41 protein-coding genes (1 of these 41 running past the window's edge) are annotated in these 57,671 nt (G+C 53.1%); 17 read left to right on the top strand and 24 right to left on the bottom strand.

Annotation, left to right across the window (positions count from 1 at the left end; translation table 11 throughout):
* Together CRP01_RS32800 and CRP01_RS32795 are read left to right on the top strand one after the other, a co-directional pair.
* Nucleotides 1–449, top strand: partial view of a glycoside hydrolase family protein gene (locus CRP01_RS32800; protein ID WP_099154312.1) — the 3' end only. Its footprint begins 520 nt before the window's first position; only the last 449 of its 969 coding nucleotides appear in the window; its start codon lies beyond the left edge, outside the window; its stop codon occupies nt 447–449.
* A 199-nt stretch (nt 450–648) separates the two neighbouring features.
* Nucleotides 649–1,089: a VOC family protein gene (locus CRP01_RS32795; RefSeq protein ID WP_099154311.1), complete on the top strand. Its 441-nt coding sequence runs from the start codon at nt 649–651 to the stop codon at nt 1,087–1,089.
* Between the two features lie 123 nt (nt 1,090–1,212).
* Here CRP01_RS32795 and CRP01_RS32790 read toward each other — a convergent pair whose 3' ends face one another.
* Entirely contained in the window at nt 1,213–2,052 is an 840-nt protein-coding gene (locus CRP01_RS32790) for a GNAT family N-acetyltransferase (RefSeq protein ID WP_170110633.1), read from the bottom strand.
* A 75-nt stretch (nt 2,053–2,127) separates the two neighbouring features.
* Entirely contained in the window at nt 2,128–3,009 is an 882-nt protein-coding gene (locus CRP01_RS32785; protein ID WP_099154309.1) for a GNAT family N-acetyltransferase, read from the bottom strand.
* 375 nt (nt 3,010–3,384) lie between these two features.
* Here CRP01_RS32785 and CRP01_RS32780 point away from each other — a divergent pair, with 375 nt between their 5' ends.
* Together CRP01_RS32780 and CRP01_RS32775 are read left to right on the top strand one after the other, a co-directional pair.
* Nucleotides 3,385–4,521, top strand: a complete 1,137-nt coding sequence (locus tag CRP01_RS32780) for a DUF4407 domain-containing protein (protein WP_099154308.1) — start codon at nt 3,385–3,387, stop codon at nt 4,519–4,521.
* 224 nt (nt 4,522–4,745) lie between these two features.
* On the top strand, nt 4,746–6,206 hold the full coding sequence (locus CRP01_RS32775) for a hypothetical protein (protein WP_099154307.1): 1,461 nt from the start codon (nt 4,746–4,748) through the stop codon (nt 6,204–6,206).
* Nucleotides 6,207–6,701: 495 nt separating this feature from the next.
* On the opposite strand, the gene CRP01_RS32770 is transcribed toward CRP01_RS32775, so the two are convergent.
* Nucleotides 6,702–9,830: an adenylate/guanylate cyclase domain-containing protein gene (locus CRP01_RS32770; RefSeq protein ID WP_099154306.1), complete on the bottom strand. Its 3,129-nt coding sequence runs from the start codon at nt 9,828–9,830 to the stop codon at nt 6,702–6,704.
* Between the two features lie 395 nt (nt 9,831–10,225).
* On the opposite strand from CRP01_RS32770, the gene CRP01_RS32765 reads away from it, so the two are divergent.
* Nucleotides 10,226–11,236 (top strand): SRPBCC family protein, encoded by a 1,011-nt coding sequence (locus CRP01_RS32765; protein WP_170110632.1) that lies wholly within the window; start codon nt 10,226–10,228, stop codon nt 11,234–11,236.
* A 66-nt stretch (nt 11,237–11,302) separates the two neighbouring features.
* Here CRP01_RS32765 and CRP01_RS32760 read toward each other — a convergent pair whose 3' ends face one another.
* Nucleotides 11,303–14,311 carry a T9SS type B sorting domain-containing protein gene (locus CRP01_RS32760; protein WP_099154304.1) on the bottom strand — a complete coding sequence of 1,003 codons (3,009 nt, stop codon included), beginning with the start codon at nt 14,309–14,311 and terminating at the stop codon, nt 11,303–11,305.
* Nucleotides 14,312–14,527: 216 nt separating this feature from the next.
* Here CRP01_RS32760 and CRP01_RS32755 point away from each other — a divergent pair, with 216 nt between their 5' ends.
* The 5 genes from CRP01_RS32755 to CRP01_RS32735 all read left to right on the top strand — a co-directional run bounded on the left by CRP01_RS32755 (nt 14,528) and on the right by CRP01_RS32735 (nt 18,547).
* On the top strand, nt 14,528–15,244 hold the full coding sequence (locus CRP01_RS32755; RefSeq protein ID WP_099154303.1) for a CDP-alcohol phosphatidyltransferase family protein: 717 nt from the start codon (nt 14,528–14,530) through the stop codon (nt 15,242–15,244).
* A gap of 66 nt (nt 15,245–15,310) precedes the next feature.
* Complete coding sequence (locus CRP01_RS32750; protein ID WP_099154302.1) at nt 15,311–15,721, top strand: secondary thiamine-phosphate synthase enzyme YjbQ; 411 nt, start codon at nt 15,311–15,313, stop codon at nt 15,719–15,721.
* 232 nt (nt 15,722–15,953) lie between these two features.
* Nucleotides 15,954–16,511 (top strand): hypothetical protein, encoded by a 558-nt coding sequence (locus CRP01_RS32745; protein ID WP_099154301.1) that lies wholly within the window; start codon nt 15,954–15,956, stop codon nt 16,509–16,511.
* The gene (locus tag CRP01_RS32740) at nt 16,501–17,682 is read left to right on the top strand and encodes a glutathionylspermidine synthase family protein (RefSeq protein WP_170110631.1); all 1,182 of its coding nucleotides are present in this window, start codon (nt 16,501–16,503) and stop codon (nt 17,680–17,682) included. The genes CRP01_RS32745 and CRP01_RS32740 overlap by 11 nt, the downstream gene beginning before the upstream one ends.
* 70 nt (nt 17,683–17,752) lie before the next feature.
* Entirely contained in the window at nt 17,753–18,547 is a 795-nt protein-coding gene (locus tag CRP01_RS32735) for a creatininase family protein (RefSeq protein ID WP_099154299.1), read from the top strand.
* A gap of 23 nt (nt 18,548–18,570) precedes the next feature.
* Here CRP01_RS32735 and CRP01_RS32730 read toward each other — a convergent pair whose 3' ends face one another.
* Entirely contained in the window at nt 18,571–19,149 is a 579-nt protein-coding gene (locus CRP01_RS32730) for a hypothetical protein (protein ID WP_099154298.1), read from the bottom strand.
* Nucleotides 19,150–19,183: 34 nt separating this feature from the next.
* Nucleotides 19,184–19,582, bottom strand: a complete 399-nt coding sequence (speD, locus tag CRP01_RS32725) for an adenosylmethionine decarboxylase (RefSeq protein ID WP_233752806.1) — start codon at nt 19,580–19,582, stop codon at nt 19,184–19,186.
* 150 nt (nt 19,583–19,732) lie between these two features.
* Here speD and CRP01_RS32720 point away from each other — a divergent pair, with 150 nt between their 5' ends.
* On the top strand, nt 19,733–22,684 hold the full coding sequence (locus CRP01_RS32720) for a S8 family serine peptidase (RefSeq protein ID WP_099154296.1): 2,952 nt from the start codon (nt 19,733–19,735) through the stop codon (nt 22,682–22,684).
* Nucleotides 22,685–22,819: 135 nt separating this feature from the next.
* On the opposite strand, the gene CRP01_RS32715 is transcribed toward CRP01_RS32720, so the two are convergent.
* From CRP01_RS32715 to CRP01_RS32655, 13 genes are all read right to left on the bottom strand, one after another.
* A complete protein-coding gene (locus CRP01_RS32715; RefSeq protein WP_170110630.1) occupies nt 22,820–24,337 on the bottom strand; it encodes a choice-of-anchor Q domain-containing protein in 1,518 nt (505 codons plus the stop codon).
* A 57-nt stretch (nt 24,338–24,394) separates the two neighbouring features.
* Nucleotides 24,395–27,454: an ELWxxDGT repeat protein gene (locus CRP01_RS32710; RefSeq protein ID WP_099154294.1), complete on the bottom strand. Its 3,060-nt coding sequence runs from the start codon at nt 27,452–27,454 to the stop codon at nt 24,395–24,397.
* A 398-nt stretch (nt 27,455–27,852) separates the two neighbouring features.
* The gene (ltrA, locus tag CRP01_RS32705) at nt 27,853–29,265 is read right to left on the bottom strand and encodes a group II intron reverse transcriptase/maturase (protein ID WP_099154293.1); all 1,413 of its coding nucleotides are present in this window, start codon (nt 29,263–29,265) and stop codon (nt 27,853–27,855) included.
* Nucleotides 29,266–29,865: 600 nt separating this feature from the next.
* On the bottom strand, nt 29,866–30,522 hold the full coding sequence (locus tag CRP01_RS32700; protein ID WP_099154292.1) for an NAD(P)-dependent oxidoreductase: 657 nt from the start codon (nt 30,520–30,522) through the stop codon (nt 29,866–29,868).
* A gap of 129 nt (nt 30,523–30,651) precedes the next feature.
* Entirely contained in the window at nt 30,652–32,046 is a 1,395-nt protein-coding gene (locus CRP01_RS32695; protein ID WP_099154291.1) for an alkaline phosphatase family protein, read from the bottom strand.
* A gap of 99 nt (nt 32,047–32,145) precedes the next feature.
* Entirely contained in the window at nt 32,146–33,351 is a 1,206-nt protein-coding gene (eboE, locus tag CRP01_RS32690; RefSeq protein WP_099154290.1) for a metabolite traffic protein EboE, read from the bottom strand.
* Nucleotides 33,352–33,361: 10 nt separating this feature from the next.
* Entirely contained in the window at nt 33,362–34,561 is a 1,200-nt protein-coding gene (locus CRP01_RS32685; RefSeq protein ID WP_099154289.1) for a 3-dehydroquinate synthase, read from the bottom strand.
* Between the two features lie 289 nt (nt 34,562–34,850).
* Complete coding sequence (gene eboC / locus CRP01_RS32680; protein ID WP_222845873.1) at nt 34,851–35,771, bottom strand: UbiA-like protein EboC; 921 nt, start codon at nt 35,769–35,771, stop codon at nt 34,851–34,853.
* The gene (locus CRP01_RS32675; RefSeq protein ID WP_099154288.1) at nt 35,768–36,691 is read right to left on the bottom strand and encodes a TatD family hydrolase; all 924 of its coding nucleotides are present in this window, start codon (nt 36,689–36,691) and stop codon (nt 35,768–35,770) included. The genes eboC and CRP01_RS32675 overlap by 4 nt, the downstream gene beginning before the upstream one ends.
* A 167-nt stretch (nt 36,692–36,858) precedes the next feature.
* Nucleotides 36,859–37,731: an EboA domain-containing protein gene (locus CRP01_RS32670; protein WP_143473633.1), complete on the bottom strand. Its 873-nt coding sequence runs from the start codon at nt 37,729–37,731 to the stop codon at nt 36,859–36,861.
* 264 nt (nt 37,732–37,995) lie between these two features.
* Nucleotides 37,996–40,551 carry a zinc-dependent metalloprotease gene (locus tag CRP01_RS32665; protein ID WP_222845872.1) on the bottom strand — a complete coding sequence of 852 codons (2,556 nt, stop codon included), beginning with the start codon at nt 40,549–40,551 and terminating at the stop codon, nt 37,996–37,998.
* 337 nt (nt 40,552–40,888) lie between these two features.
* Nucleotides 40,889–41,350 carry a GreA/GreB family elongation factor gene (locus CRP01_RS32660; RefSeq protein WP_143473632.1) on the bottom strand — a complete coding sequence of 154 codons (462 nt, stop codon included), beginning with the start codon at nt 41,348–41,350 and terminating at the stop codon, nt 40,889–40,891.
* A 216-nt stretch (nt 41,351–41,566) separates the two neighbouring features.
* On the bottom strand, nt 41,567–42,214 hold the full coding sequence (locus tag CRP01_RS32655) for an FMN-dependent NADH-azoreductase (protein ID WP_099154284.1): 648 nt from the start codon (nt 42,212–42,214) through the stop codon (nt 41,567–41,569).
* Between the two features lie 373 nt (nt 42,215–42,587).
* Between CRP01_RS32655 and CRP01_RS32650 the strand changes: the two genes are divergently transcribed.
* On the top strand, nt 42,588–43,502 hold the full coding sequence (locus tag CRP01_RS32650) for a tetratricopeptide repeat protein (protein WP_099154283.1): 915 nt from the start codon (nt 42,588–42,590) through the stop codon (nt 43,500–43,502).
* A 211-nt stretch (nt 43,503–43,713) separates the two neighbouring features.
* On the opposite strand, the gene acs is transcribed toward CRP01_RS32650, so the two are convergent.
* Nucleotides 43,714–46,398, bottom strand: coding sequence for an acetate--CoA ligase alpha subunit (gene acs / locus CRP01_RS32645; RefSeq protein WP_099154282.1), 2,685 nt, complete (start codon nt 46,396–46,398; stop codon nt 43,714–43,716).
* 4 nt (nt 46,399–46,402) lie between these two features.
* A complete protein-coding gene (locus tag CRP01_RS32640; protein ID WP_222845871.1) occupies nt 46,403–47,362 on the bottom strand; it encodes a histone deacetylase family protein in 960 nt (319 codons plus the stop codon).
* Nucleotides 47,363–47,661: 299 nt separating this feature from the next.
* Here CRP01_RS32640 and CRP01_RS32635 point away from each other — a divergent pair, with 299 nt between their 5' ends.
* From CRP01_RS32635 to CRP01_RS32630, 3 genes are all read left to right on the top strand, one after another.
* Nucleotides 47,662–49,689, top strand: coding sequence for an alpha/beta hydrolase family protein (locus tag CRP01_RS32635; RefSeq protein WP_099154281.1), 2,028 nt, complete (start codon nt 47,662–47,664; stop codon nt 49,687–49,689).
* 420 nt (nt 49,690–50,109) lie between these two features.
* On the top strand, nt 50,110–50,265 hold the full coding sequence (locus tag CRP01_RS42535) for a hypothetical protein (RefSeq protein WP_170110629.1): 156 nt from the start codon (nt 50,110–50,112) through the stop codon (nt 50,263–50,265).
* A 556-nt stretch (nt 50,266–50,821) separates the two neighbouring features.
* Nucleotides 50,822–52,213 (top strand): mandelate racemase/muconate lactonizing enzyme family protein, encoded by a 1,392-nt coding sequence (locus tag CRP01_RS32630; protein ID WP_099154280.1) that lies wholly within the window; start codon nt 50,822–50,824, stop codon nt 52,211–52,213.
* A gap of 109 nt (nt 52,214–52,322) precedes the next feature.
* On the opposite strand, the gene CRP01_RS32625 is transcribed toward CRP01_RS32630, so the two are convergent.
* On the bottom strand, nt 52,323–52,871 hold the full coding sequence (locus CRP01_RS32625) for a hypothetical protein (protein WP_099154279.1): 549 nt from the start codon (nt 52,869–52,871) through the stop codon (nt 52,323–52,325).
* A gap of 239 nt (nt 52,872–53,110) precedes the next feature.
* On the opposite strand from CRP01_RS32625, the gene CRP01_RS32620 reads away from it, so the two are divergent.
* On the top strand, nt 53,111–53,821 hold the full coding sequence (locus CRP01_RS32620) for a CPBP family intramembrane glutamic endopeptidase (RefSeq protein WP_099154278.1): 711 nt from the start codon (nt 53,111–53,113) through the stop codon (nt 53,819–53,821).
* Nucleotides 53,822–53,894: 73 nt separating this feature from the next.
* Here CRP01_RS32620 and CRP01_RS32615 read toward each other — a convergent pair whose 3' ends face one another.
* Entirely contained in the window at nt 53,895–54,413 is a 519-nt protein-coding gene (locus CRP01_RS32615; RefSeq protein ID WP_099154277.1) for a hypothetical protein, read from the bottom strand.
* Nucleotides 54,414–54,751: 338 nt separating this feature from the next.
* On the opposite strand from CRP01_RS32615, the gene CRP01_RS32610 reads away from it, so the two are divergent.
* Nucleotides 54,752–57,145, top strand: coding sequence for an ABC transporter permease (locus CRP01_RS32610; RefSeq protein WP_099154276.1), 2,394 nt, complete (start codon nt 54,752–54,754; stop codon nt 57,143–57,145).
* Nucleotides 57,146–57,245: 100 nt separating this feature from the next.
* Here the strand turns inward: CRP01_RS32610 and CRP01_RS32605 are convergent.
* Nucleotides 57,246–57,671 (bottom strand): hypothetical protein (locus tag CRP01_RS32605; protein WP_222845870.1); only part of this gene is annotated, 426 nt, incomplete at its 5' end.

The raw sequence follows: 57,671 nt of genomic DNA, 5'->3' as shown, positions 1-57,671 counted from the left end.
ATACCGCCCGGGATCCGATGGTGGTCAAGAGAGGGAACACCTATTATTGCTACTATACCAGCCATCTCGGCAATCCGGTGAATGACGGCTGGGCCTTTTGCCGGACTTCCCTCAACCTGAAAGAGTGGAGCGAATCGGTTATGGTCAGCCATACCCCACCCCATTTGACCAATAGTCCGCGGTATTCCGACGAATGCCCGCAGGTGGTCTATCTGCCGGAGCACGATCTGTATTACCTGTTCGTTACCCAGCTCTACGGGAAATTCAGCCACACCACGGTCTACGCTTCTCCGAACCCAATGTATTTCGGCATCGACGATGATTCCCGGGTGGTGTGTACCCTACCCATCGCGGCCCCGGAGGTGATCTTCCACGAAGGTCAGTATTATCTGGCCGCACTGAACAACGAACTGAACGGGGTGCGAATGGTGAAACTCAAGTGGGAATAAGGTTCTTTTTTGATAAACGGTCGGGTAGGCAACAGCTTATTTTATTTTTTGTTTAATTTATTAAAATTAAAAACTTTTTGTACATTCGGGTAAAGATTAGTACCCGGGCATCAGATGGCCCAATCAACCAAAATCTATTATCCAAACACGAAGCGGCAGGTCTTTCGGATAAATTTATTCATTCAAATACCAAAGCCTCATGACCACGATCAATGTCTATCTGACCTTTAACGGCAATTGCGAAGAAGCCTTCAATTTTTACCGCTCGAATTTCGGAGGAGAATTCGGCCACGTCGGGCGCTTCCAGGAAATGCCGCCGCAGGAAGGTATGCCGCCGCTCCCCGAAGACCACCTCGATAGGATCATGCATATTTCTTTACCCATCAGTGAGGAAACTACGCTTATGGGTAGCGATACCGGAGGAGAATGGGCCAAAAATTTCCAGGCCGGCAATAATTTTTCGGTTTCCATCAACACCGATAGCAAAACCGAGGCCGAGCGCCTGTTCAAGGGATTATCCGAAGGCGGCACGGTCACCATGCCGTTGGCGGACACCTTCTGGGGAGATTATTTCGGCAGCTTTACCGATAAGTTCGGTATCAACTGGATGGTAAGTTTTGCCACGGCACCCCAGGGTTGAGCGGATGGAATGTGAAAGATAAGGTGATAAGGTGATGGGGTGATGGGGAGACGTGGAGACGGGGTGACAGGGTGAGGAGGTCAATATACTGAGGTTGAAAATCCGGTTTGTACTTAGCAAAACTCAGATCATCTGCTTCATTTCCCACTGATCCACTGTCGGTTCCATCCCAACCGACTCCAGAATGGCCAGTGTCTTTTGGGCCCGGCTGTCCACGTTGTTCATGCGAATACCCGGATGGATACCAAAGGCATGTCGCCAGATCTGCTGCGCGGCCAGTTTCCAGTTGGGCCGATCGGCCACTCCGAATTGCAATACGTGCCCTGTGCCCGGTTTGAGGATCATAAACCCCACCAGGTCTTCGTTCTGGAAAAGCTCCCAGATCGCACAGTCTGCCTTGAGCGCCTCGTAAGCCGCGGCCTGACTTTCCCAGGAAGCTTCGAATTCCATTATTTCCCGGTACCGGGACCAGTCCGGAGCTTCCGCTCTGCGTATGGCAAAATCTTTACTGACCGGCAGATCAAGATCATGCTTCTTCGCAAAACATTTTAAACGACGATCCTTCAGGAACCCCACTCTCCGGTAGGATTTTATCGCGCGATCATTCCCCACGATCACTTCCAGCGTACACTGCGAAATACCCTGCTTTCGAAATTCCGGAATAGCTGCATCGTACAGGCGGCCGACCATCCCCTGCCCCCGGTAGGCCGGGATCACTCCCGTGCCACTGTTGTAGCCCGTTTTTTTACCCTGCCACTGGTCCACTCCCGTGATCATAAATCCGACCAATTGGTCCCCGTCGAAAGCCCCATAGGACAAATTGTAATCCACCCGGCAGCTCGACCAGCGCCGACGCATCGGTTCCACCTCCACGTGAAAGGGAATGATGTAATCGGCGAAGGCCGTATTGAAGCATTCGACGATCAACTCGATAGCGGTATTACCCAGGTGACGGATTTCCAAATCAATCGTTTTATGGTGCAGCAATGTACTTCGGTTTATATAAGGATATTTGCAGGCGATACGGGGCGTACCCTGTTAGCTTCGCCGGAAAAGGCTCCATCGGCGTTTTTTCCCGGCCAGCAGATCCAGTTCCAGTTCGTAGAGATCAACGGAGTTTTCCAGGCCCGTTTCCTCCAGTATCCGGAGCGAGTGTTCGGCCCGCTCGTCTACATTGTTGACCAGTAGACGAGCGTTTACCCTGGCGGCCTGCTGTAAGAGCTGTTGGCCGGCAGCCAGCCAGTCGGCGTGATTCTTTACTCCAAACTGCAATAAATGTCCACTACCCGGTTTGATGATAAAAAATCCCAACAAATCTTCGCCCTGGTACATTTCCCACACCGCGATCTCTTTTCCCAGAAAGGCGACGGCCGCACGGTGGTTTTCCCAGGACGTTTCGTATTCCAGTAATTCCCGGTAGGCGGGCCAGTTAGCCCGGAATACCTGTTTGAACTGGAGGTCGCCGGGAAGTTCGGTTATCAGATCTTGTTTCAGGCTGTAGCTCTTCAGGGTCCGCTTTTGCTGAAAACCAACCCGCTTGTAGGCATTGAGTGCCTGATCGTTCCCCACAATTACTTCCAGCATACACTGTTCGATGCTGTTTTCCCGGAAACTGGGCAGCGCCTTTTTGTACAATTGCTGGACGATCCGCTGGCCGCGATAACTGGGGATAACGCCAGTGCCGCTGTTGTAAGCGGTTCTCCGGCCATTCCAGCGATCTACTCCCGTCATCATAAAGCCAACCAGTCGATCATCATCGAAAGCGCCGTAGGACAAACCGTAGTCCACCCGGCTACTCAGCCAGCGCCGCCGGATCTGCTTCTCCTCTACCTGGAAAGGCACCACATAGTCGGCAAAGGCCTCATTAAAGCACTCTACGATCTTTGCCAGTGGCGTTTTCCCCAAAAAACGGATCTCCATACTAACCTAATTTCCTGAAATGGATTGCAAATAACGGGAAAATCGGGAGAAATGGCATAGCTACCGGCCAGACATTCCGTTAGATAACCCACCCGGCCCTTTCCCCGCTAAATGATCCAAAGGTTAAATTTTACTTAAGCTTCAAAAAACCATCCAATAAGCGACACATTCCTCCGTTCAAAAAACTGCTGATCTAAGATGCTCCTAGGTTAATCTATTAAATCAGCAATTCTCTCCCTAGCCCACGAAGTTTGTCGCACGGTTCCCGGTACCTGACCTGCGATCACCCGATTCCCTAATTATCAGACACTTTTGCGCCAGATACCGAGCACCCAATACCATACTCCGAATACTGTTATTAAAAACTTCCGACTTATGAGTAGACTATCCGAATTTCTCCTGCAGTGCTCCGGTGTAGACCGGGAGATCCTCCGCGAATGCCCGACCGATGAGAACAAATACATCGGGATCGGCGGTACGGTCCTGTTTACCGGCATTTTAGCTTTTTTCTCTTCGGCTTACGCCATCTATACCGTTTTTGACAGCTATTTTATGGCCGTCGTTTTCGGGGCCATCTGGGGCCTGATGATCTTTAATCTCGACCGATATATTGTTTCGAGTATGAAAAGCCGCGGCTCCCTGTTCCGGGATTTCATGGTGGCTTTCCCCCGACTGGTCATGGCCGTTTTACTCGCCCTGGTGATCTCCAAACCGCTGGAACTGAAGATCTTTGAAAAAGAGATCAATGCCGAACTGATCACCATGGAACAGGAAGTTTTTCAGGAGCAGGAAGATAAGGTCTGGTCGCGCTACAATCCCCAGATCGTAGCCCACAAAGCCGATATTCCCCTGCTGCAGGCCGAGATCGACCAGGCCACTGCACTCCGCGATACACTGGCCATGATGGCCATTCAGGAAGCGGACGGCACCGGTGGTTCCGGCCACCGGAACCTGGGACCGATCTACCGCACGAAAAAGGCCCAGGCGGATAAAGCCCAAGCCGACCTGGAAACCGTAGAGGCCCGGGTATTGCCCCTGATCGCCCAAAAACAACAAGCTATTGCCGACCTGGAACAGCAGGCCGAAGCGGACATTGCAGCCCTCGACCGTCAGGCTTACGGTGGCATGGCGGCCCGAATGGATGCCTTGCACCGGCTCGGCCAGGCCAGCCCGGCGATCTACTACGCCAGCATATTCATTACCCTGCTTTTCATCGCACTGGAAACCGCTCCGGTATTTGTGAAACTGATCTCTTCCCGGAGTCCCTACGATTATCTGCTGCACGAGCGGGAACACGTTTTTGCCATGAATAATCTGGAACAGACCACCCTGCTGAGCAATGCGGTGAAAAATAAGATCAAGTTCGATACCGAATCCAGCATCTACCGCACCCAGAAGGAACTGGAAGTCGAACGCGAACTCACCGACGAGTACCTGCAAAGGAAAAAAGCCGCTTTGGCGGACCGCCCGCTGGACTGGGAACTGCCTTTCGTGAAGGGCAATCTGGCCTAAGTTACAGGAGGTATAAAAATATTGTTTCATTCTATACGATCGCAAAGGTTTTCTGCCGAGAGCCTTTGCGATCGTCGTTTTGGTATTCCGCGTCAGAAGTTTAACGATCGCGGTCGACCGGTCTTCTTTTAGTATTCGCTCACTTCCCCGGCCTCCTTTAGAACAGCTGCTTACCATCTTCGGTTATGCTTGTGCATAAAGGAGAATAACCCTATCTTTTCGGCATGAGTGAAGCCAAGGTATACATCCACCTTACCTGCATCTACGCCCGTAAGGACATATTCATCCAGCAGCAGTTGTCCTCCCATCTGGAGCGCCTGCATCTGGAAGGACATCTGGACAGCGTTCAGTTTATGGAAGTCAGTGAGCAGGCTTTCGCCGAACGACGGTACAGCCAGGATGAGCGGGACGCCGATATCTATCTGGTTTTGCTCAGTCCGCACCTGTTATCCACTCCCTTCATTCACTCCGCTTTTCTCCGCCGGATCGTAGCGGCCCACCAGTACGAACAGGTCAGGGTACAGCCGCTGGTCATTGCCGACGGTGATTACAGCAAAACGATACTGGGCCGGCTGGAACGCCTCAATTCCAACCAGATCCCGGTTAAGAACGCCAATGAATTCAGCCTCGAAGCCAACCTCACCATACTGACCGAGGAACTGAAACTGATCGCTATCGACTGGTACGATAAAAAATCAGCATTCGAAGAGCGCTGGCTGGAAGCCCAGCGGGAAGACAAACTGCAGTATTACATCAATTTCCTCAAAGACTATCCGCACAACATCTACCGCGAAGCGGCGAAAAAGCGACTGGACGAACTGCGGGAAATGGATCTCTGGCAGGCCGCCCAGGCCATCAATAGTGTTCACCATTACTATCTGTACCTGCGGGATGCTCCCCTCCAGGAGAAGCGGGTGCAGGCCATTAAACGAATTGCCGAGATCGAGCACGACGAAGCCGTAGCCCGGGAGGATGCCCTGCAGAGCGACAGCCTGCCCATGCTGTTTGACTATAAGGTGCGTTTTCCGCGCGGCGGAGCTACCGGCGAGGTCAACGAAAAGATCAAAGCGCTGGCCGAAGAACGGCTCACCCACCTGGATGAACCCGAATACATCCAGACTGAAGCGCATTACCTGCAGCATCTGGCCTACGAGAAACTCAATCAGGACGAGCTGCTCTCCATGCGCCTCCTGCTCGATTTTACCGCCAGCATGATCCGGCGTTCCCGCGGCGTCATGGCCGGCATCAGCAACACCCAGATCACCCTGGCCCTGATCGGTTTCTTCGGCTTTATAGTTAGTGCCTACTTTCTGCTCCCGCTGATCCGCTACGCCGTCGACGGGATCTTCGGATTTCGGCCGCTAACGACTTTCGTGATCTGCGTGCTGGGGCTTTTTACCGCCGTCCGCGCTTACACGGGCCACCGCATCGCCAACAAGGACATGGAATTCTGCCGCCTAACCCTGGGGGTCATGGAGCGCAGCCTGGTGACCATCAAGATCTCTTCCATCGATCACGATCACCGCGCTATCTTCCAGGAAACGCTTTCACTGCTCCGCATAGAGGCTGCCTACAACCGATTGGCCGATACCAGCTTCGTCTCCTATCTTTTTGACCGCTCGGAAAAGGGATCCGTTAAACAGGCGGAAGTGATCAAAAAACTTCCTTTGCCGCTTCGGGGGTGAGGTTGAATGAGATGTTTGGGGTGGCCGGTTAGTAAAGGCTTGCATCATCGCGCTGTTTCCCGGATGCAGTTGGAACGTGGAAATGTTGTAACGTGCGAACGTGGAAATGTTGGAAGGTGTGAATGTTGGGGTATGGAGAGCTTGATGTTTGCCCGGTTAGTAATGGTTTACTTTATGGTGCCGTTTCCCGGATGCAGTTCGAACGTGGAAATGTTGGAAGGTGTGAATGCTGGGGTATGGAGAGCTTGATATTTGCCCGGTTAGTAATGGTTTACTTCATGGTGCCGTTTCCCGGATGCAGTTGGAACGTGGAAATGTGGGAAGGTGTGAATGTTGGGTATGGAGAGCTTGGAGTTTTGCCGGTTAATAATGGTTTACTTCATGGTGGCCTTTCCCGGCTGCGGTTGGGATGTGGAAATGTTAGAATGTATGAACGTTAAGTGATCGGGAGCCAACATTCACACGTTTCCACATTCAAACGTTTCCACATTTAAGTTAAAATTCAATCCAGTACATGCCAATCTCACTGCTGTTTTCCTGGAAATTGCCGTGGTAGGTACAGCGAAATTTGTGCTTCACCAGGTCGTAGGTGGTTTCGGAGATATTGACTTTGCCCGCTTCGCCGTTCGTTTCCATCCGGGAGGCGACATTGACTGTATCGCCCCAGATATCGTAGGCGAATTTTTTGATGCCCACGATCCCCGCCACAACGGGTCCGGTATGCACGCCGATGCGCGCTTCGAAATGGTGCAGGCGGCCGGCTTTGCGTTCGCGGGCCCGTAGTGCCAGGAACTGCTGGATCTCCACAGCAGCCCGGATCACCGCCTCGGCGTCCCGGACGTCCTCATCCGAATTGATGCCGCTTACGCAGAGGTAGGCATCCCCTACCGTTTTGATCTTTTCCAGTTTGTATTTCTCCACAATGCGGTCAAAGGCACGGAAGCAATAATCGATCTCCGCTACCAGCGCTTCGGGTTCCAGTTGTTCCGAAATTCGTGAGAATCCCTTGAAATCCGAAAACATTACCGTGACCATTTCGTGGCGTTTGGCCTTGGCGAAACCAAACTCTTTGAGTTCTTCGGCCAGACCGGCCGGCAAAATATTGAGCAGCAGCTCTTCCGATTTTTGTTTTTCTACTTCCAGTTCCTGGGTTCGTTCCTGAACGAGCGCTTCCAGTTCCCGTTCTCGCTCCCGCAGGGCGTAGATGCGGTAGCGCGCTATGGCGTAAAGGCCCGCAATGACGATAAGGCCGCAGATCGTCCAAAACCACCAGGTCCGGTAATAAGCTTCCTGGATGATCACCGGAATGACCAGTTGCTCCGTTTTCCATTCTTCTTCCGCCGAACGGGCCCGCACCCGAAAGGTATAACGGCCGGCCGGCAGGTTGTTGTAACGCACTTCGTGGACGGTAGTGGCCGGCGACCAGTCATTCTCGTAACCTTCCAAAAAATAACTGTACTGGTTCATGAGCGGTTGCCGGAAATCGGCCAGGGCGAACTCAAAGGAGAAAGTGCGATCGTTATGGGTCAGCGTAATGGCTTCTTCCGGGTCCAGTCCGATATCGTAGGAAAACAACTGATCCGAGTCTCCGTCCAGCCGGGTAAAACCGGTAAACAAGAGATTCGCATCCCGCCGGCTCTGCCCTTCTTCCAGAAAACGCCGGCTGGGGTAGAACGCATTTACACCGTTCAATCCCCCGAAATACATCCGCCCTTCCGCCGATTTGAAAAAAGACATCCGGTTGAATTCATCGGAAGTCAAACCATCCTGAGTCGTAAAATTGGTGCAGCCGTAGGAGGCCAGGCTGAAACGGCAAAGTCCGTTATCCGTACTGATCCAGAGTACACTGTCGCCTTCGGACAGGATACCGTTGATAAAATGATTGGGCAGACCTTCCTCCGCACCGAAGACCTTCAGTTCATCGGTATTGGGGTTCAGACGGTGCAGGCCGTTAGCGGTGCCCAGCCAGAGCATGCCTTCGCGATCTTCGTATACGACGTTCACCTGATTGGCCGCCAGTTGGGCCGGGCTATCCGTACCGTTGTGGTAGCGTTTAGTCCGCTCCGTTCCCCCTTTTATCTGATAAAGCCCCGTCTCCAGGGTGGAGACCCAGAGATCACCGCTGGCAGGACTTTCGTAGAGGTAACTGATCCGGCCGGCCAGGGTATCCCAGCGACCGAGGCTGTCGCTAAAAGGCCGCAGGCTGTCTCCGGCCTGGTCGAAGCGGTACAGTTCCTGCCGGTAACCGATCCAGACCTGATCCTTTCGGTCCACGATAACGGCTCCCAGGTCCTCCTGCGGAATATCCGGCAGTAAGGTATCTACTGCCAGATCGTTCAGGTTGATCCGGAGGCCGTTGCCGGTCCACAGGGAACCCCGGTGATACTGCAGGCCGAAAGGATAATTGAAGAAATTATTGGAGGGGAACAACAACCGGATCCCGTTGGTCTGCGGATCCAGCACGTGGATGGAATTGTAATAGGAAATGTAGATCCGGCCCTGCGGATCCTCCGTCATGCCGCGCACACTGCAGAATACATTGCTGCAATATTCACTGCCTCCGCTCAGGTAATGGGCGAACAGGCGATCCGACTGGACCATCCGTATGGCACCGAAATCCGACGCGATCCAGATCGTACCGCTCTGGTCCTGGAAGAGCTGCCGGTAGGTGCAGGTATTTTTCACCTGCTGCCGGATCGGACTATCGTAATCCACCAGCCGGTTGGCGATCGTATCGTAGAACCAAAGCACGCCGCGCCCGCCGATCCAGAGATTTTCCCGTTCGTCCACCAGCAGGGCACTGGCCTGGGGCGAACGCCGCTTCACCAGATCATTGATCGGGTGTTCGCGAAAATCGTTCCAGGTGGGCCGTTTTACGTAGACGCGACCGTCATCCAGCAGGGCGTAGATGCCGTCGGCGGTCGTCTGGAATTGGACGATCAGTGCTTCCTCTTCGCTTTCGTTGGGGAACTCATAGACCATCTGCTGCTCACCGGCCTGATCCAGTACCCAGATCTCGGTGCCGTGCGCGGCCAGATAGACTTCTCCGTACCAACTGGCGATGGGACGCCGGGGATATTGTCCCGGCACTTTGAACAGCGTTTGCAAGGTAGAATCCGAGCGGTAGACCTGAATGCTGGTTTCCGCCGAACGTTCGTCGTAGGTGGCCATCCAGAGTTTGCCGGACAGGTCGAAATGCAGATTGTAGGGAATGACCGATTCCCGGCGCACGATATCTCCCTGCTTGAGTTTTATATCACTTCCCGCCCGGCCGTTCTTCGGCAGGTAATACAGATAATCCGGATGGGACATCCACATATTGCCGCTGGCGTCCTGCACCATATCGGACACGGCATCGTGGGGAATGGGGTGGGTTTCGGACCGGCTGCTGAAAGTGGTAAATTCGTAACCGTCGAAGCGATTGAGTCCGTTGATGGTCGCCATCCAGATGAAGCCCTCTTCATCCTGCAGGATCTTTAATACATTGCGGTGGCTAAGACCGTCCCCAAAATCATATACCTTTATCTCTACGTTTTCTTCCTGGGCCAGGCACCAGGGAGTCAGCAAGAACAAAACCCCAAGGATGGTAAGCAAATAGCGATATGTCCGGTAGCGGTGTTTCAATGTTCAGGGTTTTACGGGCACGAAATTTGTGGTTACTTATGGGAATTCGGGCTCTTTATTTCCTTGTATTTGGGATATAAGGTAATGGTTACCGTGAACAAAAATACAGCCAAGTCCGGCAAAACAAGAAAAACCGGACGTATTTAATTTGTTTTATTTGAAACAAATATTTTTTATTTTATTTTTGTTAAATAATTAGTTTACAAAATTTCACCCTTGGAATCGGTTAAGACCAGTTCCTGATTTTTTAAACACCATACACCCGGGCGATGTATTACATCACCACCGACAAGTGACTACGTAAAGGACTGCGCTGCCCCATTTCACCGCAGCATCTCCCCGCGTACGGATCAACTGTACAGTGTTTACCCGGCGGTATGATTAAACACACCTTTATGAAAGCCTTAAAGATCACCGGGATTGTAATTGGTGCACTCATCGTACTGGTATTGTTGCTCGGTGCGATTGCCCCCAATGAAATGAAAACTGCCAAATCGATCACCATTGACGCTCCGGTCGAACAGGTATTTAATACCGTAAATGACCTGAAGACCTGGGAAAGCTGGTCGCCCTGGAAAGAAATGGACCCCGGCATGCAGGTCACGATGGGAGAAAAAAGCGTCGGCGAAGGCGCTTATTATACCTGGACCGGCGACGAATCCGGTAGTGGTAAAATGACCATTCTCGAATCCGAACCCAGCTCAAGGCTGCTGGTCGATGTGGAATTTGACGGCATGGGCGGCGCCAAGGCTCCCTGGACTTTCGCCGGTTCGCCGGAAGGCACCTATGTGACCTGGGGTTTCGACTCCAAGATGCCCTATCCCATGAACGCCATGCTGCTCTTCATGGACATGACGGAAGCGATCGGGAATGATTTCGAAAGAGGCCTCAACAAGCTGAAGACAAAAATAGAATCGGAAAAAAGAAGCGCTACGCCCAAACAAACGATCATCGAAGGCGATATGCCCTACTCCTATATGGTCGGTATCCGCGGCACGGTCAAAATGAGTGAGATCCAGCAATTCTACAAAGATAACCTGGGTAAAGTGTACAACGAACTTTCCGCCAAGAAGATCTCCATGGCCGGACAGCCCTGCGGCGTTTATTTCTCCTGGGATGAGCAAAACCAGACCGCCGAAATGATGGCGGCGATCCCCGTAGCCAAAGAGGTAGATCTGGGCGGAGAATTCGAAACAGTAGCGCTACCGGACGGTCAGGCCATCATACTTAATTTTTACGGCAATTACGACCAGATGGATCGCGCCCACAACATTATCGACAACTATGTACTTCTGAAAAAGCTGGAAACGGAAATGCCCGTGATCGAGGAATACGTCACGGATCCGACTAACGAACCGGACCCCAGCCGCTGGCTGACAAAAGTCATCTACCCGATTAAGAGCTGATGATCTGATTATTTGATGATTCGATGATGTGATGCGGAAAAAACATCAGATCATCGAATCATTAAGTCATCGGAGCAGTGTGACATCTCCTTTAAAATTCACGACCAGCCCGTCGATAAATCGTACTTCGGCCAGATAAACGAAGACCGCCGAATTCATCATCCGGCCGTTGAACATGCCGTCCCACCCCATGCTTTCGTCATTCGGCGCGAACTCACCCTGTTCGAAGACCAGATCTCCCCATCGATCAAATACTTTCAGCGATTGGATACTTTCTACCGCCGGTCCGGCGTAGACGGTAAAGCGGTCATTGGGACCATCCCCATTGGGAGAAAAGGCGTTCGGTATATACACCGGCCGGTTCTTGATCACGGCTACCCGTACGGAGTCCGTAGCGACACAGCCGGTCAGATCCGTCACGGTCACTTCAAAGACGGTAGAATTAATGGGCATGACCTCACCCGCCTGACAATCGCTGAACAGACAGTTGAAGATATCTTCACCACTGGGTGTCCAGCTATAAGTTACCATCGGATCGTTGGGCTGCGCCCGGACCGTGGTGGAATATCCCAGTTCGATGGTTTGATCCTGCCCGGCGTCGACAGTCAGTTCGGCGGGCTGATTCACCGTAGCTCCCACCGTTTCGGTGCACCCCAGGGCGTCCAGCACGGTAAAATCATAGGTACCGGACGGTAATTGCCCGAAGGACGTGCCGACCTGAAAGGTGATCCCGTCCAGGCTGTATTCGTAAGGGCCCGTTCCGCCGGAGCCAAGTACGTTCACCGCTCCGTCTTCATCACCGAAGCAGAGGTTATCCACAATGTCGACCACGTCAATAAACAGGGGATTGGGTTGGGTAAGCGTGATCACCCCATTGATCTCACAGCCGTTGCCGTCCAGCACGGTTACGGTATAATCCCCGGCGGCCAGACCGTCAATACTGGCCGTGTTACTGCTGGTCCCCCAGGTATAGGAGTAATCGCCAACGCCGCCGGTAGGCAAAGCCGTTACTTCGCCGTCCGTCAATCCGAAACAACTGATGTCCGTAGGATCGAAGGCCAGGTCGAGCGGCGGATGATCCTCGATGGTGAACTCAAATACGCCCTTACAGAGATTGGCATCCTGCACATTAACCGTATAGGTCCCGGCGGGCAGATTGTTCTTTATGTTATTATTTCCGAAGCCATTGCCGTCGTTGAAGTTGTATTCGTAGGCGGGCAGGCCGTTGCCGATATCCAGTTCGATCGTACCGTCCGAGAATCCGAAACAGGAGGGCGGCGTGATCGCATTGGCCGTTGGATCCAGGATCAGTTGCAGTTCCCGTACCGGTAGCAGCAATTCGGTTTCACAATTATTCATGTCCCGCACTACGACCGGGTAGTCGCCCTGCATGATGTTATTCAGTCCGTTATCCGGCCCGTAACCGGAATTTTGCCAGTTGTATTCGTAGCCGGGTGTTCCCCCGCTCACCTGGAGTTGCACCGCCCCGTCCGTTCCTCCGTTGCAGGTCGGCATGGTCACCAACGTGTCGAACTCGAACTCCGGAGGGCTGTCGATAACGAAGGATAGCTCCGTATCGCAGCCGACATCATCGACCACGGAAACGGTATAATTACCGGCCTCCAGCCCGAAAAGGTCTTCCCGCACTTCCCCGTTACTCCAGTTGTAAGACAGCGGCGGATAATTCGATCGGACCTCCAGGTCGATGGCGCCCGTGTTGGTACCCGGACAGACCAGGTCCGAAGTGACGCCCCCGGTCTGAAAGTGATCCGAACAGCATTCGACCAGAATGGGCACGGTAGCCGTCACGATACAGCCGCGCTCCGCTTCTACGGACAACTGGATTCCCTTTACGCCGGGGCGGTCAAAAGTAACGGTATGAGGTCCCTGTCCGGAAGCGGTGGGCGTTTGCGCATCGGCTCCGAAATTCCAGGCCCAGCCGACCAGATTGCCCACGTAGGCAGATTCGTCCGTAAAGGTGATCGACTGTCCCACGCAGATCGTTTCCGGGGTAGCGTTGAAATTGGCCGTAGGCCCCAGAAAAGTGCCCGTACCGCCAAACTCAATGGAAAAACCGCTACCGGAATTGGAAAAATTGCTCACTACCAGTGCGTAGCTGGCACCGGCGTCCATATTGATACCCGCCAGGAAGTTATTGTCGCCGGGATCACAACCGCAGTTCTCATTGACGTCCGCGTCCGTGAGATTCAGTCCGGTAGGTCCGGTACAGGGTTCCCAGACCGAAAAGGGGGATCCGCCCTGTTCTCCGGAAGACATACTCCGCAAAACGATTTTTCCACTACAGTCGTCAATACCGTTGGGCAGGCGATACAGATAAAAATCGAGATCGTCCGCCGGGTTCAGCGGGGTCAGGGTGAAGGTAAGCGAACCGGCCACATCGCAGGTCCATTTGTACCAGCTCGTGGCAAACTCAGAAACCGGAGAGCCGTTCCCACAAAAAATATCCGTGATCTCATTCGGGTTATTACCGGAACCGGAAACCTGCTCTACGGAAAAAGGGGATTTATCGCAGAGGATCACGCCCGGCTCACAGTCGCCGGAAGGAGCAGGAACGGAATTATAGTTATTGATACAGAGTCGAAAAGTTCCCTCAAAATCATCCTGAGCACTCACCCGGATGTAGTAAACGGCTCCGACTGAGAGGGGGCCGCCCAAAGTATTTACAGAATTGACGCCGATCCCATCCCCCACACATTCGATCTCCGTTGGCTCATCACAACTCCCCGAATAGAGGGCGATATTGGGCTTCTGCAGGGTCCCCACCTGTTGCTGGTTGGTTTCCACATCACCGGTCACGGTGATATTAACCGTATTGCCGATGGCAGTGAATACGAACCAGACATCCTTGTTGTTGGGCGTATCAAAAAAGCAGAAAGGTTTTTCAATGATGCCTTCGTCCTCAGCGTTAACGTTGGAAAAAGCATTGGGCTCCGAACACCAACTGACTAAATTCGTTAATTCAATGGCATCACTACAGATATCATTAGTGATCTGAGCCGATACGAAGGGCTGCAAGATCACCATAAAGATCAGGAACAGGTAAAGATTTCGCATAGTAGAATGTTCACGGTAATTTTTGGGGAAACATATAATGTAAAACGAGTTGGGGCCGGCTTAGATCAAGATTACCAGGAGTTTTTACAAAACATTAACGTCAATGAAACAATTTTTTGCCTAAAGTGATGCCTTTTTGAGAGGCTATCCCTGTCGGCGAGTAGCAATTACCTACCTTTGTAAAATTAGACGCCAAAAACTGGCGAAACGTTGGTTATGAAGCAGTATATTCCGAATACCGTCACCCTGTTAAATCTGTTCTGCGGCTGCTGCGCAACGGTCGCCATCCTTTACGATCAGGTAGAATTATGTCTGGTGCTACTGGCCGGTGGCATCATCGCCGATTATCTGGACGGTGCGGTTGCCCGGATGCTGGACGTCAAATCCATGCTGGGTAAAGAACTGGATTCCCTGGCCGACATGGTCACTTTCGGTCTTCTGCCCGGCGCGATCCTCTACTATCTGCTCAATCAGAATGATGGCGGCGACCCCGGACGGCTCGAACTGGTCTGGAAATATTCTCCGGCCTTCATCATTTCCCTTTTTTCGGCACTAAGGCTGGCCAAATTCAATATCGATACCCGGCAAACCGACCATTTCCTGGGCTTGCCGACCCCTTCTTCCACCATCTTTGTGGCCGGTATTCTGGCCATTTTTCATTACAACAGCTTCGGTCTGGCCGATTTCATTATCCAGCCCTGGCTCATTTTCACCCTCGCCATTATACTTTCCTGGCTGCTGGTATCGGACGTTCCCATGTTCAACCTGAAACTCTCCAGCTTCCGCTGGGCGGGCAATGAGATTAAATTTATCTTTGTCGGTATCGCCATCGTGCTGTTGGTCGTACTGGGAGTTGCCGGCCCGGCTACCGTTATTTTGCTCTACATACTTTTCAATCTGAGCCGGCATTTTTTAGCTCCGGGCAATCAATGACCAAAGATCGATCGGTAGTGGATCCGTTCATTCACCCTTAATCAATCATCATTCATTATAAATTCTATGGTGCTCCAAAAATCATTTGCCCTGTCGGCTTATCGCCGGGGTTATCATCTGATCACCCGGGAAGTACTCTCACAATTGCCGGACCTCCCGGCTACCGGTATGCTGAACCTCTTTATCAAGCATACCTCGGCGGCGCTCTGCGTTAATGAGAATGCCGACCCTTCGGTTCGCGATGACTTCGAAAGCATTTTCAATCATATCGTACCGGAAGATCTTCCCTTTCTGACCCATACCCTGGAAGGGCCCGATGATATGCCGGCCCATATCAAAGCCGCTATGATCGGATCCTCCGTTACCATTCCCATTACTCAGGGACGGCTCAATCTGGGTACCTGGCAGGGGATCTACCTGTGTGAATTCCGCAACCGGGCCAGCGGCCGCCATTTGGTAGCTACCGTGTACGGCTAGCTTTCCGATCCGGAACCAGGGTATATACACCAATCCCAGGCCGGCCGTTTAGAGGAAAGGGGATTGCCCCAATTCGAGCGCTCACCAGTCCCGCATTCTGCCGGCCCAATCCTATGCGATCGTACCACCGGACCGGAGTTTAATCGATAAAATAACCCGGCAATAGCAGAATTTATTAACTTCAAGCGACCATAACGCGCAATCGTTCCATTTCTGAAGAAAACAACTTAGCATGAAAACCTCAAAGTTTCGACAGTCGTTTCCCCACCAGTACCGGGAAGCCGTCTGGATCGCCCTCGTTACCCTGACCTTATCCCTGCTGGTCCTGAACTGCAGTGACACCATTACCGAAGAACAGGTAGAATTTACCCAGGGCGTCATCACCTTTATGGAAGAGGTGGAACCCGAACAGTATAAGATCGTTGATGAACAGGTGGTTGCCGATAAGACCGACAGCAAGATCATCACGGATTATCTGGATGGGCGCCGGGATACCATCTCCCTCTACGAAGCCCAGGCCATGAGTGCGGATACGACCAGCACCGGCACCCACCGGCGGAGTCATTACCGCACGTATTACGGTGGTCTGATGGGATTTTACCTGGGCCGCAGTACCAGCATTCCGCCTTCTCCCGGGGTCTATCAGAACCAGTCAACTTACAACCGGGTGCACAACAATGCCTACAGCAGTATGCAAAGTACAGCCCGCCGCACCACCGTTACCCGTCCTTCCGGTTCGAGCAAAGGCTTCGGCAGCAGCAGTAAATCCAGTCGTTCCTATGGTGGATGATCGGTTGGTCGAATTTGCCCCGTATACCAAAAAAGAAGTCAAAAAGATCGGGCGCGGCCTCGAATGGTACGTCGAAGAAGAATACCTGACCGGCGAATTGCTCGGAGTCAGTCAATCGGAGGTCCAGGCCTACCGCGATGCCTGTGCCGAACTCTACGATATGTTCGAGCAGGCAGCCGGGCACGTAGTCAGCAATCGGCGCTGGCAGGAACTGGGCATCCCCGCCAATGCGACCCGCATCATCGAGTACACCTGGGAAAACCGGTATCGCTATCCCCTGCTGTACGGAAGATTCGACCTGGCGGGCGTGATCGACGGCCGACCGGCCAAGTTGATCGAATTCAATGCCGATACCGCCACTACCCTTCCCGAAACGGTCGACATTCAGCCGCACCAGCTCCAGCGCGCCGGTTTTCGGCCGGACCAGCAGTTCAACCTTTTTTACGATCTCCTGCAGGAACAGATGCTGAAGATCCGGGAACTGCATCCGGAAAAGTCGGGAGAGTTTCTCGTAACCACGCTCGGTCATACAGAAGATAATCTGAACAGCTTCCTCATTGCCGATGCTGCCCGAAAACTGGGCTTCCACACCGAAATGCTGGAACTACCGGAGGTCGTATTTTCCCCGGAAGACGGCATCTTCATTGAACGCGGTAAGGAATATCTGCCTTTCGACTTTTGTTTCAAACTGATCCCCTGGGAATTTATCGCCATGGAGGAACCCGGACTGATGAACATTTTCACCGAACTGACCCTTAAGGAAAAAGCCGTGATCCTCAATCCGGCCTACAGCATGTTGTTCCAGTCCAAAGGTATCCTGAAAATTCTCTGGCAGCTTTTTCCCAATCACCCTTACCTGTTGGAGACAACGGATAGCCCCCGCGATTTTCGGAGACGCCCCTACGTGGAAAAAGTACTCTTCGGCCGGGAAGGTGAAAATGTCCAGGTATTCGACGAAACGGGTCGAAGCCGGGAACGCAACTACGGCGATTTCGGGCATTTCCCCAAGGTCTACCAGTCCTATACCCAGCTCCCGGTGGACAGTGACGGCGATATCTACCAGGCCGGGGTTTATTACACCGGACAGGCCGCGGCCCTATCCTTCCGCCGCCGGGATGGACTGATCGTTGATGCGGATGCGGAGTTCATCGGCCATTACATCATGGATTAAATGGGGCAGAGATGCTGGTATTCTGTGATTATCGCAGTATAATAGCAGCCTCGTACCAAAATCTAATCCAATGACACCGAAATCCGTATTCCTGGCCGAAATCACCAATCTGGAACTAGAGCAATTTCTAAAAAAACACCACACCGTTTACGTACCCGTCGGCGCCACCGAACAGCACGGCCCGCATTCTCCCGTGAGCACCGATGTACTCATTCCGCAGGAGATCGCCCGCCGGGTGGCCGAGCAGCAGGGAGATGCCCTGGTAGCGCCCGCCCTACCCTATACCCTCTCCTATCCGCACCGCGGTTTTGCCTGCGAATTCAGCCTGAGCATTGAGACCTTTATGGCCACGATCAAGGAACTGGCCATTTCCTTCGCCCGGGCCGGATTTAAACGCATTGTTTTTCTCAACGGCCACTACGACAATACCTACGCCTTAGCCTACGCCTGCGCGCAGGCGGCCGAACAACTTCCGGAAGGCGCAAAAGCCTTTCCCTTCAACTACTGGGACGGGATACCGGCCGAACGCTGGGCCCAGGCTACCGAAAACGGGAAAGGACTCCACGCCGGCGACGGTGAAGTATCGATGATCCTCGCCATCCGTCCGGACCTGATCGACAAAGACCAGCTCAATACCGAATTTCCCAACTTCCCGGAAACGAAAACCAAATCTCCGGCGCTGCACACGGCCTTTTTCTTTTCGGCCCCCGGTAGCGTCTACGCCATGACCAAAAGCGGCACCTGGGGCGATGCCACCCTGGCTACGGCCGAAAAAGGCGAACAGTTCCTGCAATGGGGAGTGGAATCGGTAGTGGACCTGATGGCGGATATTGAAAAGACGTTCCGGGAGTTGCCGGTGCGTTAGATAGAAGTACCCAAAATGCATATTTACCGGCCGACCATTTCGCCCGGCCGGTAGCCCTGTTCAAAGGTATAGCTACCGTCTCCGGAGATGATCATCACAAAGCGGGGCGATAGACTTTTGGCTTCGATGGCCCGGATCAGACTGCCGGCAACACCTTCCAGATCGGTAAGGTCCAGATCCACGGATCTTTCGGCGGGGATGAAATCGATGAAGAACTTGAAGGACGACCGTAAAGGACCGGATGCGGTGACGATCAGTTGATCCTTAGGATGCAACCCGACTTCTGCTTTCCGCAATCCTTCCAGGATCATGTTGGCCAATCGTTCCTGATTGTGATCATATTCAGCGAGTGCTTTTTCTTCCGCCAGACGATAGTAGGCATCATCCCGGAGGTGTTCGGCTTTTGCTTCGTAGACGTAATTTCCGACCTGATTGCCGAGCGGCAGGTAATGTTTGACTTTCCCGAAGCGATAATCCCGGGGAATATCCCGATAGGGGAATGCCCGGCACCGGCTTTTACCCAAGAAGTGCTCGCAGCGATAGCACTGGGATCCTCGTAAACTGGTGATGTGTCGGATTATTCCGATCCTTCCGGTCGGCATAGGCGATACTGTTGATCTAGTTACTCCTCGCGGGTCATTCCAGACGACCGCGTTCTAGCATTTTCACTTCTACCTCACCGGCTTCCAGATCCTGCTGTAATTGCCGGATCGCCTCCCGCACCCGCAATTCGGGACTACAGGTGAAAATATCCACCGCCGCGTAGGCATATTCCGGCCAGGTGTGGATGGTCAGATGGCTTTCCTGGATCACCAGCACCCCGCTTACGCCGTAGGGACTGAACTGATGAAAATGCCCGGATACAATGTGCACTTCGGCGACGGTCGCCGCTTTCCGCATGATCCGCTCTACGCCCGGAACGTCCTGTAATAAGCCGGGAGCACAATCTTTCAGCTCGATCAGCCAGTGCCGGCCGAGCGTTCGGGGAGGAGGGAGCGTGCGTTTTTCTGCTTCTTTTAGGGTTGATTTGCTCACTGGAAGACGTTTATTCATTAGGTTTGGTCTGCTAAAACTAATTTTTCAATAAAGTTAGGACAATAACGTTAGATGTAAATCCGGCTAGCGGTCGGAGGTATTGGAAGTTCTATGCCGGCCTTGTCAGCCGGGACTACAAAGTAAACAAGTATGAAGAAAGTCGACCTGTTTTTTCTATTAATCGTCCTTTTGTTTAGCTCGACGACCATGTCCGGCCAAACAACGGATCATCGACTCGGGGAAATCATCGTACAGCTTGTACCGGGAAAAGATCCGCAGCGTTGGGCCCGGAACTGGGAAAGTTTCGCCAACCGGCCTACCGACTTTCGCCTGCAGGATCGAATTTCTCCACCGCTCCATATCTATGTTTTTCATTTTGACCACGGTAAGGCCAACGAATTGCGACTGCTCAGCAGTATTCGCCGGGACCCGGCCGTGGTAGCGGCCCAGTTCAATCACTTTATCGATCTGCGGGAAACCGTACCCGATGATCCGCTTTTCGAAAATCAGTGGCAATACATCAATCCCGGCACGGATGGCGGCCTGGAAAACGCCGACCTGGATATCGATCTCGCCTGGGATGTCACTACCGGGGGCCTCACCGCCGACGGGGATACGATCGTAGTTTGTGTGATCGATGACGGCGTCAATATTTCCCACGAAGATCTTGCCGAAAACCTTTGGATCAACCGCGCGGAGATCCCCGATAACGGCATCGACGACGATCTCAACGGGTACATCGATGACTACCGGGGATGGAACGTACTCCAGGACAATGATGATATCGGAGCCGGCGGCACCCACGGATCTTCCGTCACGGGTGTGATCGGTGCCGTGGGTAACAATGGCGTCGGTGTGAGCGGGGTCAACTGGCGGGTAAAGCTGATGACGGTGAAGAGTAATTTCAACACCTCGGAAGCTACCGTGATCGAGGCTTATTCTTACCCCCTGATCCAACGCATGCGCTACAACGAAACGAACGGACTGGAGGGCGCCTTTGTGGTCGCTACCAATGCCTCCTGGGGGCGCGACCGCGGCTTCGCCGAGGATGCTCCCATCTGGTGCGGGCTCTACGATAGCCTGGGTGTACACGGCATCCTCAGCGTCGGCGCTACGGCTAATATGAACCTGGATGTAGACGTGGAAGGCGACCTGCCGACGACCTGCCCGAGTGATTACCTGCTCAGTGTCACGAATATTGACCGGAATGATGAAAAAGTGGCCGGGGCCGGCTACGGCCCATTAAGTATTGATCTGGGCGCTTACGGTCAGGAAGCCTATACCACCACCCGGTCCAATTACGGACTGTTCATGGGAACATCCAGCGCGACGCCACACGTTACCGGAGCCATCGCCCTGCTCTACGCCGCCCCCTGCCCGACCCTCATGGCCGTGGCGAAAAGTGATCCGGCGGGAGCGGCCCTGCTTATCCGGGATTACATCCTGAACTTTACGACTCCGAATACCAGTTTGGAAGACATAACGGTCACCGGCGGCCGACTGAACATCAACAACAGCATGCAGGCGCTGATGGCCAATTGTCAGGACTGCCAGCCCCCTACCAGCGTAAATCCGCGGGAGATCACCGATTCGCAGGCCAGTATTACCTGGATCGCCAACGACAGTATCAGCCGGGTAGATCTGCGTTACCGCATCATCGGCACCGCAGAATGGACGGAGATCACCGAAGCCGTCAGCCCGTATCTGCTGGAAAATCTGCAGCGATGTACCGATTACGAATTTCAGATCAAGACCTACTGTGGAGAGGACATTCTGGATTATTCCGGAAGCCGGACCTTCAAGACCGATGGTTGCTGCGAAGCGCCGGTCCCAATTATAGTTACCGATCTTACGGAATTCAGTGCTACCGTAAGCTGGCCTTCCGTGCTGGCGGCCGACCAGTATATCCTGCGTTTTCGCGAAAGCGGTACGGACACCTGGGAAGAAATTACCACCGCACTGACCACCGTACCGCTGACCGGACTGAATACCTGTACCAATTACGAGTACCAGGTATCCTTAAATTGCAGCGATGACCGTACCGCATCCAGTGACATTTTCACCTTCAACACCCTCGGTTGCGGCGTTTGCCAAGAAGCGGATTACTGCAATCCGGGCACCTACGACGCTAGCGGAGAATGGATAGCACGGGTCAACCTGGGCACACTCAATAACGAAAGTGTATCTAATGACGGTTACGGGTTCTTCAGCGATCTGCAAGCGCCCTATATCGAGCAGAACGGCACCTACGACATTCTCCTGAAGCCGGGCTTTTCCGAGCAGTCCTACAGCGAGTATTTCCTGGTCTGGATCGATTTCAATCAGGACGGCGTATTCGCCAGCGAAGAACTGGTATACGACCCCGGCATGACCACGAGGGATTCGCTGATCGGCCAAATCACCATTCCGGAAAACGCCAAACTGGGCAATACCCGGATGCGGATCGCCATGCGATTCCAGCAGGCCTCCAGCCCCTGTGCTCAGTTTGGTGGTAACATTTTCGGGGAAGTGGAAGACTACTGTCTGGAGATCATTCCGGCGACCAACTGCGCTTTGCCGTCCGCAATGGATACGGTATTTGTCAGCCACGACGAAGCACAACTGACCTGGATGTCCGCGGAGGGGGTATCGGATTATAATGTTCGCTACCGGCCGCTTGCTACGGATGACTGGAATACGCTGAGTGTTTCGGATACCACCATTCTCATCAGCGGTCTGGATCAGTGCACCAGCTACGAGGCCCAGGTACAGTCCGACTGTGGAGTTAATCAAAGTATTTTCTTCGGCAACCTGCCGTTTATCACCGATTGCGTGAATGCTGTAAACGAACCGGAAAAGCTCAATTCCTGGCGAGTATTTCCCAATCCAGTCCGGGAACAGTTGACCGTATCCTGGGATCTCCGGGAACTCCCGGCCCATGGCCTTGGCGTCCGGATACTCAGTACCAGCGGTCAGGTGCTCTACCGGCGGGATGGGGCCGGGCATACCGGCCGGCAACAGATCGTAGTCCCTACCCGCGATCTTCCGGCGGGACTTTATCTCGTGCAGTTGACCGACGGCCGCAGTGTACTGGCGGTTGAGAAAATCGTTAAACTGCAGTAGTCTAACTTGCCTCCGGCGGATCGCTTGTTCCGATCCGCCGGAGGCAGAACTGATTTAAGGATAAGAAGACAAAGCATCCATTTGTGAATTTCCTACATCGGAACTGAGACAGATGGAACTGCTCCGCCCGGAAATCTACTGAACTAATATTTTCCGTAAGATCGGTTGTTCGTGATCCGTCCGGATCTCCAGCAGATAGAATCCGGCTTCCAGCCCGTCCAGATCGTATTGTCGCTTGAAAAAAGAATAAGCCCTTACCGGCCGCCCCGTGGCATCCCGCAGGAGTAACAAACGGACCGGTCCCAGATCGGCATCCGTTTCCAAGGTAAAGGATTTCCGGGCCGGATTGGGAAAGACCCGCAAATGACCGGCCAGCGGATGTTGGGTGCCGACCGTTGCCGGGAACTCATAAGCACCAATATCAAAAGCTGCACCCTGCGGACGGGCATTGCCCGAGAGATCGATCGCAACGACGGATTGCACCGCGTCCGTTCCCCGATCAATGGCCGGTGATCCCGCTTTCAATTGAAAATCCTGTCCTCCGGGATCGGCGAATACATTTTCCGGATCATCGACCAAAAGGGAATGCTCATCCAAGCCGAGACCTTGCCACTCACTAAGGGGTACTGTGGACCCATCTCCGGTGGCACTGAGTTTATCGTTCAACAGATTATAATCACTGCTGAACTGCTCGATATTTTCCGCCGCAATACATCCCCGCCAGGCGTGTTGATTGATGATAATATTGTTGTAGATCTCGGTGCCTACATTGGAACCGGCTTTAACCAGTATTCCCCAGCGCCCGTCGTCCGGAACGATGATGGTATTGTTGTAAATTTTGGCGCCCCGGCTGGGAATAGCCCCATCCTGCTGGAAGAGTGCGATCCCCTGGGCCGAATGATTATTGTAGATGAGATTGTTGTAGACCACCGGATTTTCCACCCCGTCCATATTGATCCCCGCGGCCAGATTATTGTCAAATATGATATTGCCGTACACCTGCGCGTCGGAAATGATACCGTCACCACCGGCCGAAAGATCGCCGTTCATGTGGATGCCGATATTGTTGTTGCCGTAGCAGGTATTGTACCGGATGATAGGCCGGTCCGAACTATTGGAGACATAGATGCCGTGCTCGTCGATCGAATTGGTACAGGTATTGAACTCGATGAGGATGTCATCCGTAAAGGCCGTAAAGATCCCGCGTTCGGCATTATTATCACAGGAATTATTGCGTACCACACAGTGATCGCCTAATACCACCCGAATGCCGTTGCCGTTACCGGGCATATTGTTACAAATGAATCCGTCGATAACGATATGATCCGCATTTTCCACATTGATCCCGTCGTTGCGGATGGGGCCCGACTGATTAATAAGTGCCTGGGTGCCCGTGGCCCGGAAGACGATGGGTGCCGCCGGGGTACCGCTCACGTCCCGCACATCAAAGCCGGCATAAGTGCCATCGGCCACAAATACCGTATCGCCGGCGGCAATCAGCCCCACAGCGTGCTGAATGGTAATAAAAGCTTCCGCGGCGCTGAGCCCGGAATTGGCGTTCGATCCGCCGTTGGCTACGTAATAATTGGTGGCGTGAAGGCCGGTAGAGCCGGCCAGGCCGACCAGCAGCAGGATCAGTTCTTTAATTTTCATAGGGTTGGGTTTTAGGTTATGCATCTTACCGTAGGCTTTGAGCAAATTGCCGGTCTTCTAATGAGCGATCAGCAATTTCTTCACGATCCGTCGGTCGCTGCCCGCTTCCTGCAATATCAGATAATATTTGCCGCCAGGCAATCCGGCCAAATTCAGAGTGAAAGAATCTTGCACCGGGCGTTGTATAAATATTCGGCCATGGTCATCGGAAATGTGCAACTGATAATTACCCGATTTGGACAAACTCAGTGACACCCGGTCCGTCGCCGGATTGGGGAACAACACAACTTCTATCGGGTGACTGTCCCACACGGCCGTTGGCGTTTCATCCGGGCAGTAAGGCTCCGCACCCAGGGCCGTAGGGTCCGATACACCGGGATTAATGGTGGGATCGGTGTCGTCCTCATCCTCTCCAGGCAAATAGCCGTCATTGTCTTTATCGAAAGGAGAATATTTCCACAATTCATTACCACTCACGCCGTCATTTCCCGAGAAATAGATGAATTCCTTATACCGGATAAAATCCGCCGGATCGCCACTACCCGATCCCGGATAGAGGTCGAAAACCATGCGGGTACCGTCCGGAGTGCCGTCGGTAGACCACAGCTCCCGGCCGTGCATCCCGTCATCGGCGGTGAAATACAAAAGCGTATCCAGCGAAAAAAAATCGCGGACGAAGCTGTTACCGGGGCCCGGCAGGACATCTTTTACCAGATGCGCGCCCTCCGGGCTACCGTCCGTTCGCCACAATTCCGTCCCGTGCTCACTATCCACACCCACCACGAAGTATAGGTGATCTCCGTGTACAAAGAAGTTGTACGGACTGCTGTCCTCCCCTCCCGGATTGATGTCCTGCACCAATTCCGTCCCCAGCTCCGTACCGTCCGTTCGCCACAACTCCCGGCCGTACTGAGGAGAAAAGGCGGAAAAATATATTTCCCCTTTGAAGGCCGTAAAATGGGTCGGACGCGAACCAAAACTCCCGGGGAAGATATCGGCAATCCGGTAAGTGCCGGCCTCCGTTCCGTCCGTTCGCCAGATCTCCTCTCCGGAAACCCCATCATCTCCGGCGAAGTAGGCGAGTTCACCGAGCGTTATAATGCCGCTGATATAGGAATACGAACCGTTGGAGCTATAGCGATTGACATCCTTCACCAGTTGAGTACCCGCTTCCGTACCATCCGTTTTCCACAGTCCAACGCCGCGCATGCCGTCATCAGCCGTAAACAGTAAAATGGTATCCCCCAGCACCGAATTTGCCGGTGGCAAGAGGGGTAGCGACTGGCCGTTGGGGTCAATATCTTTCAGCAGGCGGGTGCCCTCCGTCGTGCCGTCAGAGATCCACAGCTCCTCCCCCACGCCGGGTGTAAAGGCGTTAAAGATCAAATTTTCGCCTAATCGTTTGATCCGTTCGGTAGAGGAGTTTCGGGTACCCTCCCCGATATCCAGTAGTACCTGGGTGCCGGCTTCCGTGCCGTCGCTCTGCCAGATTTCCCGCCCCAGATCCGGGTGTTCCGCCGTGAAGTAGAATTTATCGTTCAGTACCGTGGTCAGGATCAGATTGGAAGACTCCGGCCCCGGGTAAATATCCTTGACCGGGAAAGTCCCGGCGGCCGTGCCGTCTGTGATCCAGGGTTCGTGCCCGGAGCACCCGGCCCGGGCCCGGAAAACCAGATGTTCGTTAAAAAGAGTCATCACGGAAATAGTGGAACTGGCATTGGCGGTATTGAGGTCAATGTACAATTCCGTCCCCGCTTCGGTGCCATCGCTTTGCCAAAGCTCCAGGCCATGCATACCGTCGTCCGCGATCAGATAAGTGATCCCTTCGGATACCGCGAGGCCGCTGATGTCCGATCCGTAGGTTCCGGGAAAAATATCCCTTACCAGTACGGTTCCATCCTCCGTTCCGTCCGTTTTCCAAAGTTCGGGGCCGTGTATACCATCATCGGCAATGAAGTAGAATTCGCCGCCGTTTTGCACGCCTTTGACCCGATAATCTATGCCATCCGGACTACCTTGCCGGATGTCTTTCAACAGGTAGGTCCCCGTTTCGGTGCCGTCCGACACCCAAAGTTCCCGGCCGTGCGTGCCGTCCCTGGCTGAGAAATACAAGCGATCTCCGGCCACAAAGAAATGTTGCAGATAACTGTGATCACTACCCGGGGTAATGTCCTTCACCCGCCGGGTACCGGCAGCAGTACCGTCACTGGCCCAAAGCTCATTGCCGGCGGCTTCGTCCGATGCGGCAAAAAATAACTGCTCCCCAACCACCCTGAGATTAGCCGGGGAACTGGAAGCACTGCCCGGCAGCAGGTCCATAAAAATTTGAGTGCCGTCTGCGGTACCGTCGCTACGCCAGAGTTCGTAGCCGCTTGCACCGTCGTTCGCAATGAACCACAACTGCCCCCGAAAACTGGTCAGATAATGTACCCCGTTAGCCTGGTTAGCCGGATCGATGTCCTTAACCATCCGGGTACCGGCAGTAGTGCCGTCACTCATCCAGAGTTCCCGTTCAAAGACCGGATCGTCCAGTGTGAAGAACAGTTGATCGCCTATCGCCACAAACTGTTCGGGAAAGGAATTATCCGGAAGCGGGGCCACGAAAGTAGTACCGGGCGCGCTGCCGTCCGTCTTCCAGAGTTGAAAATCGTAATTGACATCGCGAATGATGAAAAAGATCTCTCCTCCGAGTTTTGTGAAATAACCGTTCCAACCGCTCGCATTACCGTTGGAAGGAAAGGACAGCAGCAGGCTATTTTCGCTAGTGGCCAGGTCCGACCTCCAGATCTCCGTGAGGCCCGTACTGCTCCGGTAAATCACCGAATAGACCTGATCATCGATAATTACCAGATCGTAAAAAGCATTGAAGGCACCCGGTGCCGAAAAATTGGTCAGCACTTCGGCCTGGGAGTTGTTGCCCGCTACTTTGAAGAATTCCGTGCCGAATTCGGGAGTATGGGCACTAAAAAAAATTCCCTGGGACCAGGTAGTCAGATGCTCCGGGAAAGCGCTATCGTTGTTCTGGTTGATATCGGCTACCAGTACCTGGGCTTGAACCGGACCGTTTGGACATAGGAAGAGCAGGGCGAAAAGGATCATCAGAGTCGGCGTTCTCATGCGTTACTTTTATTTGTAAAATTCGATCAGAGGAGTTTTCTAAGATAGAAACTGGTTTAAAAGACCGGTTTTTAACAGTTTTTATTTTACGCCTTCTAGCTTTAAGCTCGACTTTAGCATTTTAAGCAGTTCTATAAATGAGAGCTATCAAATGCTCAGTAAAGTCATTATTTAATTTATGCACATCCGGGTTTAAAGCGGATGTTTGAAAATACATTGGAGCCCAGGTTCGCCTTCGAACCTGGGGAGTAGCATCCGAAAAAGTCGGATATCTCCAGGGCTACGCCCTTCACCGATCTGATTCAAACCACAGCCCTAATCGGGATGGGTAGGCGGCTTTAGCCGCCGTCCCCCCCACACCACCGGGCATACGCTTTAACGTACCACGGCGGTTTTCTCTAAGATTTACCCGCTTGGATGACGACTATAGATCGTAGGCCCTGTTCGGCGAACCATTGGAGCCCCATTGCCTTCATCACCGGACGGTAGTTAGCCATTGGCCACCACGAGTAATACATGACTGCATTCCAGGCTTGGTATTCTACTACTCCCAAACTGCGTAGAAAGCGATAGGTCGCATAGCGCCTTTGGTGCTGTTTAAGAGCATAGCACCTCAGGCGCTTACGTATCCACCTGTCCAAGTCTCTGAATGTACTTAACCAGGTGTTGCACCGGCGGTAATATACCGCCCAACCCTGATTAATCCGGTTGACCTGTGCTATGATCTGCTCAAGGCTCAGACCACGGTTGCGTTTGGTCACTTCTCGGATCTTGAACTTCAGCCGGTCAACGCTGGCATCAGCGATGCGGATCTTGCCGTTCTGCTCGATCGTATGACCTAAGAACTTGACCTGATCGCATCGCCTCACTCCGCTCTTTTCGCGGTTGACTTTCAGCTTCAGCTTCTCCTCGATAAATTGGATCAGACTACTCATCACGCGTTCGGCTGACCGTTTACTGCTCACGAAGATGTTACAGTCGTCAGCGTAGCGCGCAAAGCTCAATCCACGTACTTCCAACTCTCGATCCAGTTCGTCCAATACGATATTGGACAGCAGCGGTGATAAGGGACCACCTTGCGGCGTACCCGATAGCCGTTGACGGACCAATCCGTCTTGCATCAGACCTGCTCGTAGGTAGTTTCGGATTAACTTAAGTACGCTCTTATCCGAAATCGCTTTATTCAGCCGGCTCATTAGCCGGTCGTGGTTGATCTCATCAAAGAAGCTTTTAAGGTCAATATCTACTACCCAGGTCTTGCCGCCCAGTACATAACCGGCTGCTCGCTCAATGGCCTGATGAGCCGAACGGCCCGGGCGGAAACCATAGCTGTATTCACTGAAGTAAGGATCGTAGATAGGTTGCAGCGCATTCAGCAGACTTTGCTGGACTACCCGATCCTCTATTGTCGGTATACCCAGACGGCGGGTGCCGCCGTTAGGCTTCGGTATTTCTACCAACCTGACTGCATCCGCGCGATAGTTCCCTTGACGAAGTTGATCGTGAAGGCCGGTCAATTGAACCGTTAAATCCTGCTCATACATGGCCAGTGTCACTCCATCTACTCCGCCTGCTCCCTGATTACGTCTTACTTCCTGAAAGGCTCGGCCTAAGGACCCATAATCCGATATTTTGTCCATGATCCCCACGGTCAAGGTACGTTGTTCTTGTAAGCGAGAAAGCAACTCGGCCCGCTTGGCGATTCGGCTGGTGCCGCCAGCTGTTTCCCACCCCGCTTCGCTTTGGCTTTCGAACAGATCGCCCTGTTCAAATGGCCCTCGCAATTCCGACTTTTTGTCACTTTTACTCATTTGCAGAATACTTCCTTGCTTAGAAAATTCAGGCCTTCCTCAAAAAAAATTGAGTACTACGCCCTCTGCTGACTTCTGGTCTCCTGGATTTCTTCGGTACTCGCGCGTACCTCCGACAATGGCCCAGTGAGCCAGATCTCCCGGGGTAAGCCATCACACTTGCATCCGCTGCGGCTGAATTTACCCTTCGATCCTCCGACTGCCTGTTGGGATTATACGCTTTATGGTACGCTTCCCCGAATCCAAAGGCCTACTATTCAGTTTCTGTGCGTCCGCACCAGGATTTTGCCTTAGCCTTCCTTCAGATTCTCAGTCGCCCGAGACACCCTTGGCTTTAGCTACGGGGTTCCCGACAGTTGGCCCCCTTGGGACTTGAGCAATACTTCCGTATCTTTCGCACCCGTTAGTGTGATGGCATGCCCGGCACACTAAATATTTCAGGGCGATGCCCTTATAATCCTCAGCGGCGTAGCTGCGGAAATATTTGTAGATCCATCATGTATTTTGCAGCGAAGGGCGTAGCCCTGGCCATTAGATTGCCAAGAATGTACCTTTTTCTTCATTATTGATTGAACCCAATGTCAAAATGCTAAAGTCGAGCTAAGCGCCGGAGATGCCCAATACTTCGCGGGAGTGTCGGCCCTGTTCCAGGCAGTCCAGGATAAACCGGGCCACCTGTTCCCGGCTGACGGTCAGTTTCATTTTGGGGACGTTCTGCTTGCTGATAATTACCTCTTTCTGATCCCGCGCGTTGGTCAGACCGCTGGGGCGCAGAATGGTCCAGTCCAGATCGGTTGCCCGCAGGATGTTTTCGTGCCGGGCGTGATCGCGGTAGGGAAAACGGATATTGCTGTTGCGGATAAACCAGGCAAACCAGGCCGGTATTTCTTCCGAAGATTCATTCACGCCCCAGGCAGAAATAGTGATGATCCGGCGAACGTTTTCCACCGCCATCATGCGGGTGATCTTGTCGATGCTGTCGGAGATCAGATCTTTCGGCGATCGCAGGGGAGCCCAGGGCCAGTCGGACGTCCGCGAGACGTTCAGCGCCGACAGGACCGCATCGGAACAGCAAAGGGCCGGTTGCAGTACTTCCGGATCATTGGGCATACCGGTCCACACCTGCAGCCGTTCGTGTTCGATACCGAGCATATCCGGCTGTCGGGCGATCAGCCGCACTTCATGCCCGCGCTCCAGGGCCTGTTGCAGGATTTCCCGGCCGGTTCTTCCCGTTCCGCCAATAAGGGTAATTTTCATACTAAAGATCCGTTTCCCATATCAATATAGCCGGAGTCTATTCCCGTAGGAATGACCGGTCATGTATATCGAAAGGGAAATTAAAACTTTTTCACGGATCGAGGTCCGCACCAGTGGTAAGCAGCAGTTTTATTGAGTAGCCTCCGAGAAAAGATGAGTGGCGATGACCTCGTATACCTGATGGGCCGCCAGGGAATCGCCCTCCGGACCCGAACCGGATGAAGCCACCAGCACGGGCCAGTCCAGCCGATCCGCCGGCCGCAACCCGTGCGACCCTTTGATAAGATCCGCATCCAGCGGGATCACATCCATCAAAGCGCGAAAGCCCAGTTTACGCAAGATCACTTTCCCGGCGGCGTAGGCTTTGGGGAAGCGCAGGGCGGGATTAAAATGCATTTCCACCGGATCGTAGCCCGGCTTCCGGTGAATGTCGACGGTCCGCGAGTAATCGGGCGCTTTGCGATCATCCAGCCAGTAATAGTAGGTAAACCAGGCCCTGGGTTTCGCCAGCAGGACCAAGTCACCCGCACGCGGGTGATCCAGATGGTGTTCGGCTTTGCCGGCTTCGTCCAGGATCTTTCCGATCCCCGGCACCGTTTCCAGGAGCGCCCTCACCCGGGGCAGATCCGCTTTATCTTTAACGTAGACGTGGGCGATCTGGTGATCGGCCATGGCAAAAGCAGAACTGGCCCCGGCATCAAAAACCTCCAGTCCCAATTCCTCCCGCACGGCGATATGCCCGGCCTCCCGCAGAACACGGTTGATGTGGACGGGTTGATCTACGGCGGTAATACCGTATTCGGACAGCACGATCACTTCCGCACCGCGGGCTTCGTAAAATTCGATCAGTTCTTTACTCACCGCATCGATCTCGCGCAGATCCTGATCCACGGAAGGATGATCCGGTCCGTGGCGCTGGGCGTTGTAGTCCAGGTGCGGCAGGTAGATCAAGGTAAGCGTCGGATCGTGCTTTTCCTCGACCCGCATGGCCGAGTGGGCGATCCACTGACTGACTTCGATGCTGGTGGCGGGACCCCAAAATTTGAACAGCGGGAACTGCCCCAGTTCTTCCTGCAATTCATCCCGCAATTCCGAAGGAAAGGTATACACATCGGGGATCTTACGTCCGTCCGAGGGATACATCGGCCGCGGCGTTACCGAAAAATCCACCGTGCTGTACATATTATACCACCAAAAAAGGTTGGCACAGGTAAATTCGGGATTTTTCCGGCGCATGGCCTCCCAGATCTTTTCGCTTTGCACCAGTCGATTGGACTGCCGCCAGAGTTTCACCTCCGCCTCTTCCTCAAAGTACCAGCCGTTAGCGACGATCCCGTGTTCGCCCGGATATTTCCCCGTCAGGTAAGTCGACTGAGCGGTACAGGTGACGGCGGGAATAACGGGATCAATCGTCCGCAGTTGCTTTTGCTGCACCCAGTTGCGCAGAAAAGGCGTACGCTCCCCGATCAGGCGGGAAGTCAGGCCAACGATATTGAGAACGACGGTTTTATTAGCGGTAGGCATATGGAAATTTCGATTCGACGGTATTGGCAATTTCGCCCGGCAGGAGAGCATAACAGTCCGTCTTCTGCCGGGCCCGGGATTAAACAGAGTGCCCTGTGATCAAAGAATGGAAAGTACCCAGCGCAGCTCTCTCTCGATAGAGTCTACCAGTCCGAAGCGGATCTCTTCGGGCAGTACTTCCCAGGTATAGGTTTCTACTTCCCAGTGTTGGGTGATATCCTTGTGGTTGTTCAGTACCAGTTCGATGGCATCGCGGGTAGCCGACAGATGATCGTAGGTATCGATAAAGATCGGAACGTGGAAATGGGTGCGCCATTCCGCCGTTTCGGGATCCAGGATCTGCGGGAGTGCATCGGGCAGATCGTTATAGGAACGATGGCTACCGTCCCGCAGGCGGGCTACCACCTGGTGCAGGTAGGTGCTTTCGTTCAATTGCTCAAACGCTTCCACGATGGGCCCACGATCTTCGGGCCGCTCGGGAAAGGTGGCCTTCAGGGCCGCACTGATCTGTACTTTCCCCACTTTGATTCCGGCGGCTGCCCAGGCCCGAAAGGTGTCTTCCGGAGCTTCGTAGACCACCGCAAAGTGGCAGACATCGTAGCAGGCCTGAATGTGTTCGTAGAGCATGGCGGCAGCTTCGGCCTCACTGATGCCCAGTTTCAGCTGTAAGTACTTCCCACCAATCGGGATCAGGCGCTGCTGGAAAAAATCGATCAGCTCCTGGGTATTTTCCATCAGGCCGTCCGGTTCCGGTTCAATATCCAAATGGAGCTGGATGCCCTTTTCGGCCTTGATCTTCGCCAGATGCGACGCGATCTCCGCCATGTGGATACAACCTTTCTCCCAGGTTTTCGCCAGCTTATCCGGATCACCGGTGAACCAGTAGCGATAGGAAACCGGTGAAGTGGAGATCCCGCCTTCCATACCTTCCGGCAAAAGATAGGCAAGGATATCGAAACAGCGGCGGGTATATTCCAGCCGATCCGTCGTGGACCAGTCGGGCGTATGCACATCATCCTTGACCCGTTCGCGGTGAAAACCGCCGTAGGGAAAGGCATTCATGGTGAAAACGTACATACCGTTGGCCGCCAGCCATTTTTTAAATGCGGGTAACTGGTCTCCCTCCAGTATCTCCTGGCTTGCAATATTGGACAGACGCAAGCCGATACCAAAATCCTGCTCCGGAGCGATCCGCTCCTTCAGCGGCAGGGTATACTCTTTTAAACTTTCCCAAACATCCGACCAATGCTCACCGGGGTGAATGTTGGTGCAATAGGTCAATTGGGAAGACGATGAAATTTTCAAAGGGAAATTTTTAAGTGTGAATGAGCTTTTCCGGACTGGTTTTCCGGGCTTTCGACAGTTCTTCCAGCTTCTCAATAGACTGGATGATCAGTTCCGTATCCATTTCGTGTACTTCCACGCCGCGGCCGATCTCTTCGATGAGCATGATGGTGAGTTCGCCGCCCAGGTGCTCCCGGAATTCCTCCAGTCCCCGGATCACGGAATCCAATTTTTCGGGATTGCGCAGGTTCTGCTTGAGTTCCGGCACAAAAAGGGAAAATCCCAGCGTCTCGATCAAACGGATCACCCGCAGATAACTCGCTTCGTCCAGACGACCTTCGAGATGAGAATAGATCACATCCAGCGCGATACCGATGGCTACGGCTTCTCCGTGCCGGAGCTCAAAATTGGTCATTTGCTCCAGCTTGTGTGCCGCCCAGTGACCGAAGTCCAGTGGCCGGGATGATCCCTTTTCGAAGGGGTCTCCGCCACGGATGTGCTCTGCGTGCAGTTCCGCACAACGAAAGATCTGATCCTGCATCGGCTCCATCGACCGACCGGCAACCGCTACGGCCTCCCGTTCGAGTTGCTCGAAGAATGCCGCATCCTTGATGAGGGCTACCTTGATCGCTTCGGCGATGCCCGCCCGCCAGTCGCGGTCGTCCAGCGTGAGCAGGAAGTGAGCGTCATTAATCACCGCGAACGGCGGATCAAAAGCGCCCAGAAAATTTTTCTTACCGAAGAAATTGATCCCGTTCTTCACTCCAATGCCGGAGTCATTCTGCGACAGCACCGTCGTCGGTACCCGCACGAGGCGTACTCCGCGGTGCGCGATCGAGGCCGCGTAACCCACCATATCCAGCACCGCACCGCCACCGATGGCCAATACGTAGGAATGCCGGTCGATACCGTGCGCTTCTACGGCTTCCAGAATGGTATCTACCAGTTTCGGATCGTTTTTCGCGGGTTCTCCACCGGGTACGACCAGGATCTCATCGATCAACTGAAATCTATCCTGATGCTGTTTGCCGTACCTCTTGATATCGGCCAGCAAGAGCGGGTGGTGTTCCTGCACACCCTGATCTACCACCACCAGGATCTTCGGCGGCCGCGGGCTGTGCCCTGCGGTAATCGTGTCGACCAGGCAGGTATTATCTGACTTAAACAGTCCTTCCGTAAAAAGGACCTGATAGCGAAATGGGACTGAAAAGGACTGATCTATTTTTCTCATGATGAAGTTATGTATCTCCGGCCTCCGGCCGATCTTGTAGATTGTATGCTGTTTCGGTATCGGTCTTTAGTTGTCGAACATTGAAAATTAATAATGCTTGTTTTCACCGCGAAGGCCGCGAAGCCGCGAAGTTTTACAGTGACTTATTTCGAGAAAATTTGCATCAGCAAATTTTTCGATCTTTTGCGACATTAAAAAGCTTAGCGTTTTGGCGACTTTGCGGTGAAATTCAGTCATTTCTGGTTTTAAATTATTAATGTTCCTCACTAATAGACCGGTCACGCTGAATTCAGGTCACTGCGAAAAATTTACCCAGCCTTAAAGATACCGGCAATAAACAGGCGATCAACAGACCGTAACCGATATCCGTAAAACCGGCCGCCAGCGCGGCGTCCAGCAGAATGAGTGTGATCACTCCGGCTTTGACCGCTTTGCGGATATCTCCGGCTTCCTGGCTGTTCCGGGCCCGAAACAAGGGCGGATAAACCAGGGCAAAAAATGCAATAATAAAGGGCAGGGTATTAAGTGTATTATAGGGAAACAGGTAGTCAAGGCTTAGCAGTATGGCTCCCACCAGGGCGTAACCGATAACGGCCAGGGTAAGGTGGGTTTTGTTGCCACCGCCGACTTCGCCCCGGCTGATCAGCGTGATTGAACTGATATAAATAACCGGAAGGATCATCAGCACGGCCGCAGAATTCAGGCTCTCCGGAAAGGCACTCACGCCCAACATCAGATTCGCCCCACGGCAAAGCGACATATTCAATGGGCCCCAAAAGGGGTGATGCTTGCCGACCTTATCGTACAGTAAAGCCAGAAAAGCGGTCAATATTGCTACCCCACCGGCAATCACATTGACGGCGAAAGCGGCCAACACCCCTACTGATAACAAGCCGATCCCCAGGGTAGTTGCCTGCTGCAGGCTGACGGCCCCGCTGGGCAGGGGTCGTTCCGGTCGTTCCACGCGGTCGATGGACAGGTCAAAAATATCATTAAACACCACTCCACCGCCGTAGAGACCGACCGTAGCGATCCAGAGCAAAAAGTAATCCGCCCAGGCCAGTTGGAGACCCTTCCAGATGTTTTCCCCTCCGGCCAGGATCAGCCCAACGGCCATCCCGGCCGCTACATCGGCGATGGCGGTGATCAGGTTGGCCGGTCGCATCAGGAGTAAATACGGCCAGATAGCAGAAGAACGCAGGCTACTCAATTGATTACGATATTCGGATCATCAACCTGCGGTTTCTGGCCCCCTCTCAGTACGGAATTGCCGTTGAAGAGCGCCCGCTGATCGATGCCCTCTTCGCCGCTCCAGTCCTCTTCCTTTATTTGGCCGCTTTTACCGAAGGCCTCCAGGGCATTCTGGTAGCATACCGCGTGCACATCCGCTTCGGAAATGCCGCGCTCCAGCATGAGGCGGGCGGTTTTGGGTACGGCCAGCGGATCGCTGATCCCCCAGTCCGCAGCACTGTTCACCATAATCCGTTCGGAACCGTATTCTTTGACGATCTCCACCATCCGTTCGTTCCCCATCTTGGTAAAGGGGTAAATAGTGAAGGCCGCCCAGTAGCCGCGATCCAGTACTTCTTTAACCGTTTCTTCGTTATTGTGATCCACGATCACCCAGGTCGGGTCCAGACCATGTTCTTCGGATACATCCATACTGCGGATCGTACCGGATTTTTTATCCCGGTGCGGGGTATGGATCTGTACCGGCAGGTTTACTTTTTTAGCCAGTTCCAGTTGCAGACGGTAGTATTTGTCCTCCGCTTTGGTCTGGTCGTCGTAACCGATTTCACCGACACCGACTACCCCCTCCTTCAGCACAAACTTGGGCAAGAGGTCGATCACCTCCTCGGCAAGGGCCTCGTTATTGGCTTCCTTGGAGTTCAACCCGATGGTGCAGTAGTGTTTGATCCCGAACTGGCTGGCCCGGAACCGCTCCCAACCGACGAGGCTGCTGTAGTAATCCTTAAAAGACCCCACTTCGGTACGGGCCTGGCCCAGCCAGAAAGCCGGTTCGATCATTGCGACAATTCCCGCATCGGCCATAGCCTGGTAATCATCGGTGGTACGGGAGGTCATGTGTACGTGTGGATCGATCCATTTCCACTTCTTTCCTTCGCTCATATTATTAAAGTTGTCTGGGTAAAATTTCCCTAAGCGGAAATCCTACGTTTTTCGTTTTACAAACATTGAGATATTCAGGGGAGCACGTAGAATATGGTATTTTATCGCTGGGCGGAAAATAATCCGTTCAATTGAGATCCTCCGCCGGTTATCTGGTCTGCGTTAAATTAGGCATTGCCGGCGGTAATACCTTCCTGCGCCCGCCCGATCTTTTCCCAGGTCCACTCCTGTCCGTCCATAGTGAGCGGCTGCTCGTTGCCGGAAAGGACCAGCTCGGCGGCTACCCGCTGGAGCTCCTGCTCGGAGGCACGCAATTTTTCCAGTGCCTCGCGGTGTTCATCGTTCAACAGGCCGGTAGTCGGTCGCCAGATCTCCGGACTTACATCGCGGCCGGCCGACCAGCGCTCGTGTACATAATCGAGGATCATGCGCGACAGCTCAGCATTGGCCCGTTTGGCTACGCCTTCAATGCGGTACAGCGGCCGTCCCATAAAAGCCGCTTTGAGGAACAACTGGTTCCAGGCAGCTTCCCCGAAAAAAGTTTTGGGATAGGGATTGTCCAGGGCCACCGAATCGAAGACCGGGGCCATATTGGTACGCAACCCTTCCACGGCCAGCGAAGCAAACGCTTCCGGATTCGGCAGGATGGGCAGGGCCGAGAAGATCGCTACCTGCTCCTTCATATCGGCCGTATCGAAAACGTCTTTGATAAAGGCCATTCCCACATCCGCCGCATCCGGCGTACACAGGCTCAGGAAATAAACCCGGCAGGTCCGATCGGTCGTCCACAGGTACGGACGCCAGCCGGCACAGATGTCGTCGGCTGCTTCCCGTTCCGCCGCCGCCAGCTCCATGGGCCTGCTTTGGATGAAACGCGATACCGCAGAAAAAGTTAAATGGAAATCTCCCTTTTCCGGATTGGTGGTGAGCAGTTCGTGTTTATCGTTTAGCCATTGTTGCTCCTGAGTGGAAAGGATCGCAGTCAGGATCTTCCTCAGGTAGCTTTGGGCCAGAGGCAGATCAACCATATTCTTAGACATTAACCTTGCTATCTAGTTGTTCTTTCCCGCTTGTCTGGCAAGCCATTCGGGCGGATCGGAACTCATTTTATTAATGCCCTCAAAGGTAAACAATAGTTGGGAACTTAGCGAAATGTGAGGAGGTGAGCAATATCAGCATGACCGATAAGTTACAAAACCGGCCTGCTTCCCCCGTTATCTCCAAAAACGAAGGACCCGCTTACCGGGTAAAGGTAAGCGGGTCCAATATATCCGTAACGGATCTCAGCCGGTAGCCGGTTCCGTTTAATCTTCCATATCCAGCGCTTCTTCGATCCGCTGCATGCAGTCTTCGTAGTGGTACTCCGTCATTTTATCGGAAGTCCGTTTGGCGGCTTTCTCCAGTTTTTCGTGCAGGTCTTCCAGGGTACCCCGCGTCAGTGAAGTGATATCCGTCACCACCGGATTCACCGAAGCGGTAGAGCGACGGAAAGAACTGCCGCCACCGGAAGATCCCTCGGCCGGTTCGAGCATCTTCATCATTTGCTCCAGGTAGACCTTCTGCAGGTTCCGGCGGAAAACGTTCGGGTTAGCCCCGCTGTTCAACTCCGCCCAGATCCCTCTTTCCATATCCTGGTAGAAATCCATCAGTCCGTAAGCGTTCGGGAAGGCAGATTTTGCCTCGATCAGTCGCTGCAGGCGATCCGTACTATACAGGTTACGCAGTGTGGAAGCCTGCAGGCTAGAGATGGTATTTACGCCCTGATCCGCCGAGATCATCGGTGTGATCTTTTTGTCCAGCAGCCAGGTCGGCTCGTTAAACAGGTGCCGGTGCAGGAAGGAAACTGCATCCTTCTGCATCGCAGCCGGTGCGGGTTCGTAGACGATACCCTCCTGATCGTAGGTCTTGGGATTTTCGAAAATACCCCCTACCCACTTGGTCACGTGACCGATATAGCGGCGGTACTGTGCGAATACATCTCCGTACAGTTCTTCGGCCATCTCGTAGTATTCCGCCTCTTCTTTGGTCCAGTCGATCGCGTTCGGCAAAATGCGCTTCAGGTTCTCGATCCCGTATTCGGAAGCGACCATGGCGTTATCACTCAGGTCTTCACTCTGGGCCCGGGGATCGTAGGTACTGGCTTCGGTGAGGAAGTGCAGCGACGGATTGTCGGCGGCTTTTTCCAGATACCATTTATTGAGGATCTTTTTGTCTTCATCGGCCGAATCGGTGCCGTAGATCGGTTTGTAGTTCCACTCGATGGCCCAGCGATCGTAAGCGCCGACCCCGGGGAAGAGATTCGTTACCCCGTCTCCCGGCTGGGCTACGTAGTTAAAGCGGGCATAGTCCATGATGGAGGACGTATGACCGTTTTCCGCCAGCCAGGCCGCATCGCGCAATTTTTCAACCGGCGTAGCGCTACTGGCGCCGAAGTTGTGACGCAATCCGAGGGTATGTCCTACCTCGTGGGCCGCCACAAAGCGAACCAGTTTACCCATTAGTTCGTCATCGTAAACGTTTTTACGGGCATTGGGATCCACCGCTGCCGTCTGGGTCGTGTACCAGCGCTTCAGCAGGCGCATCACGTTGTGGTACCAGCCGATGTGGCTCTCCAGGATCTCACCGGAACGGGGATCGTGTACGTTCGGTCCGTAAGCGTTCTGGGTTTCGGAAGCGAAATAGCGGATCACGGAGAAGCGGGCATCTTCCAGACTCATGGTCGTATCCTGTTCGGGCCAGTCTTTCGCCAGGATGGCATTTTTCCAGCCGGCCTGTTCGAAAGCGACCTGCCAGTCTTCTACGCCCTGCTTGAGGTAAGAGCGCCACTTGTTCGGCGTAGCCGGGTCAATGTAGAATACGATCGGTTTTTTCGGTTCGATCAGTTCACCCTGCTGCTGACGGCGGGCGTCGGCGGCATTTTTGGCTTCCAGCGGCCAGCGTACGGTGAAGACTTCCCGTTTGGCGCGCTGTCCTTCACCGTCGAAAACCGTATACCCGGTGGCAAAGATCCCAACGCGGGGATCGAAGAAACGCCGGCGGGCCGGTACTTTCGGCAACAGGATCATGGAGGTGTTCATCTCGAAAGTTACCGCACCGGAAGAAAGACCGGCGGATAGATCTACCGTACGGCTCCGGCCGCTGGAACTACCACCACCCGTAGACGGTGGCGCTACACTGTAGGTCCGCACGGCCCGCACTTCCACATTGATCGGATAGGCCCGGATGCTTTCTACGTAGGAACGATCCTTTTCCAGCTTGCGCAATTTGTAGCGCTGTTCGGTACGCGCCGGCAGGTTGAATGCCTGGTTGGGTTCACCGAAAAAGCTGGTCACATCGATCAGCACGGAAGTATCCTTTCTGGTGGCTTTGATATCGAAAGCGGCGGCAATGGGCGGCATATTCGAATTGGTCACCGCGGTGGTTATGGGCTGAGTAGTATCGGCGCTTACGTTAACGTAATCGATGATCTTGACGAAGACTTTTTTATTGGGACCTTTCTCGAAGCGAAATACTTCGCGGTTGGCCTGCTCTCCCCCGTATCCGGCACCGGTCGGCGCTTTGGAAATGCGGGTGATCGCCATGATATCCCGGCCGAAAACGGAATCGGGGATCTCGAAGTAAAACTTGTCGTCTACTTCGTGCACGGTGAGCATACCGGCCATGGATTTGGCTTCATCGGTGATGATCTCGTCGAAGGATTTTGGCTTCTTTTTGTCGGTGCTGTCCTTCTTTTCGGAATTGTCGGCCGCCGCTGCTCCCGGTCGGCCGCCCCGTTGGGCGTCCACCGAGGTAGGTGCCAGTGCCAGGCACAAAAGCATCAGGCACGGGAAGAACAGTGATCTCAGAGTAGATTTCATCATACTAGTTTTGTGGCCGTCCGGCGGGCCGGACCGTTGCCATTTTTGATTGGAAAATTATAAGCGTTTTAATAAAAGCGCGGACCATTCAAATGTCCGTACAGACCGTACCGGATAGTCGACTGCGGCCTGGTGCTATCGTTTTGCTCCGGTACTAACAAATTGGATCCGGAAAGGATGCGCGGTTTGTGGAATAGTACCTGGAACCGTATATGATCTTTGGGATATAGGATAGGAATTTTAATGGCGGCCTAAGATAAGGGAGAAATGGATTTGAAATCTGTGGGAATTCTGATTTTTTGATAAAATGTCAAATAACTTACCTCTACAGCGTAATTTTTTATGAAATATCTAAAATTTCAATTTGCTTTTGGTTGAAATATATTATGTCACCCGGGCTTTTGCCCAGTAATTCCCGGCTCACGGGCGCTTCCGTAGAGATCGCATAGTACAGTCCGTCATCCAGGCGGATCTTGCCCAGTCCGATTGAGATAAAATACCTGCCCGCACTGGTGATCACCAGGCTTCCGGCTTCCACTCTGGCGCACCGGCGCTCCGGGTCGATCTGTTCCAGTACCCGTTTCAGGTGGAGGGCATTGGCGAGTTGGGTCCGGTACTTTTCTTCTTCCTGTTGCATCATGGCCCGGCCCGTCTCGTATTTATCGCCGACACTGCTTTTGGTTTCATTATTGCGGGATTCCTCCACGGAGGCCAGCGCAGCTTCCAAATCTGCAATTTGCTGCCGGACCTTTTGATCACAGTGTTCAAAAAGCTGCTGTTTCAGGAAAAGTGGTTCACTCATATTGCGGAGCAGTAAGTGGTTTTGAATTTCGAATACACTGGTTTCAAACAAATGGTGATTGTCATTTCCAGTCGTACCCTTAGCCCGCACAATGTAAGGTTTTAAGTGATAAACCATAAGCCGCCCCAAAGGCCGGGGCTTAATATCCCTGCATTTTTGCACGACCTTATAACGGTCCCAAAGGACATCAGCTTATGGTTCCTCACCGAGTCGTTTTTATGACATATTACCGATTAATTCCCCCCAACTGGTAGCCAGGTGCCGGGCTTCTGCCTTGGACAATTCCAGCTTTTCCCGGGTCAGGTCCGGATTCAGGTCCAGCGGCTGCGCATTGATAAAAGAAATATCCTGAATACCGGCAAATCCAAAAATAGCCCGAAGATAGGTTGCCTGATAATCCAGTGAGTTCAGCGGACTGGCCGGTCCGTAATCCGACCCTCTGGAGCAGATACAGACCATTCTTTTGTGTTGAGCCAGTCCAATGGGGCCTCGCTCCGTGAACTGAAAAAGAATGCCGGCCTGCATGATCACGTCGATGTAGTGTTTCAGCACATACGGGATCGTGAAGTTCCACATGGGCGCGGAGATCACATAGGCGTCGAAAGCCATAAAATCATTAGCCAACTCTGCTATTCTACGCCAACTATCCCTTTTTTTCTCGTTGAGCTCCTGCCCGGATATCAGGGCATATTTGGCGGCAACGGCATCACCGTGTACCGGTGGGAGCTCCACTTCAAAAAGATTCAGTTCGGTTACTGCAACTTCCTGATGCCTGGCCTGCAGTGCAACAATGAACTCTCTGGTAATAGCCAACGTACGCGACTGCTCGCCCCGCGGCGAAGCGATTAGATGTAAGATCTTCATAAGTAAATGTTTAGGTTAGATCTTCAAAGAAAGCGTAGCGGGGAATGCATAGAGCACGAGGTCGATGGAGCGTCAGATACGACCATGACATAGATCAGAAGAAGGCAAATAGTTGCAAAAAGAGAGAATTGACGGGACTGTTGTGGAGCGTTCCTAAAGAAAATCAAATAAGCTGAGTTAAGGTAGTACCGGGAACAATTTATTTTCTATTTCATACCGTTTGAATTAATCTTTATCTTCAGGGTCAGATCTTCGGGGATCTTTTTTTACTCGCAGATCCATTACCATATTTTTCCCGGAGTCCGGGCAAAGGTTTCCCAAATCCAAAGGACAGCTTCACTTCTTATATCTAACACCCTCAAATATCCGATCCATGCTGAAAAATTTCGCTTCCCTGTTCGCACTACTTTTTCTAATTGCGTGTACGCCTTCACCAGCGCCCTCGGAGGAGCCGACTCCGGAAGCTACCGCACTCACGGGAGCGCCTTTGTATTCCCCTCCGCCCCCGGATAAGTTGCTGGAGGACATGGAGCAAGCGGAAGCCAAATACCAGGAAGATCCTGAGACCATTGACAATATTGTATGGTTTGGCCGCCGAACGGCCTATCCGGGCTTTTACCGCGATGCCATCGACATCTATACCCGGAGTATCGAACAGTATCCGGATGCACCGGTGCTCTACCGGCACCGCGGGCATCGCTACATTACCGTGCGGGAATTCGATAAAGCGATCGCGGATCTGGAACGGGCTGCTACGCTGATTGAAGGGACGGAAGATGAGATTGAGCCGGACGGCATGCCCAATGCCCGGAATATTCCACTCACCACGCTGCACAGCAACATTTGGTATCATCTGGGATTGGCCTACTATCTGCAACAGGATTGGGAAAATGCCCTCACCGCTTTTACCAAATGTCGGGACCTGGGCCTAAATGACGACAATCTCGTCTCCAGCACCCACTGGATTTACATGATCCTGCGGAGAATGGGCGATGAAGCCGCAGCCGAAGCGGCCCTTGATCCCATCCACGCCGATATGAATATCATCGAGAACGGGTCTTATTGGAAGCTCTGTCGTTTTTACCAGGGGGAACTCTCCGAAGAAGAGTTGATCGATCCGAACGATTCTTTTTCTGCCAACGATGCCGTCCGTTACGGGGTAGCGAACTGGCATTATTACAATGGTCATACGGAGATTGCTCGCGAACAGCTTACGGAGATCGTTGAGGCAGACGGTTGGAATTCGTTTGGGCATATTGCGGCGGAAGCGGATCTGGTGCGGTTGTAGATGTGGAAATGTGTGAAAGTGGAAATGTGTTAATGTTGGGTATGGACTCCCGATGAATTGACGTATACGTTTTTGTCTTATATGCCTTCTGGATCATTTGTGGGTTGCGGTCTGTTCCCAAAACATAAGATGAGGGTAATGCTATGCCGGGATCGGTTTTCCGATAGCATACCGGAAAACCGATCCACGGCATAATACTCTCATCTATTCATCAAGCCATCATTTCTTCTTCCACCAGATCCAGTTCCAGGCGTACGCCTTCGGGGCTGCGTTCCACGACCTGAAATCCGCGTTTTTTCAGTACGTGGCTCATTACTTCGTTCAGGTGCAGTACCTCGGCGAACAATTTGTGAATACCCTTTTCCTGGGTAATTTCCAGGATGAAATCGGTGAGGGCCGTGCCCAGTCCCTGATCCTGCCAGGGGTCGGCTACCAGAATGGCGTACTCGGCCGTTTCCTTCCAGGCATCACTGATCACCCGTACGACACCAGCCATTTTCTGCTCGCCGTCTTCTTCCACCAGTGCGATGATCGCCATTTCCCGATCGTAGTCGATCTGCGTGTACCGCACGAGGGAATTGTGGCTGACATCGAACGAATGGCTGAAGAAGCGGAAGTAAATGGACTGCTTCGATACGTGGTCAAACATCGCCGCTTCCAGCGGTTCGTCTTCCGGGCGGATCGGCCGCAAAATGGCCTTCTTACCATTCTTGAGGGTGATCTCCCTGCGGTACTGGGTTGGGTACGGACAGATCACCAGGTGGTCGTAGGGACGTTTCCGGTCGATCACATAGTCCTCGTCCAGCACGATGTGTGCGTCCAGCGCCACGCCGCCGTTCTCATCCACGGCGTAGGGGTTGATATCCACTTCTTTGATCTCCGGCAGGTCCATAAGCAGGTAGGAGAATTTGACCAGCAGGAACTGGATGTTCTCCAGATCTACGCCCGGCATTCCCCGGAAGCCCTGCAGCAATTTGTAAGCTTTGGTATTTTCGATGATCCGCTGGGCCAGCGCCATGTTTTGCGGCGGCAGCCCCATGCTCGTATCCTTGTACAACTCGACGTAGATACCACCGGTACCGAAAACGATGACCGGGCCGAAAATCGGGTCCTTCTTGGAACCGATCAGCAATTCGTAGGGCTTTTTGATCATTTTCTCGACCCGTACGCCTTCGATCTTGGCATCCGGCACGTGTGATTTTGCGTTGGAAACGATCCGCTCGAAAGCCTTTTTCACCTCTTTCCCGGATTCCAGATTGAGTTTAATGCCACCCACGTCCGTTTTGTGGGCGATGTCCGGAGAGGCAATCTTCATAGCTACCGGGAAGCCGATCTCTGCGGCGTATTCGGCGGCAAGCTCCGCCGTTTCCAGCACTTGGCCCGGAGGGGTAGCAATGTCGTAGTAATTGAGCAGCTGTTTGGCTTCCAGTTCGTTCAACTGTACACGTCCGGATTTCCGGATACCGGCCAGTAATTCCCGGGCCGCTTCTTTTTCGAAATTCAGCTTTTCGGGAACGTTCGGCGGCGTTTCGTAAAACAGCTCCAGGTTTTTCGAATACTTGTACATTTTCAGAAAGACCTCCACGGCACTTTCCGGATAACGGTAGTTCGGGATCTTGGCCCGCTCCAGGATCTCCCGGCCTTCTTTCACTTCGGTCTCGCCCATCCAGCAGGCAAATATGGGTTTCTGGGTCTTCAGGGACACCAGGGCCTCGGCGATAGCTTCGGGATCCGTTACTTCCTGCGGCGTGAGCACCACCAGTGTAGCGTCCACATTCTCATCCGCATTACAGGCGCGGACTGCCTCCAGGTATTTTTCGGCGCCGGCGTCCCCCAGTACGTCCACCGGGTTGTTGTGACTCCAGTGGGCCGGAAGGACGGCGTCGAGCCGTTCCATGGTAGCGGGTGCCAGTTGAGCCAGTTCGCCTCCTTTTTCGGTCAGGTAGTCGGTGGCCAGTACGCCCGGGCCGCCGGCATTGGTCACGATGGCCAGCCGGTTGCCCTTCGGCAGTGGCTGCATGGCCAGCGCCTGGGCGATGTTGAACAACTGGGCGATCGTTTCCACCCGGATGATACCCGCCCGGCGGAAGGCTGCTTCGAATACGGCGTCATTACCCGCCAGCGAACCGGTATGCGACATGGAGGCCTTCGCTCCGGCTTCGCTTTTCCCGGATTTCAGCACGATGATCGGCTTATTGCGGGCAAACGCGCGGGCCGCACTCATGAACCGCCGGGGATCTTTCAGGCTCTCCATGTAGATCAGAATGCTGGAGGTATTGGGATCGTTACCGAAATAATCGATCAGGTCCGCAAAGCCAACATCCACCATCGAACCGATGGAAACGAAGTGACTGAAACCGACGCTCTGGTCGAGCGACCAGTCCAGAATACCGGTACACAAAGCGCCACTCTGGGAGATGAACGCAATGTTGCCCGGCAGGGCCATATCCGCCGCAAAGCTGGCGTTGATGCCAATGGACGGGTTAATGAAGCCGAGACAATTGGGACCGATCACCCGCATTTTGTACTTGCGGGCTTTTTTGAGGATGTCCTGGTACATTGCTTTCCCTTCCGCTCCGGCTTCTGCGAAACCAGCGGAAAGTACCACCAGGCCGCCCACTCCCGAGCGACCGCACTCTTCCACAACGGCCGGTACCACCTTGGCCGGAGTAGCGATCACCGCCAGGTCGACCTTATCCGGGATCTCCGATACCGAGCGGTAACAGGGGACGCCCTGGATGGTCTTCCGTTTGGGGTTTACCGGATAGACTTTTCCTTCGAAGCCACCGGTCAGCAAATTTTTGATCAACGCATTACCGACACTTCCTTCCTGATCCGAAGCGCCGATCGCGGCAATGGTTTTTGGTTTGAATATTTTTTCAAGTCGGTGTGCCATAGCTTTAGAATTTCCAGTATGGTTGAAGATAATTGATCAATACGTGCAGCCGGTTCTCATATTCCTCCCAAATGGTGCGGGAGGAAGTGGTGGGAGCTTCCTCGTAGGGAGCTTCTTCACCGTTGACCCCGGCTAAAAAATTATATACACAACGGGGCAGTTCCTCTACATTGTAGCCGCCCTCGAGGGTTGCAAAAAGATGATCGAAACGCTCACTCAGCGTTTTGCCGATCCGGTAAAAACTGCCGACCGTTACCCGCAGTTCCAGCAGCAGATCGAAAACGTGCGCATCAAAACCGGCGCTGATCGCTACCACATCGGGTTGAAACTGCTTTTCCACCAGTGGTAGAAAGGTGCGGAAAGCATCCATAAAAATATCGTCTCCGCTTTGCGGGGGCAGGGGAACATTGATCGTATAGCCGGTACCGCTCCCCTCGCCGATCTCCGATACCCGGCCGTTCCCGGGAAAGGCCGGATACTGATGAATAGACCAGTAAAGTACCTGATCGGTATCGTAAAAGATGTGCGAGGTACCGTCGCCGAGATGCCCGTCAAAATCGATCAGCAGTACCCGCTTACCCTCGTTCACCAGTTTTTGGGTAGCGATGGCCACGTTGTTGAAGAGGCAAAAGCCGCTGGACCGGTTCGGGTAGGCGTGGTGTCCGGGAGGACGGACCAATGCAAAATCTCCCGTTTCACTGGCCATGATGGTCGCACCGACCGCCGCTACGGCCGCTGCGTACGAACCGGGAGATACGCGGGTATCCCGGTCGAGCCAGTCCCCATCCAAATGAGCATTCCTGATGTTTTTAATATATGCCGGCTCGTGTACCAGTGCGAGATAGGGCGTAGCGTCGATGATCTCCGTCTCGGGAACATCCGGGAACACCTCCAGGCGTTTTACATTTTCCGGATGCATGCCGGTATCATGTTGTAGAAAGATCTTATTGAATATCAGTTTCATAATCTCTTGGGAAACATTGTAATTGGTCACGAAAGTAGTGGGAAAAGCAGCGTGTAATGATGATAAAAATCAGGGTATCCGCTGACGAAACACATCCCTCCTCCCCCGTCGTAAAACCCACATATTACTAATGAATTTTTATCATTCCGCTACCGGCTAACGGCAAATCTAATGCCCCGAAAACCGGGATTATTGAAATTAAAAACGGTCTGGCCGATCGGTCTTTTTCCGTCATAAAATAGTCAGAAATTCTATTTTTTTTATCTTCATCACCTTTTGAAAGCGACAAAATCAAACGAATGACGTTTCGTACCCTTTTATTGCTACTGCTCACCGGTGCCGGCCTTTCCCTGGCCGCTCAATCCAAGCCGGTATTTTCCGGCATGGATGTTTTTGATCTCGAGTGGGCGGACCAGCCGCAGATCTCTCCCGACGGCCAGATGATCGTTTACCAGCGGCGGAGTATGGATATTATGAATGACCGCCGGCAAACCAGACTCTGGCTGATCAACACCCTCGGTAACGACCATCAGAAGCTGACGGACATGGATGTTAACGAGGGCAATGCAACCTGGTCGCCGGACGGGCGCCGCATCGCCTTTACTGCATCAACAGAGCAGGGTACCGAGCTGTTCATTTATTGGCTCGGCAGCGGCAAAAGTGCCCGGATTTCCCAGTTACCGGCTTCTCCCGGAGGACTGAGCTGGTCTCCCGACGGAGAATGGATCGCATTCTCCATGTTCGTAAGCGGATCCGAACTATCGCTGGTCCCGGCGCCGAAAAAACCGGCCGGCGCTCAGTGGGCCGATCCGCCGCGGATCACGACCCGTCTGAAACACGAAGCCGACGGCTCCGGCTACATGAGCCCCGGTTTTCACCACCTCTTTGTCATACCGGCGGAAGGCGGCAGTGCGCGCCAGATCACGCACGGGGATCGTAACCACCGCGGCCAGGCCGTCTGGACGAAAGACGGGCAATCCCTGTTGCTCAGCGCCAACCTGAATGAAGACTGGGAATATGACTTCCGCAATTCGGAGATCTACCGCATCGATCTGGCCACCGGTGATGCTACGGCACTGACCGACCGCAAGGGCCCCGACAGCGATCCTGTCCTGTCACCCAACGGCCGGCAGATCGCCTATCTGGGGAATGAAGATAAGGTACAGACCTACCAGATCAACGAACTGACGATCATGAACCTGGACGGCAGTAATAAAAAGACCATTGACCTGAGCCTCGACCGGCGTATTTCCGATATCCGCTGGTCACCGGAAGGAGACGGGCTCTACTTTATGTATACCGATAAGGGAAATTCCCGGATCGCGTTCACCGATCTGCAGGGAAAAACGCAAATGGTAGTGGAGCGGGTCAGCGGCACTTCGGTAGCGCGGCCGTATTCCAGCGGCGCTTATTCGCTGGCCGGCAACGGAGCGATCGCTTATACCCACAGTACGCCCTACCGTCCGGCCGATCTGGCGGTGGTTAAAAAACGCGACTGGCCGAAGATCATCACCAAACTGAACGAGGAAATCCTGGGTGCCCGCGAACTGGGCCGCGTAGAGGAGATCTGGTACCAATCTTCCGTAGACGGTATTGACATCCAGGGCTGGATCGTTTATCCTCCGGGATTTGACGAGAACGGTAAATATCCGCTGCTGGTGGAAAATCACGGCGGGCCCATATCCAACTACGACGACAGCTTCTCCCCGGAAATGCAACTCTACGCCGCGGCCGGCTACGTCGTTTTTTATCCCAACCCGCGGGGAAGCACCGGTTACGGTGAAAATTTCGGCAATCTGCTCTACCACAATTATCCGGGCGATGATTACCAGGATGTGATGGACGGCGTGGATGCCATGATCGGCAAGGGCTTCATTGCGGAGGATCAATTGTTCGTCACCGGGGGCAGCGCCGGCGGCATAATGACGGCCTGGATGATCGGCAAGAACGATCGCTTTCGGGCCGCAGCGGTGGTCAAACCCGTTATGAACTGGATCAGTAAGACCCTCACGGCGGATAATTATTACGGTTACGCTTATTCCCGCTACCCGGGGCAGCCCTGGGAAAACCCGGAAATTTACATGAAGTTCTCGCCGGTTTCGCTGGTCGGTAATATCCAGACTCCTACCCTGGTGATGGTGGGTACCAGCGACCTGCGCACGCCACTTTCGGAAGCCAAACAGCTCTACCACGCGCTGAAGCTCCGCAAGATCGAAACGGCCCTGGTAGAAGTACCCGGCGCCTACCACTTTATCTCCAATCGGCCCAGTCAGCTGATCACTAAGGTGGAACACATTCTCGCCTGGTTCGCCCGGTACCGGGATTAAAGAACACCCATTTTCAGTCCGAATATCGCCATGGATACGTTTCGGACGATGGAGGAAGGAAGCAGCTATTTTACCGCTTCCTTCCTCCATTTCCTGCCATTTACAGCCCACCTCGCAACCCTGATCGCCTCCACTAGGCCAAAATCGCAGCTATTTTGGGGCTTGAGCCTATTTTTGGGGTAGCAAAACTTAAGCTTTTAAGCAAAATAATTTATATTTAAGCAAGCTATTGCCCCCACATAGCTTATTGTGGACTCTAGCGAATCGCCCTCTACGGAAATCATTGTACTCCGAACTCCCACTCGACTTACCAAAAAATATCACTTCCGACTGATTGCTCATCGTGTATCGAGGTAAGCTTTTACCGTTACACCAAATAACCAATTACCTATGCTAAACCTTAACACTAAACATGAAACAATGAGTAATGCAAACTCCACCTGGAGCTTTTTGCAGATGTTCATCTACGCTTCCATTGCGTTTACCGGCATCATGCTGGTCATTTACGGGATCTACCACTTTACGGTAACTTTTATCCCCGGCCTGGTAGAAACCGCCAGTGCGGTGGGATCTTAGACCTTACCTTCGGTACGGATCTCTTTCCGAAAGCGGCGTAGCGGAACATCTGTGATTCCGAAACAACGAATGCAGTTTTCGAGTGGACATCCGTAGTCGTTGTCCGTACAGTATCCCCGGTAGTGGTCAGTCTGGTTTTTAATCCGCCGGCTGACCACTACCGCCTGGCACCCGCCGCGTTTGCCTGTCTCCCCCCATGCACCTCCGGAATTACCAATCCATCGCTTTTGATCCGACCGGCTATGTTTCCTTAGACCCAGTTTCCGCTTACCGGAGACACGCCATCTTTTTGCGCTGGCCTTATCCCTTAGCTGTCAGCACACTACCCGACAGCAGAAAAAAAAATTTCCCTAAATTAGAAGCTGTTTCCATGAGATCCCCCGGTTTTTTCCAGGCGTCCTGATCCGCTGTTTTTCCCGAACTGACGAAAGTGCCCGGCTACAAATTTCGGTGGCAAATTGGAATTCCTTGAGACCACCGGCAGCGGCCGGTCTGCACGACATCTTAGCTGAATATGGCAACCAACTTTATCCTTCAATAAAATTGCTAACGTGTTATGAACAAAACGAAAAACAACAACCGGCGCGGTTTCCTGCAGAAGCTTGGCCTGGGAGGACTTAGTCTGGCCACCATGTCCATGGCCCCGATCGAAGAACAGCTGGAATATTCCACCCAGAACGTCAATCGAAATTCGGCACCTTCCGACCTTAAGATCACCGATATGCGTATTGCGGAAGTTTCCGGGGTGATGTTCCGGACGCCCATCGTTCGGATCTACACCAATCAGGGCATTGTCGGGCACGGTGATGTCCGCGACGGTGCGGCCAAAGAATACGCCCTGTTCCTGAAGAGCCGCCTGCTGGGCGAAAACCCCTGTAATGTAGAGCGGCTGTTCAAGATCATCAGCCAGTTTGGCCACCACGGCCGCCAGGGTGGTGGTGTTTCCGGAGTGGAAATGGCCCTGTGGGATATTGTGGGTAAAGCCTACGGTGTACCCGTATACCAACTGCTCGGTGGAAAATACCGGGATAAGGTCCGGGTATATTGTGATACCACCACCTCCAGCGATCCGCAGGAGTACGCCAACCGCATGCAGGAGCGGGTAGACAAAGGCTATACGGCCCTGAAAATGGACATCGGTATCAATTTGCTGCGCGATATCCCCGGCGCACTGATCAACGGACCGAACGGCAAGTTCAGCCCTTACGAACACGAATACCGTCAGTACAACCTCACCAAACACCCGTTCACCCGGGTACAGATCACCGAGAAAGGCCTGGAAAAATTATGTGAATTCCTGGAGGTAATGCGCAACCAGATCGGCTACGAGATCCCGATGGGTACCGACCACTGGGGCCACTTTGATGTGAACGAAGCCATCAAGATCGCCCGGGCCGTAGAAAAATACAATCTCGCTTACATCGAAGATATCATTCCCTGGCAGTATACGGACCAGTGGAAAGAGATCACCATGTCGACCACCACACCTACTCAGACGGGTGAAGACATTTATATGCTCTACGGCGGTTTCAAGGAATTGATTGACCAGCGGGCCGTAGACATCGTGCATCCGGATCCCAATACGGCGGGCGGTATCCTGGAGACCAAACGCATCGGCGATTACGCGTCGCATCACGGCATTGGTTTTATGCTGCACCACGCGGCCGGGCCGGTGTCCTTCCTGGGCTCCGTACACGCGGCGGCCGCTACGGAAAACTTCATGTGGCTGGAGCACCACGCCGTCGACAGTCCGAAATGGGAAGACCTGGTCACCGGAATCGACAAACCCATTGTGGAAGATGGTTACGTAGCCGTCCCCGAAACGCCGGGCATCGGAGTGGAACTGAACGAGGAGATGGTGAAAGAATTCCTGGTGGAGGGCGAGAAATTATTCGCTCCGACGGAAGAATGGAATGAGATCCGGGCCTGGGATCGCCTCTGGAGCTGATCCGGCAGACCAGTTGGGACAGGGAGCCCGGTATTTACCGGTTCCCTGTTCTTCCACTCGATCTGGTGTGGTTGGGCTGCCCCGAACCGATCTTGCACCAGTATATTTTCTACATCTGTCCTTCCAGAACGGAGGCGCCGGTACGCACACTGCTCTTCTTTCCAGACAGGCCAATAACCCAACCGACGATGGTCAGACTGAGCAGGCCATAGGCTCCGCCTACCAGGCCGGATGAAGGGAGCGCGATACCTCCGGTAAAAATGATACCGGCCGCAATGGTAAACGGAATGGCAGCAGCGATACCGGATATCCGGTTCCACAACGCAAATGTTTTGGGGATGCTGATCAACAACAAGGCGGGAACATACAGTGCCATTCCGGCTCCGAAAGACGGCTGCCCTTCTACAACGCCGGCCGCGTTACCCGCACTCATCACCGCTTCGGCAATAGCGAACAATAAAAAGCCGGTAGCTACCAGATCTTCTTCTTTTCGGTAAAAATTAAGGGCCAGAACGACACAGGCGACCGTCAGGCCGACACTACTGACTTCGTATAGCACATTCGTCAGCACGGGATCCTGGACAATTGATCCGGATAAGCCGAAAACCACTCCCGTTACTAAGCCAATAGCGGCGATGATATACTTTGTACGATCCATAATATTTTGGTTTAGGTATTAATAATAATTCGATACAAAGTTACCCTTCGGGGAGATCGGAAAATTGTATGGATGTTTCATGGCCATTCATCCGGCACGGGAAAGTCAGGATCATTTTTTCCGAAAAAACGGAAATATCCATCCAGCTTACCGCATGATCCGGTGTTCAGATCAGAAAAGATTTGGGAAATAATTTTATTAATTTTAAATTATATATTTCACTGCCTCAAACCCTCCCTATGTTTAATCAAATATTTACTGCCGGCTGGGAAATCAATCTACTGCTCTTCGTAGCTGTTTTTAAGCTCGCGAAATATTCGGTTTACCGGATTATTTATCCGGCGATCGTAGGCGTGCCCGATTATTACAGTTACGAGGCTTTCCGCCACTGGTACCGAAGAGCTTCCATTTGGAGTTCGGTGGTATTTGCGCCTCTGTTTGAAGAATTTCTGTTTACCTATCTGGCTTACGCCACTTTTCTGAGATACGCCCGGGAAGGGCAGGAATGGGTGGTCATGATCGCCGTTGCGGCCGGCTTTGCCCTGCTCCACTTTCGGGGGGATTGGAATGGGATGAAAGGACGATTGGATTGGTATGGATCGTTATTGTTGGGCAAATTTCAACTGGATCGCTTTTTTTACTCGCTGGCGGCATTTCTCATCTACGAAAGGACCGACGCACTATGGATCACGATCACGATCCACTACTTTTTCAATTATGTGCTCACCAGTTGCATCTTCGAGCGGCAGGATCATCCCGAAACGAGCGACCGGAAGGACGGTCGTTTGTTATTGCTCGGTTTCCTGGAACTTACCTTTGCGATCTACGCTACGGTCTATTTTTACGCGCATTTCCCGCAGGTCTGGGGGTATTTGCTGGTGGGCACCCTGGCTCTGCTCGCTCATTTTCTGTGGATCACCTATCGACTGATCGGTCGTCATCAGGAGTAATTTCGTCACCGATTCTGATGGAACGACGCTCTCTGGTAGAAGATGTCGGTAAAACTGTGGCCGGGTGTTGACCTTAGCGCAACGCACCGAATTGGAAAGCCAGGGCCAGTCCGTAGGTCGTAACTTTGGGATTGATATTGACAACTCCCACCAGGCCGAGCCCCATGGACGGCAGCGTTACAAACCACTGCGATTCGATCGGCAGGCCTACCGTCAGGTAATTCTGAAGAGACGGATCTCGTCTTTTTCCACCGTTCAGGCCCAGTCCGGCGCCGATGGAAATAAAACCCGCATCGCTTTTCAGGTAATAGCTGGCTATGGCGCTCAGATCCCAGTTCTTTTCGGGCTCCACGGATTCCAGCAGCCCCAGTTGTTGGGTAAAGCTATAGCGTCCGGTCAGCAGCAGGTGCTCGGAACGGGGTTTATTGAAACTGGCGTAAAAAAGCAAATGCTCCTGGTCCATGCCGGCCTTGCTCATTCCGGCTCCGAAATTCACCCACCACTGGTGATCGGAATTGTAATATTGTGCCTGCAAGGATAGATTGCCAAGGAAAAGAAAAAGTAAAATGGTAAAGATCCTTTGGGTCGTCATACGTCATTATTTGGGAGGCGATTTACGTTTGCCTCCGGTTAGCAATAAAAAGTGATTACATGACCATGTACGAGGGGAATGACCTTTTTAGATCTAAAAAATTAAAATATATGCGTCGCAAGGACCGGTTCTAATGGGGGCTTAAATATAAAAAATAATCTCCATATTAAGCTACCGGCCCATCGTCCGGTTTTGAACGTGTGCTGTACATTTTTGAACAGAACAACCGGCAAATTCTGAGCATCTAAAACATAATTCACTCATTATCAAACCACAACCAGGCGGGCACAACTTTTGCAGTTCCAGTTTCAAAGGTCCTACACAATAATGACTCTGCTATGCTTAAGAACTATCTGAAGATCGCCCTCCGCTCCTTCCGGAAGCAAAAATTAACTTCCGCCATCAACATCATTGGCTTATCGATCGGTATTGCCTGCGCCGGTCTGGGATTCGTGTTCATTCAGCACGAATTGTCCTATGATCGCTTCCACGATGAGTCGGAAAAGATCTATTGGCTTTCGGCCTCCATTCAGAACAAGATCAATATTTCGAGCACGCCGGCTCCCCTTTCGCCGGAATTAGCGGCTAATTTTCCGGAAGTCAGTGAGGCTTTCCGTTTGGAGAATCACGACATTCTGGTACGTTCGGGTAATGAATTTTTCCGGGAGGAGGCACATTTTGTCGATCCCAATTTCTTTTCTTTTTTCAGTTTCGAACTGGTGGAGGGAACTCCCGATCACGTTTTCGACAACACCAACGCCATCGTGCTGAGTGCGGAAATGGCGCGCAAATATTTCGGCCGATTGAGCCCCGTGGGCAAAACCCTCACCGTCAATTACCGGGGCCAGGAAGAAGTTTTTGAAGTCAGCGGGGTAGCCGCCGATCCTCCCCAAAATTCCAGTCAGCAGTACCAATTCCTGCTGCCGCTACGATTTCTCTATCGGGAAAAGCCCGATGCCCTGGCCGGCGATTGGGGATCCTTTCCCGCCACCAGTTTTATTCGCCTCCGCGAAACTGCGGATCTGAGCAGCATGGAAGCCAAACTTCCGGGGTTCATCGACGAGAAAGTAAATACCGGCGGAGAAGATGATCGTAAATTGCTCTTCAATCTGATGGCCCTGAAAAATTATCACCTTCGTGACAACTACCGAGCCAACGGCCTAACCCCTCCGGCCGATATGAGCTACCTGCGGATCCTGGGTCTGATCGCCGGACTGATCCTGCTGGTCGCCTGTTTCAATTTTATGAACCTGAGCAATGCCCGGGGCTCCGGCAGACTGACGGAAGTCGGTGTTCGCCGGGTGATGGGAGCCGTCCGGGGGCAACTCGTGGGGCAATTCCTCTCCGAAGCCATTCTGATGAGTCTGATCTCCCTCATATTGGGCGTTGGACTGATCGAGCTGGCCCTGCCCTTTATCGGTGAGATCACGGGCACCGCTTTGCAGATCAACTGGCTGGATCCCGGCGTTTTGCTCCCCCTGTTGGCCATTTCCGGTACCACGGGCGTACTCGCCGGTATGTATCCGGCCCTGCTGCTTTCCCGGCTGAAGGCCGTACAGAGTTTTCAATCCAATTTTAAAACGGGCGGAAATAATCTGGTGACGAAAGGTAGCCTGATCTTCCAGTTTGCGCTCTCGATCGGCCTGCTGAGTTGTACCCTGATCATGTACCAGCAGCAGCAATTCATCAAAAATCAAAATCTGGGATTCAATCAGGAGGAGGTTGTGGTCATTCCCACCCAGATCAGTTATCAGGATGCCGAAGCTTCCCAGCGACTGGTCGAGCAATACCGTAATGAACTTAGCCAACAGCCCGGGATCGTTCAGGTCAGTGGTGTTTCCAATTCCTTCAATAAGGGGAACAGCGCGGTTTTTGTGGAAGAAGAGGACGGCTCGCAGATCCCGGTTTTCTTTTACAATACGGATGCGACCTATATCCCACTGCTCGATATCGAGCTCAGCGCAGGCCGGAATTTCGCCGACGATTCGGAGAGCAACGGCGAACAGGGCGTGATCGTCAACGAAACTTTTCTCAAACAGTTCGCCATTGAAGGCTCCGTAGAAGAGTACCGCCTGCCGGAGAAGTTCCGGGGCATGGCCAATTCGCGGATCCTCGGGGTGGTGAAAGATTTCAATTATATGGATCTGAAGAGTGACGTGCGACCGCTTATTCTCCAGGCGGAACCCGACGCTCATCTGGGCTACCTGCTCGTTAAGGTCCGGCCCGGATCTGTCGACCAAACACTGGCGCAGTTGCGCACGAGCTGGCAAAAGATCAGTCCGGACAAACCCTTTGAATTTTCCTTCCTGGACGACGATATTCAGCAACAATATCTTACGGAAGCGCGCTGGAACAAAGCCATTACCGGGGCGACGCTGCTGGCGATCCTCATTGCCTGCCTCGGACTGTTCGGGCTGATCGCACTGATCCTGACCGAGCGCACCAAGGAGATCGGCATCCGCAAAATACTGGGCGCCTCCATTCCGGATATCACCTGGCTGATCTCCCGGCAATTTGTGATCCTGCTGACGATAGCGGCCATATTTGCCATTCCGGCGGCCTGGTGGGTCATGGAGCAGTGGCTGGAAAACTTTGCCTACAAGATCAATATCCAGGCCCTCATCTTCATCGGGGCCGTCGGCATTACCCTGATCATCGCTCTGCTCACCACCAGTCTGCAATCGGCCCGGGCGGCCATGAGCAATCCGGTGGACGCCCTGCGGCAGGAGTAATGGAAAGAACCTGAATGTATGAATAACATGAATCACCCCGGATTTTATAAGAGGCGGTGTATGACCTCAGAGAGGTAGGGTGTACAATCTACGGGGTTAATCATGCGGCCACTTTTTTCTTTGCTCGTTTCAAAAGAGCAAGTTTAGAGATGGAGGTATTTTCTTGTTTCCATTTTAAGATGGCGGCCATATTCACTTTTTGCAAGGCTAAGCTTACCTGCTCTAAAGTGCTCTTTTCAGAATATCCAGCGATTTTCAACACGTCATCTGTGATGATTTTGGCCCCTTTGTTTTTGTACTTACCAAATGTACTTTCAATAATATCTGAACAACATAATATCTGCGTCTGCTGTGGCAGGGTCGCTTTTTGTCGGGCTAGATAATGATTCATTTTTTGAATGAATTGTTCGGCCTTCTCACTACACACTTCCTGCTCTTTATATTGTTCCACTTTGCCCTTCCATTGATTCAGGCTATTATGCTGTATGCCTTTAGATTTGAATAGAGAACAGAAGATCTGTATCAA

The organism is Flavilitoribacter nigricans DSM 23189 = NBRC 102662, assembly GCF_002646595.1.
GTDB classification, from domain to species: domain Bacteria; phylum Bacteroidota; class Bacteroidia; order Chitinophagales; family Saprospiraceae; genus Flavilitoribacter; species Flavilitoribacter nigricans.
This window is presented reverse-complemented; position numbering and strand designations above follow the sequence as displayed.

Coding starts and splice junctions, on each gene's coding strand:
- CRP01_RS32640 (WP_222845871.1), bottom strand. CDS start 47,362: ATGAAACTGATATTCAATAAGATCTTTCTACAACATGATACCGGCATG.
- CRP01_RS32735 (WP_099154299.1), top strand. CDS start 17,753: ATGACACCGAAATCCGTATTCCTGGCCGAAATCACCAATCTGGAACTA.
- CRP01_RS32695 (WP_099154291.1), bottom strand. CDS start 32,046: ATGCCTACCGCTAATAAAACCGTCGTTCTCAATATCGTTGGCCTGACT.
- CRP01_RS32715 (WP_170110630.1), bottom strand. CDS start 24,337: ATGAAAATTAAAGAACTGATCCTGCTGCTGGTCGGCCTGGCCGGCTCT.
- CRP01_RS32620 (WP_099154278.1), top strand. CDS start 53,111: ATGTTTAATCAAATATTTACTGCCGGCTGGGAAATCAATCTACTGCTC.
- CRP01_RS32745 (WP_099154301.1), top strand. CDS start 15,954: ATGAAAACCTCAAAGTTTCGACAGTCGTTTCCCCACCAGTACCGGGAA.
- CRP01_RS32720 (WP_099154296.1), top strand. CDS start 19,733: ATGAAGAAAGTCGACCTGTTTTTTCTATTAATCGTCCTTTTGTTTAGC.
- CRP01_RS32785 (WP_099154309.1), bottom strand. CDS start 3,009: ATGGAGATCCGTTTTTTGGGGAAAACGCCACTGGCAAAGATCGTAGAG.
- CRP01_RS32635 (WP_099154281.1), top strand. CDS start 47,662: ATGACGTTTCGTACCCTTTTATTGCTACTGCTCACCGGTGCCGGCCTT.
- CRP01_RS32650 (WP_099154283.1), top strand. CDS start 42,588: ATGCTGAAAAATTTCGCTTCCCTGTTCGCACTACTTTTTCTAATTGCG.
- CRP01_RS32740 (WP_170110631.1), top strand. CDS start 16,501: ATGGTGGATGATCGGTTGGTCGAATTTGCCCCGTATACCAAAAAAGAA.
- CRP01_RS32625 (WP_099154279.1), bottom strand. CDS start 52,871: ATGGATCGTACAAAGTATATCATCGCCGCTATTGGCTTAGTAACGGGA.
- CRP01_RS32780 (WP_099154308.1), top strand. CDS start 3,385: ATGAGTAGACTATCCGAATTTCTCCTGCAGTGCTCCGGTGTAGACCGG.
- CRP01_RS32685 (WP_099154289.1), bottom strand. CDS start 34,561: ATGAGAAAAATAGATCAGTCCTTTTCAGTCCCATTTCGCTATCAGGTC.
- CRP01_RS32755 (WP_099154303.1), top strand. CDS start 14,528: ATGAAGCAGTATATTCCGAATACCGTCACCCTGTTAAATCTGTTCTGC.
- CRP01_RS32615 (WP_099154277.1), bottom strand. CDS start 54,413: ATGACGACCCAAAGGATCTTTACCATTTTACTTTTTCTTTTCCTTGGC.
- CRP01_RS32775 (WP_099154307.1), top strand. CDS start 4,746: ATGAGTGAAGCCAAGGTATACATCCACCTTACCTGCATCTACGCCCGT.
- CRP01_RS32730 (WP_099154298.1), bottom strand. CDS start 19,149: ATGCCGACCGGAAGGATCGGAATAATCCGACACATCACCAGTTTACGA.
- CRP01_RS32675 (WP_099154288.1), bottom strand. CDS start 36,691: ATGAGCGAAGGAAAGAAGTGGAAATGGATCGATCCACACGTACACATG.
- CRP01_RS32655 (WP_099154284.1), bottom strand. CDS start 42,214: ATGAAGATCTTACATCTAATCGCTTCGCCGCGGGGCGAGCAGTCGCGT.
- CRP01_RS32630 (WP_099154280.1), top strand. CDS start 50,822: ATGAACAAAACGAAAAACAACAACCGGCGCGGTTTCCTGCAGAAGCTT.
- CRP01_RS32660 (WP_143473632.1), bottom strand. CDS start 41,350: ATGAGTGAACCACTTTTCCTGAAACAGCAGCTTTTTGAACACTGTGAT.
- CRP01_RS32750 (WP_099154302.1), top strand. CDS start 15,311: ATGGTGCTCCAAAAATCATTTGCCCTGTCGGCTTATCGCCGGGGTTAT.
- CRP01_RS32795 (WP_099154311.1), top strand. CDS start 649: ATGACCACGATCAATGTCTATCTGACCTTTAACGGCAATTGCGAAGAA.
- CRP01_RS32710 (WP_099154294.1), bottom strand. CDS start 27,454: ATGAGAACGCCGACTCTGATGATCCTTTTCGCCCTGCTCTTCCTATGT.
- CRP01_RS32765 (WP_170110632.1), top strand. CDS start 10,226: ATGAAAGCCTTAAAGATCACCGGGATTGTAATTGGTGCACTCATCGTA.
- CRP01_RS32700 (WP_099154292.1), bottom strand. CDS start 30,522: ATGAAAATTACCCTTATTGGCGGAACGGGAAGAACCGGCCGGGAAATC.
- acs (WP_099154282.1), bottom strand. CDS start 46,398: ATGGCACACCGACTTGAAAAAATATTCAAACCAAAAACCATTGCCGCG.
- CRP01_RS32670 (WP_143473633.1), bottom strand. CDS start 37,731: ATGTCTAAGAATATGGTTGATCTGCCTCTGGCCCAAAGCTACCTGAGG.
- ltrA (WP_099154293.1), bottom strand. CDS start 29,265: ATGAGTAAAAGTGACAAAAAGTCGGAATTGCGAGGGCCATTTGAACAG.
- CRP01_RS32760 (WP_099154304.1), bottom strand. CDS start 14,311: ATGCGAAATCTTTACCTGTTCCTGATCTTTATGGTGATCTTGCAGCCC.
- CRP01_RS42535 (WP_170110629.1), top strand. CDS start 50,110: ATGAGTAATGCAAACTCCACCTGGAGCTTTTTGCAGATGTTCATCTAC.
- CRP01_RS32665 (WP_222845872.1), bottom strand. CDS start 40,551: ATGATGAAATCTACTCTGAGATCACTGTTCTTCCCGTGCCTGATGCTT.
- CRP01_RS32610 (WP_099154276.1), top strand. CDS start 54,752: ATGCTTAAGAACTATCTGAAGATCGCCCTCCGCTCCTTCCGGAAGCAA.